Source organism: Providencia sp. SP181 (genome assembly GCF_050446505.1).
GTDB lineage: Bacteria > Pseudomonadota > Gammaproteobacteria > Enterobacterales > Enterobacteriaceae > Providencia > Providencia vermicola.
In genome coordinates this window covers 57672-115342 of record NZ_JBBPXM010000005.1, presented here as the reverse complement: position 1 = coordinate 115342, position 57671 = coordinate 57672, and the positions used below count along the sequence as shown (strand labels likewise).

Annotated in this window: 42 protein-coding genes and 1 tRNA gene (2 of these 43 cut by a window edge); 24 read left to right on the top strand and 19 right to left on the bottom strand. The window is 40.1% G+C overall.

The window, feature by feature from the left end; genetic code table 11:
- The 4 genes from AABS66_RS10360 to AABS66_RS10345 all read left to right on the top strand — a co-directional run.
- A protein-coding gene (locus tag AABS66_RS10360; RefSeq protein WP_430224898.1) for a ShlB/FhaC/HecB family hemolysin secretion/activation protein crosses the window boundary here: on the top strand, window positions 1-1181 show its 3' portion. It extends 493 nt beyond the left edge of the window; the window shows 1181 of its 1674 coding nt (coding positions 494-1674); its start codon lies off the left edge, out of view; its stop codon occupies window positions 1179-1181.
- 24 nt (window positions 1182-1205) lie between these two features.
- The gene (locus AABS66_RS10355) at window positions 1206-6320 is read left to right on the top strand and encodes a DUF637 domain-containing protein (RefSeq protein WP_430224897.1); all 5115 of its coding nucleotides are present in this window, start codon (window positions 1206-1208) and stop codon (window positions 6318-6320) included.
- Window positions 6321-6332: 12 nt separating this feature from the next.
- A complete protein-coding gene (locus tag AABS66_RS10350) occupies window positions 6333-6680 on the top strand; it encodes a zinc ABC transporter substrate-binding protein (RefSeq protein WP_272539030.1) in 348 nt (115 codons plus the stop codon).
- A gap of 79 nt (window positions 6681-6759) precedes the next feature.
- Window positions 6760-7056 (top strand): hypothetical protein, encoded by a 297-nt coding sequence (locus tag AABS66_RS10345; RefSeq protein ID WP_430224896.1) that lies wholly within the window; start codon window positions 6760-6762, stop codon window positions 7054-7056.
- Window positions 7057-7215: 159 nt separating this feature from the next.
- Here the strand turns inward: AABS66_RS10345 and AABS66_RS10340 are convergent, their stop codons facing one another.
- From AABS66_RS10340 to AABS66_RS10325, 4 genes are all read right to left on the bottom strand, one after another.
- On the bottom strand, window positions 7216-9222 hold the full coding sequence (locus tag AABS66_RS10340; protein ID WP_206084691.1) for a BCCT family transporter: 2007 nt from the start codon (window positions 9220-9222) through the stop codon (window positions 7216-7218).
- A 430-nt stretch (window positions 9223-9652) separates the two neighbouring features.
- Window positions 9653-9919, bottom strand: a complete 267-nt coding sequence (locus AABS66_RS10335; protein ID WP_272539032.1) for a DksA/TraR family C4-type zinc finger protein — start codon at window positions 9917-9919, stop codon at window positions 9653-9655.
- A gap of 73 nt (window positions 9920-9992) precedes the next feature.
- A complete protein-coding gene (locus AABS66_RS10330; protein ID WP_430224895.1) occupies window positions 9993-10433 on the bottom strand; it encodes a GNAT family N-acetyltransferase in 441 nt (146 codons plus the stop codon).
- A 192-nt stretch (window positions 10434-10625) separates the two neighbouring features.
- The gene (locus tag AABS66_RS10325; protein ID WP_206084694.1) at window positions 10626-10949 is read right to left on the bottom strand and encodes a hypothetical protein; all 324 of its coding nucleotides are present in this window, start codon (window positions 10947-10949) and stop codon (window positions 10626-10628) included.
- A gap of 294 nt (window positions 10950-11243) precedes the next feature.
- On the opposite strand from AABS66_RS10325, the gene AABS66_RS10320 reads away from it, so the two are divergent.
- Entirely contained in the window at window positions 11244-11930 is a 687-nt protein-coding gene (locus AABS66_RS10320) for a DUF421 domain-containing protein (protein ID WP_206084695.1), read from the top strand.
- Window positions 11931-11979: 49 nt separating this feature from the next.
- On the opposite strand, the gene cptA is transcribed toward AABS66_RS10320, so the two are convergent.
- Window positions 11980-13689: a phosphoethanolamine transferase CptA gene (gene cptA, locus AABS66_RS10315; RefSeq protein ID WP_206084696.1), complete on the bottom strand. Its 1710-nt coding sequence runs from the start codon at window positions 13687-13689 to the stop codon at window positions 11980-11982.
- Window positions 13690-14049: 360 nt separating this feature from the next.
- On the opposite strand from cptA, the gene AABS66_RS10310 reads away from it, so the two are divergent.
- From AABS66_RS10310 to AABS66_RS10270, 9 genes are all read left to right on the top strand, one after another.
- Window positions 14050-15228, top strand: a complete 1179-nt coding sequence (locus tag AABS66_RS10310; RefSeq protein ID WP_206084697.1) for an ion channel — start codon at window positions 14050-14052, stop codon at window positions 15226-15228.
- A 24-nt stretch (window positions 15229-15252) separates the two neighbouring features.
- Window positions 15253-15885 carry a cytochrome c biogenesis heme-transporting ATPase CcmA gene (ccmA, locus tag AABS66_RS10305; protein ID WP_272539034.1) on the top strand — a complete coding sequence of 211 codons (633 nt, stop codon included), beginning with the start codon at window positions 15253-15255 and terminating at the stop codon, window positions 15883-15885.
- Entirely contained in the window at window positions 15870-16535 is a 666-nt protein-coding gene (ccmB, locus tag AABS66_RS10300) for a heme exporter protein CcmB (protein ID WP_206084699.1), read from the top strand. The genes ccmA and ccmB overlap by 16 nt, the downstream gene beginning before the upstream one ends.
- Before the next feature lie 425 nt (window positions 16536-16960).
- Window positions 16961-18670, top strand: a complete 1710-nt coding sequence (locus tag AABS66_RS10295) for a ShlB/FhaC/HecB family hemolysin secretion/activation protein (protein ID WP_430224894.1) — start codon at window positions 16961-16963, stop codon at window positions 18668-18670.
- 11 nt (window positions 18671-18681) lie between these two features.
- Entirely contained in the window at window positions 18682-30267 is an 11586-nt protein-coding gene (locus tag AABS66_RS10290; RefSeq protein ID WP_430224893.1) for a hemagglutinin repeat-containing protein, read from the top strand.
- Between the two features lie 9 nt (window positions 30268-30276).
- Entirely contained in the window at window positions 30277-30699 is a 423-nt protein-coding gene (locus tag AABS66_RS10285) for a hypothetical protein (RefSeq protein WP_349422253.1), read from the top strand.
- A gap of 328 nt (window positions 30700-31027) precedes the next feature.
- Window positions 31028-31255: a hypothetical protein gene (locus AABS66_RS10280; RefSeq protein WP_272539808.1), complete on the top strand. Its 228-nt coding sequence runs from the start codon at window positions 31028-31030 to the stop codon at window positions 31253-31255.
- Window positions 31256-31364: 109 nt separating this feature from the next.
- Window positions 31365-31745, top strand: coding sequence for a hypothetical protein (locus AABS66_RS10275; protein WP_430224892.1), 381 nt, complete (start codon window positions 31365-31367; stop codon window positions 31743-31745).
- 184 nt (window positions 31746-31929) lie between these two features.
- Complete coding sequence (locus tag AABS66_RS10270) at window positions 31930-32337, top strand: DUF3597 domain-containing protein (protein WP_206084705.1); 408 nt, start codon at window positions 31930-31932, stop codon at window positions 32335-32337.
- Between the two features lie 49 nt (window positions 32338-32386).
- On the opposite strand, the gene AABS66_RS10265 is transcribed toward AABS66_RS10270, so the two are convergent.
- A complete protein-coding gene (locus tag AABS66_RS10265) occupies window positions 32387-33262 on the bottom strand; it encodes a leucine-rich repeat domain-containing protein (protein WP_272539810.1) in 876 nt (291 codons plus the stop codon).
- A gap of 172 nt (window positions 33263-33434) precedes the next feature.
- On the opposite strand from AABS66_RS10265, the gene AABS66_RS10260 reads away from it, so the two are divergent.
- The 3 genes from AABS66_RS10260 (at window position 33435) to AABS66_RS10250 (ending at window position 35887) form a co-directional block, all read left to right on the top strand.
- Window positions 33435-33782: a thioredoxin family protein gene (locus AABS66_RS10260; RefSeq protein WP_272539811.1), complete on the top strand. Its 348-nt coding sequence runs from the start codon at window positions 33435-33437 to the stop codon at window positions 33780-33782.
- Between the two features lie 54 nt (window positions 33783-33836).
- Window positions 33837-34631, top strand: coding sequence for a sulfite exporter TauE/SafE family protein (locus AABS66_RS10255; RefSeq protein ID WP_349415760.1), 795 nt, complete (start codon window positions 33837-33839; stop codon window positions 34629-34631).
- Between the two features lie 248 nt (window positions 34632-34879).
- Complete coding sequence (locus AABS66_RS10250) at window positions 34880-35887, top strand: LacI family DNA-binding transcriptional regulator (RefSeq protein ID WP_206084709.1); 1008 nt, start codon at window positions 34880-34882, stop codon at window positions 35885-35887.
- A gap of 162 nt (window positions 35888-36049) precedes the next feature.
- On the opposite strand, the gene AABS66_RS10245 is transcribed toward AABS66_RS10250, so the two are convergent.
- The 6 genes from AABS66_RS10245 to AABS66_RS10220 form a co-directional block, all read right to left on the bottom strand.
- On the bottom strand, window positions 36050-37027 hold the full coding sequence (locus tag AABS66_RS10245; protein WP_375084037.1) for an ABC transporter permease: 978 nt from the start codon (window positions 37025-37027) through the stop codon (window positions 36050-36052).
- Window positions 37028-37031: 4 nt separating this feature from the next.
- Complete coding sequence (locus AABS66_RS10240) at window positions 37032-38516, bottom strand: sugar ABC transporter ATP-binding protein (protein WP_272539813.1); 1485 nt, start codon at window positions 38514-38516, stop codon at window positions 37032-37034.
- Window positions 38517-38672: 156 nt separating this feature from the next.
- Window positions 38673-39533 carry an ABC transporter substrate-binding protein gene (locus tag AABS66_RS10235; protein ID WP_370661211.1) on the bottom strand — a complete coding sequence of 287 codons (861 nt, stop codon included), beginning with the start codon at window positions 39531-39533 and terminating at the stop codon, window positions 38673-38675.
- 149 nt (window positions 39534-39682) lie between these two features.
- Window positions 39683-40756, bottom strand: a complete 1074-nt coding sequence (locus AABS66_RS10230; RefSeq protein ID WP_206084712.1) for a zinc-binding dehydrogenase — start codon at window positions 40754-40756, stop codon at window positions 39683-39685.
- A gap of 731 nt (window positions 40757-41487) precedes the next feature.
- On the bottom strand, window positions 41488-42789 hold the full coding sequence (locus tag AABS66_RS10225; RefSeq protein ID WP_349422251.1) for an anaerobic C4-dicarboxylate transporter: 1302 nt from the start codon (window positions 42787-42789) through the stop codon (window positions 41488-41490).
- A gap of 78 nt (window positions 42790-42867) precedes the next feature.
- On the bottom strand, window positions 42868-43599 hold the full coding sequence (locus tag AABS66_RS10220) for an aspartate/glutamate racemase family protein (protein WP_272574454.1): 732 nt from the start codon (window positions 43597-43599) through the stop codon (window positions 42868-42870).
- Window positions 43600-44308: 709 nt separating this feature from the next.
- Between AABS66_RS10220 and hypT the strand changes: the two genes are divergently transcribed.
- Window positions 44309-45217: a hypochlorite stress DNA-binding transcriptional regulator HypT gene (gene hypT, locus AABS66_RS10215; RefSeq protein ID WP_206084715.1), complete on the top strand. Its 909-nt coding sequence runs from the start codon at window positions 44309-44311 to the stop codon at window positions 45215-45217.
- A gap of 71 nt (window positions 45218-45288) precedes the next feature.
- Here the strand turns inward: hypT and AABS66_RS10210 are convergent, their stop codons facing one another.
- Genes AABS66_RS10210 through AABS66_RS10200 form a run of 3 tightly spaced genes read right to left on the bottom strand, consistent with a single transcriptional unit; the run spans window position 45289 to window position 48107 of the window.
- Window positions 45289-46002: an MgtC/SapB family protein gene (locus tag AABS66_RS10210; protein WP_206084716.1), complete on the bottom strand. Its 714-nt coding sequence runs from the start codon at window positions 46000-46002 to the stop codon at window positions 45289-45291.
- A gap of 23 nt (window positions 46003-46025) precedes the next feature.
- The gene (locus AABS66_RS10205) at window positions 46026-47273 is read right to left on the bottom strand and encodes an MFS transporter (RefSeq protein ID WP_430224891.1); all 1248 of its coding nucleotides are present in this window, start codon (window positions 47271-47273) and stop codon (window positions 46026-46028) included.
- 12 nt (window positions 47274-47285) lie between these two features.
- On the bottom strand, window positions 47286-48107 hold the full coding sequence (locus AABS66_RS10200; RefSeq protein ID WP_206084718.1) for an MBL fold metallo-hydrolase: 822 nt from the start codon (window positions 48105-48107) through the stop codon (window positions 47286-47288).
- 344 nt (window positions 48108-48451) lie between these two features.
- Here AABS66_RS10200 and AABS66_RS10195 point away from each other — a divergent pair, with 344 nt between their 5' ends.
- A complete protein-coding gene (locus AABS66_RS10195) occupies window positions 48452-50662 on the top strand; it encodes an extracellular solute-binding protein (RefSeq protein ID WP_272574355.1) in 2211 nt (736 codons plus the stop codon).
- A 102-nt stretch (window positions 50663-50764) separates the two neighbouring features.
- Here the strand turns inward: AABS66_RS10195 and AABS66_RS10190 are convergent.
- From AABS66_RS10190 to mutY, 4 genes are all read right to left on the bottom strand, one after another.
- A tRNA-Phe gene (locus AABS66_RS10190) sits at window positions 50765-50840 on the bottom strand.
- Between the two features lie 176 nt (window positions 50841-51016).
- Window positions 51017-52090, bottom strand: coding sequence for a membrane-bound lytic murein transglycosylase MltC (gene mltC, locus AABS66_RS10185; RefSeq protein WP_206084720.1), 1074 nt, complete (start codon window positions 52088-52090; stop codon window positions 51017-51019).
- Window positions 52091-52144: 54 nt separating this feature from the next.
- Window positions 52145-52414, bottom strand: coding sequence for an oxidative damage protection protein (locus AABS66_RS10180; RefSeq protein WP_206084721.1), 270 nt, complete (start codon window positions 52412-52414; stop codon window positions 52145-52147).
- Window positions 52415-52424: 10 nt separating this feature from the next.
- A complete protein-coding gene (gene mutY / locus AABS66_RS10175) occupies window positions 52425-53477 on the bottom strand; it encodes an A/G-specific adenine glycosylase (RefSeq protein WP_206084722.1) in 1053 nt (350 codons plus the stop codon).
- A 294-nt stretch (window positions 53478-53771) separates the two neighbouring features.
- Here mutY and trmB point away from each other — a divergent pair, with 294 nt between their 5' ends.
- The 5 genes from trmB to AABS66_RS10150 form a co-directional block, all read left to right on the top strand.
- The gene (trmB, locus tag AABS66_RS10170) at window positions 53772-54491 is read left to right on the top strand and encodes a tRNA (guanosine(46)-N7)-methyltransferase TrmB (RefSeq protein WP_430224890.1); all 720 of its coding nucleotides are present in this window, start codon (window positions 53772-53774) and stop codon (window positions 54489-54491) included.
- Window positions 54491-54820: a YggL family protein gene (locus AABS66_RS10165; protein WP_206084724.1), complete on the top strand. Its 330-nt coding sequence runs from the start codon at window positions 54491-54493 to the stop codon at window positions 54818-54820. Before trmB ends, AABS66_RS10165 begins: the two co-directional genes overlap by 1 nt.
- Window positions 54821-54924: 104 nt before the next feature.
- A complete protein-coding gene (gene glsB, locus AABS66_RS10160; protein ID WP_206084725.1) occupies window positions 54925-55851 on the top strand; it encodes a glutaminase B in 927 nt (308 codons plus the stop codon).
- A 27-nt stretch (window positions 55852-55878) separates the two neighbouring features.
- On the top strand, window positions 55879-56610 hold the full coding sequence (locus tag AABS66_RS10155) for a DUF2884 family protein (protein ID WP_272539819.1): 732 nt from the start codon (window positions 55879-55881) through the stop codon (window positions 56608-56610).
- A 205-nt stretch (window positions 56611-56815) separates the two neighbouring features.
- Window positions 56816-57671, top strand: the 5' portion of a protein-coding gene (locus AABS66_RS10150) for a siderophore ABC transporter substrate-binding protein (RefSeq protein ID WP_206084727.1). The gene runs 95 nt beyond the window's last position; 856 of the gene's 951 nt are visible here — the first part of the coding sequence; the start codon lies at window positions 56816-56818; its stop codon lies beyond the right edge, outside the window.

Genomic DNA, 57671 nt, shown 5'->3' with positions numbered 1-57671 from the left:
TAGTTCATCAAATATTTCCTCATCAACAAGGTAAAATATTAAATTTACGGAACATTGAACAGGGGTTAGAGCAACTCAACCGATTATCATCTGCCAAATACACTATCGATATCCAGCCAGGAACCCAGAATGGCTACTCTCGGATTATTATTCATCAGCAAGGGAAAAAATGGCCTATCACAGGCCAATTGAGCCTCGATAATTCAGGCATGAAAGCAACGGGAAAACAGCTACTTACTGGTAGTTTAACGGTGGACTCACCTTTAGGGTTTGGTGAACAGTGGTCAGCCTCGGCCAATACAGATATGGATGGAAGCCCATCCCACCATAATCGTTATATTGTTGCGAATTTGAATGTGCCTTATGGCTATTGGTCTTACCGTTACCAATTTTACCGTAATAGTACGTTACAACCGTTTCAGGCATCGGGCCAGCAATACCGTTATGAAGGCAAAAACACCAATCAACAGTTTGATATCAGCCGCTTAGTTTATCGCGATGGGAAGCAACGGCTTACACTACAAAGTAGCTTAAAACATAAAAATGCGACTACGCAATTAGCGTCCCAAACCTTGACGATTAGCAGCCCAACCTTAACCGCCCTCTCGTTTACTCCGCAGTACAGCACCACGCTCGGGCAAGGTTACTTCACGTTTAACCCTGCGGCTGAATGGGGAATATCGGCCTTTGGCGCATCACCAGATACTCTCGCGAAAGACTCGCCACGCAGCCATTACTGCAAATTCAGTCTAAGCAGCAGTTATCAGTATTTTTTTCCCAATGGTTTGACCTATTTAACCTCATTTTACGGCCAATATTCCCCCGATAACTTATACGGTATTGAACGCATCAGCATCGGCGGGCAGTACTCTGTTCGTGGCTACCATGAGCAGTCTTTAAGCGGTAACCGTGGCGGGTATTGGCGTAATGAAATTAACAAAAACATCGCCAATACAGCAATTGGGCAATTGCGTTTTATCGGGGCTTTAGATTACGGTTTTATTGGCTCCGATAAATACCACGTCGAGCATGACACCCTTGCAGGGGGTGCCGTTGGCCTCTCTTTTATTGGTAATAGCCTGTTTTATTCTCAGTTTTTACTCAGCAAGCCTTTGCATTATCCGTCACAACTTAAACCAGACAATTGGTCGGCCTATTGGTCTGTCTCATTTTCTCTGTAGCTTTACGTTTTTAAAGGATTATTTATGCTAAATGAACAGTTGCCTTCGCGCCCTAAGCGGCTATTAAGTTACACCATTATTTTCTTAACCGCTGTCTACCCCTTACATCCCGCTTGGGGAGCCGCCATGACAGCAGCAGATAAAAATACACAAATCAGCCAACAAAATAACGTCCCGATTATTAATATCGCCACACCAAATGGGGCAGGGATATCGCACAATAAATTTCAACAATTTAATGTTGATAAGCAAGGCGCGGTACTCAATAACGCCACTACCAATGTGAATTCTCAAATCGCGGGGCAAATCAAAGCCAATGCCAATTTAAAGGGAAATGCTGCCAATCTGATTATCAACGAAGTCACAGGCAGTAGTCGCTCACAACTGCAAGGCAAGTTAGAGGTTGCTGGCGCTAAAGCAAACGTCTTAATTGCCAATCCGAATGGCATTACCTGCAATGGCTGTAGCTTTGTGAATACCCCTGCGATTACCTTAACTACGGGGAAACCCATCCTGGATAACAAGGGTGCCTTGTCCGCGGTTGAAGTGAAAAAAGGCAGTGTGGTTATCGGCGCTAATGGCCTAAATGCCGAAGCGCAAACCTATGCCGATATTATCAGTCGCGCCACTGAACTGAATGGGCAAATCAAAGCCAAAAACCTGACCCTGATGCAAGGCACCAACCGTGTTGATTTTCAAAAAGGCACAGTGACACCCATTGCAGGTGAAGGGGCAAAACCGAGTATTTCTGTGGATACCAAGGCACTTGGGGGGATGTATGCCAACCAAGTGAAATTGGTCAGCACCGAGGCTGGGGTGGGAATTAATCTCAGCAATGTGCAAACCAACCAAAATGACCTGACGTTAACCGTCGATGGCAAAATTACCCTTGCAGGCAATATTCAAGGGAAAAAAGGCATTAATGTCAGCACCAAAAACCTACAAATTAACGCCAATGCCAACGTGAATGCCGCCAAGGACATCACATTAGCGACCAACATCCTGACCAATAACGGAAAGGTTATCGCTGGTAAAGATATACGTGTCTTTGCCGAGTCAGCCAGCAATACCGGCAACAGTGCACTTATCCAGGCACAAGATAATCTGTGGATGCAAAAAAATGCCAAGGGGGATTTGAGTACGCTGATTGAGAATAAATCCGGGACGATAAAGACCAATGCAGGGGATTTAGTTGTTCGGACTAAGAAACTCAATAATATTTTAGATACACCTATTTCAATAAAAAAAATAGAGGCTGATTCTAATCGGAGTAGCAATATATATGTAGGCTCTCATTTTGGCGGAGAAGGTGTAACTGATATAACAAGCTTGTACCCTGTATTAGAAAATTTCCCCTATAAAAAATGGTTTGGAGAAAGAGATCTTGTTAATAAGAGACCAATTAATGTAGAAAGAACTATATATAAAGTTGAAAAAAATGGAAAAATAGAATCAGGGGGGAGTATCTACATAAACTCTAATGAATTTAATGGGATAGGGGGTAATTTAATAGCAAAAAATAATATTATTTTGACTGGTAATATTGCGAAAATATTAAATAGTCAAGGTGGGGAGATTAACTTTTGGTATCAGTTTGAAACTGATAGTCCATACTTAAATAACTGGGTTGATGAAAATGATGTTCCTGGCACATGGGACATAGCCTATGATCAGCAACCAATGTATTTCAAATTAATCGATAAATTCTATTCTTGGACGCCCGAAGCCTTAAATTATAAAACGATATCTGCTGGAAATAATGTTGTCCTTGATTTTAAAAACGCCATTAATCTTGAAAGTAAACTTCCTAGTACTGAAAAGCCCATAGCGAAAATAGTACAAATAGGTAATCCTTCTTTTGCCATTACTGCAAAAAACATTATTTTAAATTCTAATAATGTAAATATTTCTACCAACTTACAGTCTGAAAATGATCTGTCTATTATCGCTGGTCAAAACATCAATATTCATGATGCACAACTGGTTGCAAAACAATCACAAAGCCTAATTGCCAACAACGATCTTACTCTCAAACAAACCAATTTAACGGCTAAAGACAGCACCTTAATTGCGAGAAATGGCAATCTTCAATATAGCTTAAATCCTGTCTCAGCTTTTAAAGACAGTGTATTATCCCCTCCAGTTATTAATGCTGCGAATTCGTTACATATTCAAGCAGGTAAAAACATCACATTCGATAATGCGCAATTAGCCAAAACGAATAAACTCACCCTCAGTGCTAATGGCAATATTGTTATTCGTCGCGATGAATCCAATTTAATGAAACTCGCGGCTTCAGAGCCTACCCAAAATATCAATGAGTTACTCACGAAAACAGGAAGTTGGGTGAGTTCAGGGGAAATAAACCTCACTGCAGGTAAAAATATTGAAGCGCGTGGCATTGCCTTCAACAGTGGAAAATCACTGACATTCAATGCAGGCCAAGATATTTTATTAGGCTCAAAATCGATTAAAGATGCCGACGATGTATTCAAGACCAATCGCTACCCAGAGCTACGCTCTCAACTTATTGCGAATGGCAATATCACGTTAAATGCCGCACGTGATATTGACTTGCAATCTGCTAATCTTCAATCCAAAGACAAAATTACTGCATTGTCAGGTCGTGATATTAAATTAACCGCTACCGCCTACTCTGCCATTCCCAACCCCAATGAAGATAACCAAGATGTACGTTATGTGACCTCGACACTTTCTGGTGATAAAGGCGTTACGCTGGCCACTAATGGCGCACTTACCGCACAAGGTAGCACAATCAAATCCCTAGCTGATATCACACTCTCAAGCGGAGGGAATGTGCGCTTAGAGTCGGTCAAAACGAATTATCGAAAACAGTCAGGGAAAAAATTTGAAGAGCTATATCGACAAATTGGAACTGAAATTAATAGTGGTAAAACCCTGACCATTTTGTCTGAGGGGAGCATCCTTTTCCAAGCGTCTCGTCTCGTTGCCAAAGGTGCGATGGATATTGCGGCAAAAGGTGGGTATCTCTATGCCCAAGCCATGGAGGAAAGCAGTTACTTCGAAGAGTATAAAAAGAAATGCAATAGATGGACGCTTTGTATTACGAAAAAGGAAGTGAGAAAAACACGCAGTGATAAAACTAATAAAGTTACTGAGTTTACCGCAGGTGGCGATATTAATTTATTGGCAAAAGATGATGTGACATTAGAGGCCACAAAAATAAATACAGGGAAAAATGCCAAAATTACCAGCCAAACGGGCAAGGTCAATTTTAAAGCTGTCAAAAATTCGCAATTTGAACAAGTGATTACAAATTCTAACGGTTTTTATATTACACAGCGCAATAAAGGATATACCTCAGATAAATGGGTTTTACCTGCATTGCATATTGGTGGAAAACTGACTGTTGATGCGAATAAAGGGATTACTGCGGACATCAAATCGAAAAATGGTCAGAGCTTAGAAAATGCTTTAGAGGCTCTTGGTAAAACAGAAGGTACACAGTGGCTTGCAGGCTTAAAAGACCGTAAAGATGTACAGTGGAACTTAGTTAAAGATGCCTATGACAGTTGGGATTATAAAAGCCAGAGTTTAAACCCGGTTGCTGCTGCGTTGATTATGATAACCGTTGCAGCGATGACATCGGGTACAGCTCAAAATTTTGCTGCATGGGCAGCATCAGGAACACAAGGTACAGCTCACACTATTATTTCTGGGGCAGCATACTCTGGAATGACAGCACTCTCCACGCAAGCGGCGGTCGCTCTGGCTGAAAACCAAGGAAATCTATCCAAGACACTTAATTCACTAGGCAAAAGTGATACCGTCAAATCTATTATTACCCAAATGGCGATTTCAGGAGCGCTCAATGGCCTAGACGTAAAAATGGAATGGACTAAAGGTAACCCAGCAGATGCTAAATTACCGCTATTAAGTAATGGAGATTGGAATAAGGTTGCTCAACGTGTTGCCGCGCAATCTGTGATTAGCTCAACCGTGAATACCACGATACAAGGCGGTAGTTTCACTGATAACTTTAAGAGTGCCTTACTCAGTAATATCGGGAGTCAGGTGAATGCGGAGGGAGCCAAACTTATTGGGGATAAAGGGGACATTTTAGGTCACTCAGGCAAGCTTTTAGGCCATTCTGTGGTTTCGGGTATTAGCGCTGAAATTGCAGGTGGAAATGCAAAAGGGGCAATAGTTGGTAGTCTTGCTGTTCAGTTAGCAGGAATTACGCTAAACAATAATTTAATCAATGAAAAAGAGTGGCAAAAAGATTCTGAGAAATACGCTCAATTATCCCGAGTACTGGGTGGATTTGCGGGTGCAATATTTACTGGTGAGCCAGGAGGGGTTTACAGTGGCGCGGACTCGGCAGAAAGTACCTTCAGGTTTAATCATTTACTCCATGAACTTGCAATGGATTTTGATAGAAATATGCAAAAATGTGCAGGTAATACAAGCTGTGAAGCTACACAAATAAAAAAGTATGCTATGTTCAGCATAATAAACAGTGGAAATTTAGATTTAGAAATAACTAATAACCCATTAGTTACACAAGATATCACTAAAACGAGAATATCAAATGCATTTGATTTAGCTAAAAGGCCTTACTGGGCTAGTTACCTCGGCTTTGATGTCATGCAAAATGATCTAGCAAAACAATATTTAATGTATTGGAACTCACAAGACTTAAATAAAATAAACGCAAAAACACCGGGTTGGACAAAAGCAGCAGTATTAATATCAGATCCTGAAATACAAGCATCTGTTGTTTCATTAGGTTGGATAGGAAAACAACTTATACAAAAGAGCGCCTTTACAATATCTAAACTAGGTTCTGATGAAATAACATCAGTAATAAAAAGTACGCAAACGGGTCTAAAACACCCTAATCAAGTAGATCAAATGAAAATAGACATGCTCAGTAATAACTATAAATTCACTGCGCCAGAAGGTATTATTGCTGGATATGTCGATAAAAAAGGAGTTTATTATATTTCAGAAGGCAATCATAGAATGGTAGCTGCTAAAGAAATATATATTAAAACAGGAGACTCACAGTATATTAATAAATTGATTGAAAATGGAAGGTGGACTGTAGTCGAATCCGCTCCTGTTGGAGCTAAATCATTACCATCTAGAAATTAATAGGATAATCTCATGACAAAAAGTGAAATATATATAGATATGTTATTTTGGATCCTTCCATACATAAGAAATATTCAATCTCAGGATGCAAAAATAAAATCTGAGGATTTATCATGTTACTATGAATCTGAACTAATACATAACTTGCCAAATAAAATACTAATTAATGAGTTTACTAGTGGTGATATATCATTTTTAAACTATCAAGCTAAATACTATTATGAAAACTGCACGCCAAAAATTAGTATACTTTACTCAAAAAATATTGAATATATCAAAATGTTATTTGATTTAGTACCTGATGAGTTAAAAGAGCAACTAAAATGGTTAGGTCCAAAAAATAATCCTATAGCTAATTAAAAACGAGCTTAGAATTTGCAGAGCAAAATAAAAACTATAATATTTCCATATATCAGGGAACAACAGGAAGGTGCAAGTAATGGAAATGCCGTTTTTAGTCAGTAGTGTATATCTCAATAATATACAATATATTAATGGAAAGGCCTTTTTAACTATATCCTTAAACGGTGTTAACAACGTTTTTATAGCATATCCTGAGGATGGTGAGATATCAGTAATGAGATCGTCTGATGAACTATCAAAACTATTAATGCACCTATCACAACTATTAATGCACCTATCACAATATGAAAGTTCGATATATAAAAAGATATTCACCTTGGTATGGGATTACGTTAAAGGCAAAGACGTAATACTTCCTGCAAAATTATTATAAAAAATCAGGTAATAACAATCAGTAAGCCCCAATGATAGGGTGTAGGTAGCTATAAGTTCAATAGAATTGAGCAAAAAAGATGGAAAAAACAGGCGGCTATAATTTTAGCCGCCTGTGAATTTTTATCGACACATTTTAGGTAACGCTTCTCTTTTTAGGCTACTTACCCAACAAGTGTAAGAAATGAATATGTTTTTCATATTGGTCGAGAATATCGTGGATGATCTGTTCTTTTGCCCAGCCCATCACATCGTAGTCTTGGCCGCCTTCTTTTAGGTGAATTTCGGCGCGGTAATAACGTTGTTCTTCACTCTTTTCTTCATCACTTTCTGTGCCCATACCGGCTAAGGCAAAAGACGGCTGAATATAATAACGGAGGCGAACTTCGTAGAAAAAGTTCATATCGTCGCCTAAATCCACTTCAAAACCAATACGGTCATCTTTGTCTGTGTGAATATGGCAAACTGTGCCTTGCTTCGCTAATTCCTCAGAAACCATCTCCATTGACGGCTTAACGGACTCTTCCATAAAGCGCTTCACATGGGCACGCTTAGGGAAATAGACAATATTACGTAAGCGGCGTTGCCATGGGATTGGGTTACGGCTTGCCGTAGGTGCAATGGTGGCTAATTGTTGGCTATCCCGTTTATAAGCATCTACTCGCAGTGCTTTAAATAACCCATAAATAGAGGCAAGCAAGACCATTGCAAACGGCAAGGCACTGGCAATGGTTAAAGTTTGCAGCGCTTGTAGCCCCCCCGCCAGCAGCATGGTGATGGCGACGACGCCCATTAATCCTGCCCAGAAAATACGTTGCCAAATTGGGGTATTGGAGTCGCCGCCAGAAGCCAATGTATCGACCACCATCGCCCCTGAATCCGCAGAAGTGACAAAGAACACCACAACCATCAACATGGCAAAAAATGATAGCACTGAAGAGAATGGGAAATAATTTAGGAATTCAAACAGGGCAAGGGAGACATCCGATTGCACGGTTTCGGCAAGCTTTACTGCCCCTTGATTTTTGATAAGGTCAATGGCGGTATTACCGAAGAATGTCATCCACATTAATGTGAACCCAGCAGGCACGAATAATACGCCCATAACAAACTCACGGATAGTACGACCACGGGAAATTCGGGCGATAAACATCCCCACAAACGGTGACCATGATAACCACCAACCCCAATACAGTAACGTCCAGCCACCTAACCAATCGCTTGATTTAGGTTCATAAGCGTACAAATTAAAGGTTTTGGTCACAATTTCAGAAAGATAACCACCTGTATTTTCCACAAACGATTTTAATAACAGAACAGTCGGCCCCAGTATCACAATCAGCAGTAGCAGCAAGAACGCGAGACCTAGGTTAAGTTCTGATAAAATGCGGATGCCTTTATCCAGCCCAGAGACCACAGAAAGCGTTGCCAGTGCGGTAAAGGTGACAATTAGCCCAACTTGTACCATCTCATTTACTGGCAAGCCAAATAAGTGATTTAAGCCTGCATTGACCTGTAATACACCAAAGCCTAATGAAGTAGCGACACCAAACACCGTACCAACAACCGCAAAAATATCAACAGCATGGCCAATAGGGCCATAGATACGTTCACCGATAATAGGGTACAGAGCAGAGCGTAAGGTCAGTGGTAACCCGTGGCGATAGCTAAAAAACGCTAAAATTAAGGCAACAATGGCATAAATCGCCCAAGCGTGTAACCCCCAGTGGAAGAAGGTCAAACGCATGGCTTCCTTAGCTGCCTCAACAGTTTGTGCATCACCCACTGGTGGGTTGAGGTAATGCATCACGGGTTCAGCGACCCCAAAGAACATCAAACCAATTCCCATACCTGCGGAAAACAGCATGGCAAACCACGACACATAACTAAAATTTGGCTGCGCATGGTCTGGCCCTAGCTTTATTTGCCCATAGCGGGAGAGTCCCAGATAAGTCACACTCAGTAGGATGATGGCTACAGCAAGGATGTAGAACCAACTGGCGTTGTTAAACAAGTTTTGTTGAAGATGACTTAGATGAGATTCTGCGACTTTTGGCATTAGTGCGGCAAAGCCGACAATAACCAAAATGATAATAGCAGAGCTATAAAATACAGGGGGACTAATTTTAGAACGAACTTTTTTCGAATCAGTATCAATTTGACTCATAACAACCTTCTTTTGTTTTATTTTATTTTTGGCATACCAAGAGCGAGAACGGTATGCAACGACCAGTCCTTCTTAATGAAACAATGGATAATTGCGAAAATATTCCCTAAGGGAACGTAATAGAAAGAACAATAAAAACGCGTTATACGTGGTGTTGTTGGCAGTGAAAACGGCCGAAAAAAACATAAATGTCGAGTCTTTGCTACCTCAGTAAGTTAAAAAATAGTCGGTTATACTGCCATGATATGGATGAATGATCAACAATAGTGGGGAATAAGATTAGAAAGACAGATAAAATATCGTGTTAATTATCAATTTATTAATAATTAAGAATGATAAATTTATATGTTTTACCAATAAGTTAAAGAAGATAGATGAAAGAGGATATTAACTTGCAAAAAATAGCCAATTCTTTGATAAGAAAAGGGTGTTACCTTAATTGGCTATCCTTACTACCACGCCGATTGTAACCACTAAAGGCGGCTTGTTTTTTGTCTAGTTCAGATTGGCAATTTAGACAGAGTTTCACGCCTAATACCGCCAAACGGCGCGCTTCAGGAATAGGTTCTCCACACTCCTCACAAAATTCAGCACTTTCACCTGAAGGCAACTGGCCACGTGCTTTCGCAATCGCGTCATCGAGCGTGGCATCAATTTGTTCCTGCACCGCATTTTCATTTGCCCAGCCGTTCGCCATAGTATACCTCTAACTGGTTAATAATTGACCTTATCTTAATATGGCGGCGAGAAAATTAATTTCAAGGGCAAAGTTAACGGTTTAAAGATAAGCTCATAAAAATATGATCCATGCCATCTTCATCGTACATTTCCCCTTCGGTTTGATAACCTAGGTTTTCGTAGAATGAGATAGCAGTGTGTTGGGCAGAAAGGCCGATTTTTTGATACTGGTTTGCAGTACCATATTGCTGGACAAACTTCATCATTTCACGGCCTAAGCCTTTACCGCGATGCGATTTTTGCACTGCAACACGGCCTACTTTGATCAACCCATTATCTAACAATACACAACGCAAAACGGCCGCAGGCTGCTGGTTTAAATATAAAACGACATGCAGTGCTGCATCATCATACTCATCAATATCGATTTCAGCGGGGAACCCCTGTTCTTGGGTAAAGACTTGCTGGCGTAGGTCAAAGGCATCTGCGACTAATGCAGGGTTTGCATGGCCAAGGCTGTGTTTGATTTCCATGGTGAGTCCTAGTATTGACGTCATAAAATGAAAGAAGGTTTACTATATAACGAGATAGCCGTTGGAACAGGTAGGTTTTGGTGCTTTTTAGTATGGGAATAGATAAAACAGGCAAATGCAGGCGAAAAAACCTGCATTTGGGGGCATGAGTCAGTGCGATTACAGCGTTTTACTCTCGCACTTTTTTAAACATTACTTATTCTCTGTTTTAGCATCATTTTCAGCTTTGATGGATTCTGTTTTCTCTTTCACATCAGTTGCAATTTCATCCGCTTTATTAATGGCATCAGTTTTAACTTCTTGGCTAAGATCAGAAGCATTTTGTTTCAGCTCCTCAGCTTTATTTTTTGTCTCTTCAGCAAGTTCATTGGCTTTTTGTTCACCATCAGCTTTGAGTTGCTGAGCTTTTTCTTCAGCTTGCTTAACAGTATCGCTGGGTTTAGATGAATCATCACAGCCTGTTATGACAGTAAATAGGCCGACAAAAAATAATGAAGCGATGATTTTCTTATTCATAAATATGTCCTTAGAATAAAATGAGTTTAAAACCATTTTTCAGCATTGATATTTATGCTTATATTTTAATATAGCTGGTTTTAAGATTTTTATAAAATCAATAGGTGAATTTTTGAAATATTAAAATGATGTTTGGTTGTCTGATATCATTAATTACAACCTTGTGCTGAATGTGCATGGTTTTTAATGACTCATGAAGTCATTACATCTAAAGGGGCGTAAACAGGCTAAACTGATTGTACAAGCACAAGAAGTAAAAAATGTTTTGAATTAGATAATATAAAAGGTAGCAATATGACGTACTATTATTCGTTTATCATTTTAAAGTTCATTATTGGTTTCGCTATCGTTATTACTCATATGAATTTGTCTGGAAAAACGCAGCTCTCTCAAATGACACCAATTGATTTCATTGGTAATTTTGTCTTAGGGGGAATTATCGGAGGGGTGATCTACAGTGATACAATACCATTGTATCAATATATAACGATCTTAATAATCGGTGTTTTATTGATTAGTTCTTTGAATTTATTAACAAAGAAAGTGAATTTTTTCCGTAATGTCGCAATTGGTAACCCAATACCGATTATTAAAAAGGGGCAATTCATTATGGAAAATATATTAAAGAAAAAAAATAAAATAGATATCATCAATATCTCATCACGCATTCATGCTCAAGGTATTCATTCATTTCAAGAAATTTACTACGCACAAATCGAACCTGACGGGCAGCTCACCATCATTTGTGATGAAAAAAATATGCCTTCGGTGCTTTTAATGAAAGATGGCGTGATAAGAACCAGTGAGTTGGAATCGATAGAAAGGGATGAAGCTTGGTTAAAACAACAGATTGAATTTCAAGGTATTGAATCGCTCGATGATATTTTCTTAGCGGAGTTCTGGCGTGGTGAAGTCAGTTTTATTTTGCAAGATGGCAAAATAAACCGCGAAGGTACACATGAACTAAAAAGCATTGCTTAAGATAGGCAAGTAGATGAAATGCAATGCACTCCACCTACTTGTTATGACATTATTTCTTCAAATCATCATAAAGCATGATTGAGGATTTATTATCAGGGTCGCCGATGTAACGAGGCTGAGGTTTAAACTCTGTGCTAAACAAGCTCTTTTCTGGTTCATAACCTGTGTAGTTAAAGCCTGCTAAGTCAGACCATGCATAGATGAAATCCATCGTGCTGAATGGGCGAGTTGTTTTTTCTTTTAAATCAAACTGATGGGTACTTAACCATTCAGGTGATTGCCAAACAAGGAATGGCACATTGTAGATAACCTTGCTTGGTTTACCTTCGCTACGGCCTAACATTTCATGTGGTGGTGTATCATAGACATCTTCTCCGTGGTCAGAGAAAAAGACTAAGAAGCCATTTTCTTTAGAAGAATCAAAGTCTTTAATTAAGGTTGACACCACATAATCATTATAATGCTGTGCATTATCATACGCGTTGTAATCTTTGACTTGGTCATCTTTCAGGTTAGCAGGTACCAGGCTGTCTCTTTGCGTAAATATCGCTTTATCTTCTGGGTAGCGGAATTCATAACGCATATGTGTGCCTAGCAGGTGTACAACGATAAATTTCTTTTCCGCAGGGTCAGCAAGTGCTTCTTTGAAAGGATCAAATACCACGTCATCATAGATACGTGAACTCTGAGCCATATCATTATTGAGGTAATACTGCTTATCCGTTTGGCGAGAGAAGGCCGTCAGTAAGGTATTTCGCTCAGTCATAGTTTGCTGATTGGTGATCCAGAACGTTTTAAAGCCCGCTTGCTTCATCATATTCATGATAGAAGGGCGAGAGTTAAACAGTTCAGGCTCTGTCTGGGTGGCAAACGTCAGAATTTGTTGTAGCGCTTCAATGGTATATGGGCGTGGCGTTACCACATCATTAAATACCGATAAGTTAGCAGGATAGTCTTTTGCAAGTTCTACTAATTCTGGCGTCGTTGGGCGTTGATAACCGTATAAACTCATTCTATCGCGGCTGGTGGACTCACCAATCACTAATACAAAGGTACGTGGCGTGTTGCCATTGGCATCGACAAAGTTGGCGAGCGGTGGAATTTTACTGTTGTCTCTGATCAACTCCTCCATATTAGCTAACTGGTTTTTATAGAGAAAGTAACCACTAACAAACTGCCATGGTGCTGCATAGGCCAGTTTGCTATTTACATAAGAAGCCACATTGGCTAGTGGTCTATCTTGTTTGATGCCTTTGTTGTAATACGGCACACCAAACAAAATGATCAATATTAGCAAGGAAACAACCACGTTGCCTTTTTTCGGTATATAAACGGGTTTTAGGCGTGACCACAAGAAAATAGCCACTAAGGTGTAGGCAAGAATGATGCCGACGACTTTAAAACTAAAGTATTGTTTGAGGAATTCCCCTGCTTCATTGGTATTGGTTTCAAACATCACAAACATAACGCTCTGTGAGATTTGGTGGCCGTAAACCACAAAGTAAGCGAGGGCGACGACAGAAGATAGCCACAATATAACGCCAATAACGCCTGCAATAAGCTTAATTTTCCGAGGGAAAAGTAGCGCGGGAATTAGCCATAAAGAGCTATACAGCAGTGAATCCCTTAACCCGATACTGTTACTTTGGCCTGTGACGACCACATATAGTTGCAATAACGACGAGAAATACCAAAAGTAGATTAATAGCCAGAGTAGTGATAACCAGCTAAATCTCTCTGTGCGTGTAGTGTTAAGCATAGTGTTTTTAAACTCTTATTTTCTTTAATCGCTAAGTAATATTGAAAAATAATTGAGAAATCGGTGTTTAGATTTACAGGTCAAACTTAAGTTCAAAATAGTTTGGCCATGATCACTAATATTTAAGTATTCTTTAATGTTTTGTTTTTTCAGCAAAATGGAAGTGAGATTAACTCATTTTAGCCCATCACCGAATGAGGTGACTTCCAATTATAGACGATGTTTTATCATTCATAATCTAAATGTCCCGATAACGAATGACGATTTGTTATCGGGCAAACGGAATTGATATTATCTTTTGTTATATTTATGGTATATAAAAAGTTTTAATGGTTTGCTAAAAAAGGATGAAAGTCAGTCATGTTAGATAACGCGTTTGTGGCTTTTTTGAGATCATCCTTAACGATCAGGATAGTGCTTTCTATCTTGATCATCATTGATGGTTCTATGATTTTAAAGCCTGTTTTAAGTGCTTATACGGACTACATTGACTGGCGTGAAAATGGTTTTACCGAGTGGTTGAAATCATTAGGGTTTATGAAATTATTAGATATTCCGCGTTTTTTACTTGGTATTTCACTCATTTTTCTTTCTCTCTTTATGTTAAATGGCGCGCGTATCGCGTGGATTTTCTCTCTATTTTTATTAGGGATCATTTCATTTGTTGATTTACGACTAGCCCAAGAAAATATTCACCAAGGTTATTTTTCTTTGGCCTTATTTGTTGCACTGGGGTTATTTTGGAAGCTTTACCATCATCACAGCTTAACCAGTGCGGGGTTTGTGGCAATTACCTGTATTATTTCATTATTGTTATATTCCATTTTCGGTACTTTATATATTGGCAATGAGTTCCTACCCGTCGTGAAAGATGGTACAACGGCCTTCTATTTCGCACTGGTGTGCATGACGACAGTTGGCTTTGGCGACATTGTGCCCGTGACGTTAGATGCGCGGGTATTTACCGTGACTGTCATTATTCTAGGTATTACTATTTTCACCACTTCAGTTGTGTATGTTGTTGGCGTATTGGCAAAAGGCACAAAAGAAATTGTGCGTAAGAGGTTTTCATATATGAAAAATCATTATGTGGTGATTGGTAGTACGCCAATGGCGGTCAATGTGTATCAAGGATTAAAAAAACGCGAGCTACCTGTAGCCGTTATTTGTCAAGAGAATCACCGTAGCCATTACCCTGAAAAAGACAATATTGTCACAGGTGATCCAACCAGCTCTGAGCTACTTGCCGCCGCCAATGTCAAACATGCGAAGTGTGTGTTGATCATGACTGACAGTGACTCACTTAGCACATTTGCTTTGTTAGGTGTGAGGGAGTTAGCGGGCAGCGATAGCACAGTAAAAACCGTTGTATTGATCAATCAAGAAAGCAATATGGATAAAATCCGCTTGCTTAAACCCGACATGTTATTTTCTCTATCCACTTTAGGCTCTGAAGTTTTGATGCAAGTGCTTTGCGGTGAAGCAATATCGAGTGACTCCATCAGTGATATGCTGTTGAACAAAATTGCCAAATCTTAGAATAAAAAACAGGAAATCAACGGCATGCTAAGTGCACAACAAGTCAGTTGCCATCGTCAAAATCGCATTTTATTTCAACAGCTCGATTTTACCGTTCAACCGAGTGAAATTTTGCAGGTTGAAGGGCCTAATGGCGCGGGAAAAACCACGCTTTTACGAATGATGGCTGGGCTACTTAAGCCTGATGAGGGCGAGGTATGTTGGCAAAATCAACCGATTGACAAACTTAAAGAAGAATTTACTCGCCATTTGCTGTATTTAGGCCACAAACCTGCTGTTAAATCGTTACTCACGCCGTATGAAAACCTCAAGTTTTATCATCAAATGCACCATAAAGGGCCTGAAGGGGATAGCATATGGCAGGCTTTAGAGGAAGTTTCGTTGATTGGCTTTGAAGATATTCCTGTGAACCAGCTTTCTGCAGGGCAGCAGCGCCGTGTGAACTTAGCACGCTTGTGGTTAAGTGAAGCACCATTGTGGATCCTAGACGAGCCTTTTACCGCAATTGATGTGGCAGGGGTTGAACGGTTAACGATGCGTTTTCATCAACATGCTAATCAAGGGGGGATTATTTTGTTTACCTCTCATCAGGCGATGTCAGGGCGATTTGGCTCATTAAAACTGACAGGTGGAGGTGAATCATGTTTTGGTTATTAATTAAACGAGAATTGAAAATTGCCTTTCGCAGTTTTTCTGAGTTAGTTAACCCACTGTGGTTTTTCTTGATTGTCATTACGCTTTTTCCGCTGAGTATTGGGCCAGAGCCACAGCTATTATCACGTATTTCTGTAGGGGTTTTTTGGGTTGCTGCCATTTTATCATCTTTACTTTCTTTAGAGCGTTTATTTAAAGATGATTACCTTGATGGCTCCCTTGAGCAGCTATTGTTGGCGCCTCATCCCTTGTTTATCACTGTTTTTGCAAAAGTGATTGCACACTGGTTAGTGACGGGTTTACCGCTGATTTTATTGTCACCAATCGCTGCATTGATGTTGTCATTTACTAGCGATACCCTAATGGTATTAGCGGGAACATTACTACTGGGAACGCCTGTGTTAAGCTTTATTGGCGCGATAGGTGCAGCACTGACGGTGTCATTAAAAAAAGGTGGTGTGTTAGTTAGTTTGCTGGTATTGCCTTTATATATTCCCGTGTTGATTTATGCGACAGGTACCATGGAAGCGCACAGTTTCAAAATGCCATTAGATGGCTATTTTGCCATTCTCGCTGCATTATTTGCCGCAAGTATTACTTTCTCCCCTTTAGCGATTGCAGCAGCGTTGAAAATCAATATTAGCAATAGCTAAAAATCACATCATTTATCTTTAAATAAGGGTGAATTATTGCCCTTATCGCCCTTTCTTAGTTATTTTCACTCATCAAGCTCTAGTTCACAATAAAATCTAAATCAATAAGATATATTTACTCATTTTTTGGGTGGCTATTAGTTATTTTTTATTTTTTTAGCGTAACAATAATGGTGGAAATAATTTTTATGCCAAGTTAATAAGGTTTATCAGTGAACTTAACGCCATTTAAATAAGCTGGTTTTTCTATTGTTTTTTTTATGAAAAACTTTTTTACAGTTTAATATTACATTTAAATCAATTCATTAAATAAAATACTAAAGGGTGTAATAAAAATGCAGGGGCTAGTCCGATTGTAATTTAAGTCAAATTGTGTAAAGTTGCGTATATTGACTTAACTCAAATCATAGTGATTAATAAAAATAATGTTTTTAAAGCGTAATTTTATCTATGGATCAATTTTATTTACCTTTTGTTTTCCTACCGTCGCAAAAGCCTCACTATTGAAGCCTGATAATACAGATAACTTATTTAATCGGCAGACGCAGCAGCAGCAAGCGCAACAACAACAATTTGACGCGAAGGCTCCTGATGTCAGCTTGCTTTCACCTATTGCAAAAACACAGTTGCAATTCCCTGAGGAAACCCCCTGCTTTGTGATTAGACAAGTTGAAATCACAGGGCAAGAAGGCTTACCTCATTGGGTTCCTGTACAACGTTTAGCCAATCAGGCGGTTGGGCATTGTATTGGTATTGATGGTATCAATCTCTTAATTACCGACGTGCAGAATCGTTTGATCAGTCATGGCTGGATCACTTCACGAGTGTTGGTACCTGAGCAAGATTTATCTACGGGCACACTTAAATTGGTGGTGCTACCTGGTAAGGTACAAAAAGTCCTCTTTACTGATAACTCATCTCAATACAGCACGTTATATACCGCGATGCCAGCGCATTCGGGAAATTTATTAGATTTGCGTGATATTGAGCAAGGCCTCGAAAATTTACAACGCTTACCAACGGTACAAGCCTCAATGGAAATGATCCCTGGGGATGGGCCAGGCGAAACGCAAATTGTGATTAATCGGCAACAATCACGCTATTGGCATGCGAGCGCATGGACAGATAACACAGGGTCAAAAAGTACGGGTAAAAACCAAGCTGGTATCATGCTTGCCTTGGATAATCCGACCTCACTGAGCGATCTTTTCTACATTACTGCAACTCGTGACTTGAGCTTTTCAAGTAGCAAGGATACGACGAACTACAGTGCCCACTATTCTGTTCCTTTTGGTTATTGGCAATTTGCGACCACGGCGAGTGATTATGAATATACACAAACAATTGCTGGTATGAATGATGATATTCAATATCGTGGAAAAAGTAAGAGCTTAAACTTGCAGCTCAGCAATGTGTTATATCGTGATGCAACAGCAAAAACGACGGCAACGTATGATGTTAACTTACGCGAAACACGTAACTTTGTTCGTGATACCGAAATTGAAAACCAAAAGCGCCGTACTACCTCTTGGAAACTGGGTCTCAACCATCGTCAATATATCGGGCAGTCAACGATCACCGCTGGCGCAAGCTATCAACATGGAACGCGTTGGTTTGGTGCGATGCCTGCTTTTGAAGAAACGAACGATCCCAACTCAAGGGAATATGCCACTGCACTGGCAAAAGTGATGCAATTTTCAGCCTCCGCAAGTATTCCTTTTCGTGTTTCAGACCAACAACTGCGTTTTGAAACTCAATATTTACGCCAAATTAGTGACAGACAGCTAACTCCTCAAGATCAATTCAGTATCGGTAACCGCTGGACGGTTCGCGGCTTTGATGGGGAACGAACTCTCAGTGCAGACCAAGGATGGACGCTAAGAAATACCCTTTCATGGGTAACACCGCTCCCGAACCAAGAGCTCTATCTTGGGGCTGATTATGGGGAAATTGGTGGACACGGTACATACCGTAATCTTGGCAATCACCTAGCGGGGGGCGCAATTGGTCTGAGGGGAGCAATCAGTGCGGCTAACCTCAGCTACGACCTCTCTATTGGTACGCCATTCTCTAAACCTGACGGATTTAAAACGGATCCGGCGACGTTTGCATTTTCTGTTAATTGGAATTATTAAGGTATCTCAGGATGAATAAGTTATTTTACCGCTTAATTTTTAATGCAGCGCGCCAAATGGTGATGGTCGTTGCGGACATTACTCGCAGTCATCAAGCAGGGCCTGCGTGCCAAACAGAAAATCGTGTTAAAAAAACAGCAAATAGCCGAGTTCGTTGGTCAATTAAACCCATTGTTACCAGTCTTTGGTTGACGTTGGGTATGGTGAGCATTAGCGCTTCCGCATCGAACATTAAAGCGGATAGTAATGCGCCTAGTAATCAGCAACCGACGATTGTGAATACCCAAAATGGGTTACCTCAAGTGAATATTCAAGCGCCTAATCGTGATGGGGTTTCACGTAATCAATATAGCCAATTTGATGTTGATAACAAAGGGGCAATCCTGAATAACAGTCGCCACGATGTAAACACACAATTGGGTGGGATGATCCAAGGCAATGAGTGGTTGGCAAAGGGCGAGGCGAAAATCATCTTAAATGAGGTAAATAGCCGCGATCCGAGTCAATTAAACGGTTTTATCGAAGTTGCAGGGAAAAAAGCCGATGTGATCATCGCCAATCCAGCGGGGATCACCTGTAATGGTTGTGGGTTTATCAATGCGGATAAAGCTTTGCTATCGGCAGGCAAAACCTTGATTGAAAATGGCAAAATCAAAGGGTTTGAAGTTGATAAAGGCAGTATCAATATTGTTGGTAAGGGGTACAACGGTAATGGTACCAACTATACGGCGTTAATCGCCCGTTCAGTCAATATTAATGCTAAATTGCATGCTAAAGACTTAGCCATTACCACAGGGAAAAACACGGTTGCAGCGGATGGGAAAACCATTCTCAAAACGGATAATTCCACAACGGATGATAAACCTGAGTTTGCTTTAGATGTTGCTGCATTGGGGGGGATGTACGCTAATACCATCAAAATGCGTGGAACAGAAAATGGCGTGGGTGTACGAAATGCAGGGCATATTGGGGCAGAAGCTGGGGATATCACTTTATCAGCGAATGGTAAAGTGGGGAACTCGGGGGTGATCACGGCACGCCAAAACATTGCCATCGACAGCCAACAATCAATTCATAACCAAGGTACTGTTTTAGCTCAGCAAAATGTGAAGCTCAATGCAAAACAGGCAATTACCAACACCGATAAAGGCCAAATGGTTGCTGGACGTGATACGGCCTTAAATGCCGCACAAATCAACAGTGATAAAACAGCCTTGCTCGCGGCAGGGGTCGACAGCAAAGGAAAATTAACCTCGGCGGGCTCTTTAACGGTTCAAGGTGATAAAAACGTTACACTTCAAGGTGATATTGTTGCTAAAGAATCGTTAACAGCGACAGGGAGTGAACTCGACCTTTCGTTCTCAAATACCCAAGCTCAAAACATCACACTGACATCGACAATAAAAGATATTCGCACCAAAGAAGCGCATTTACAGGCAACGGATAAAGTCACATTAACGGCAAAAACAGGGATTGATAACCAAAAAGGGGAAATTGTTGCCAAAGACTTGTTGTTAATTGCCCCTGAATTTATCCATAACCAACAAGGTAAATTGGTCCAAACGGGCAATTCGAAAAACGCATTACAGACTCAACTGCTTGATAACCAAAATGGGGAAATTAACCTTGCGGGTGATACCGCAATCATCACGCAGCAGTTGAATAACCAGTCAGGGCAGCTGCTCAGCCGTGATGGCAAAGTGGATATTCAAAGTCAAAATGTGAACAACCAGCAAGGCACGATTTTAGCCTCTGGCAAACAAGGGCTATCCATCAAAACAGACAAGTTGGATGGAAAAAAAGGGGAAATTCTGACCAGTGGCGTCCTAAGCTTAACTGGGAAATCCATGAATTTGGATAATGGGAAGACTCAAGCTGAACAAATCACCTTAAAAGCCAATGCGTTCTCTCATCGCCAAGGAAATATCCTACAAACAGGCGATAAAGCCATGACGGTGGACGTTGCGACGACCTTGGATAACCATGGGGGAAGTGTGTCATCCAAAGGTGACCTGCACATACAGGCCGATAACCTTGATAACAGTGATGGTAAATTATTCACCAGTGCTAACAAACAGTTAGAGATCACTGCAACCACAAAATTGAATAACACGCAGGGCGTGATCCAAACTGATAAATATTTAGCTATCAAAGCCAATCAGCTGGTGAATACACAAGGAAAAATTAGCAGTTTATCAGGCGCTGCATTACTCACCGCAAACCAGGTGGATGGCCATAAAGGAACGGTTTTCGCACAAAACTCTTTGCACATTGAAAGTCAAGATATCAATTTAAATCATGGGCTTACGCAAGCTAATCAAATTACCATTTTAGCCAATAACTTTTCCCATCAAGGTGCAACGTTACTGCAAGTAGGGGAAGGGAAAACAGAACTACGCATTCAAAATCATTTTGATAATCAGCGTGGGGAAATCTCCAGCAATGGGCAAATTGAGATTTCAGCCAATGCGTTGAATAACCAAGACGGCAAAATTATTGCAGCGAAATTAGGGCAATTATCCCTAAATATTCAACAAGCATTGAATAATACTCAAGGCACATTATTAGGTAATCAAGGTATTAAACTTGCAGCAAATCGTTTGATTAACCAATCAGGTAAACTTATTGCGAGCTTTGGAGATAACCAGCTAACACTTAAGCAGCTAGAGGGCGAGAAAGGCGAAATACTCTCGAAAGGCAAGCTGACTTTAACGGCAGATAATCTCAACCTTAATGACGCAATTACCCAAGCTGACAATATTCAGATAGACGGGAAAAATCTTTCTCATCAACGTGGGAAAATGCTGCAAACGGGCAGTGAAAAAGGCCAAATAAAACTGACTCAAGCCCTTGATAACCAAGCGGGTAATATCAGTAGCCAAGGTGCTTTACATCTGGATGTGAACGCGTTGGCTAACCAACAAGGTACTGTCGTTGCTGCGAAAGTGGGGGCATTGTTTATTCATGCACAAGACAGCGTAGATAACACAGCAGGAACGCTGTTTGCCGAACATGATTTCACATTGAACGCCTCGCAACTCACTAATGTGGATGGCAAGGTGATTAGCAAGCAAGGAGACATGTTCATTGTTGCTGAAAATGTACAAGGCCAGCGCGGGGAAATTATCGCGGATGGGGAGCTTGTACTGCATGGACAAGACATTGACTTGAGCGCAGGAAATACACAAGCCAATCACATTCAGCTGACAGCGGAAAACCTAAACCATCAGCAAGGGACAATGACTCAACTTGGAGAGCAACAAGGTTCACTTCTCGTTTCTCAACACCTAAATAACCAAGCGGGTAACATCAGTGGTAATGGTTCTTGGCAGATAACGGCAAATACGTTAGGAAACCAACAAGGCAAAATATTCAGTGCAAGAATGGGGGCGTTAAACCTACAAATTCAACAGGTACTGGATAATACAAGCGGCACCTTAACTGGACGCCAAGGGGTATTCGCCGATACTCAATTACTGATTAACCGTACAGGTAAAGTGATTGCGAGTATGGGGGATGTTACCTTAAACAGCCAATCTCTTGATGGTGATAAAGGCGAGCTACTGGCTGCAAATACCTTGAATATTCAAGGTGAAACGCTGTCATTAAACCAAGGGGTTACTCAGGCAGATCAGGTTTTTCTCACGGCAAACACCCTCGAACACCAAAATGGCAAATTATTACAAACAGGTGATAAAGCAGGAAAAATCACGCTGCAAGGGCGGTTAAACAACCAAGCAGGTGAAATTGGCAGTAATGGCCACTTTACGATAACAGCGGATTCCCTTGATAACCAAGATGGCCAGATCTTAACAGCAAATAATGGTCACTTATCCATTGATGTAAAAAATGAGTTAGTTAACCAAAATGGTGCTTTGGTCGGTGAAAATGGCTTGAAAATCACAGCGAGTGAACTGAATAACCAGCAGGGTAAGGTTGTCGCACGCCATGGGAATAGCACATTAGATATTGAGGGTCATATCAATAACCAAGCGGGACTTATTGCGGCAGAGCAAGTATTGCAGATGCGTAACCAAGCACTGCAAAACCAGCAAGGGTACATTCAGGCCAATAGCATCAATATCAATACCCAAAACCAGTTATTTGATAACACACAAGGGGCATTGTTAGCGCAACAAAAACTCACGTTAAATAGCGGTAAAATTGAAAACCAGCAGGGCACCATTCAGTCAGGTAGTGACATGCTGATTGATACTCATGGTGAGCAATTAAACAATACACAAAGTGATGATAATAAAGGTATTTATGCACAAGGCGGGCTAACGTTAACCACGGGGGGGCTCGATAACGAAAAAGGCCGTATTGTGGCAAAAGGCCAGTTGGCGCTTAATAGCCAAGCGTTAACTAACCAGCAAGGTTTGATTGGCAGCCAATCTGCTATCTCGATGAAAACTCAGCAGTTGGATAACACCGAAGGCACGATTAAGGGGCAATCTATCACCCTTGATACTCAAGGCCAACGTTTAACCAACACCGCAAAAACAGACGATCAAGGGATTTTTGCTAGCCAAAAACTGGCGTTAACGGTTGGTGAGCTGATTAATCAACAAGGCCATATTCAAGCGAGTGATATTAGAATCGATACACAGAAAAACCGTGTCGATAACTCCCAAGGGGAAATTTTAGCCAGTTTCGGGTTAAGCTTGAACAGTGGGGAGTTTGATAACCAGCAAGGGCGGGTTCAAGCAGGTCTGCAGTTAGCCTTGGACACTCATGGGCAGCTTCTCAACAATAGCTACACACAAAAAAGTGGTGGGTTGTTAAGTGGTGGGAACCTCACGCTCAACAGCGGCAAATTAACGAACCAGCAAGGGCGGATTTATTCGGGTGGCTTATTGGATATCAATACTCAGAAAAATGATGTATTGAACCAAGAGGGCGTGTTGGCGAGTGAAGAGAAACTCACCCTAACAGCCAATGATCTGAAGAATCAGCAAGGGTTCGTACAAGGTAAACAAGGCTTAAATGTCGATGTTAATCATATCGATAACCAAAAAGGCACACTCTTAAGTCAATCTTCAGCGAAAATCACAGGCACCACCCTGAATAACCGCGAAGGAACATTGCAATCACAGGGAAATAGCCACCTGACGATTACGCAAGGTGTTGATAACCAACAAGGGCAAATTTTATCAGGGGCAGATTTACAGGTTGCTAGCCAATACCTGAATAACACCAAAGGCACTCTTCAAGGGCTAAACAACGTTGAATTGCTTTTAGTGCAACAGCTTGATAACCAACAAGGCTGGATTAAAGCTAATGGTAACCTGAATATCACCGCAAAGAATATTGATAACCAAAATACCGCCCAAGCAGGGCAAGGGATTGAAGGGCAAAATACCACGCTAAAAGCGACTGAATTGAATAACCAACGTGGCGCAGTGCGCGCAGGGCAAGCTATTCAGGCAAATATCGCTCAATCCTTAAATAATAACCAAGGCATGGTATCCGCAGGGTCAGATTTGACCATTACTGATAATGTGAAAGGAAAAGCCTTAACGCTGACAAACCAGCAAGGGGTCATCGTTAGCAATGGTTCTGCGAGTGTATCAGCGAACACATTAACAGGCGAAGGGAAACTTATTGCCCAAAAAGCACTGACATTCGCTATTAATCAAGCATTTGAAAATCATGGGCGTATTCAGGCGGGCGAACGCTTAACCGCTAATTTTGCCCAAGGTTTCACAAATTATGGGCTAATGTCTAGCCTTGGTGAGCTTGCTTTAAGCACGACGGCTGTCATTAATCAGCTATCTGGGGAAATTAGTGGGCAAAATACGCGAATCAAGGCCAGTGGCAACGTCCTCAATACTGGGATAATTGATGGTACCTTGACCCACATTGTTGCAAAAAATCTCGATAACGTAGGTACAGGGCGTATTTATGGCGATTTCTTATCAATAGTAGCCAATGCCTTATTGAATGATAAACAAGGGGATAAATCGGCGGTTATTGCAGGGCGTAAAGAGGTTAATCTCGCAGTTTCTGAGCTGGTAAACCGCGACCACGCTTTAATTTACAGTGACGGTGATTTAGCCATCGGCAATGTGCTCAACGACAAGCTACAAGCCACAGGCCATGCTAAAAGTGTGAAAAACCACAGTGCAAATATTGAAGCGGATGGCAATCTTACTCTCAAAACTGATCTACTGGAAAACAAAGATATTCACATAGAGCTGACTGAAAAACCAGTTGAAGTTAGCCGCGAGCACTTTGATTGGTACGATTACGGTAATGGTAAGCGCTATAAAATTCAGCCACGTAATGGTAACCAAACCCGTTATGCGATTAATGACGATGGTACGCTCAACAAAGAAGTGGGTATTCACTATGAAAAATCCAATCGCTGGCGGATGTTTGAGTATGGTAATTGGACTAAAAATTTCTATGAATATGATTACGACCGTATAATTTATGAAACGCAAATCATCAAACGCGATGCAGCATTAATCACCAGTGGTAAACACTTAACGATTGATGGACAGCAACTGAACAATGAAAATTCACGCGTTGTTGCGGGGCAAAACCTGACCTTAACAGGCTATGAGCTAAACAATAAAGAAGCACAAGGTGTTCGTCATATTTTTGAGGATGGAAATACGATTTATCGCTATAAAGGCGGTGGTAAATGGAAAACGCGTACTAGTACGTCAAAATACCAAGGTATTAATAGCGAAGAAGATTTACCGCTACATTTACTGGAGGTAAAAGAGCAAGCGGGGGGAATTAATAAAACTCACTTGGATGGTGTGAAAGTCAATCCGCTCGATGGCGCAGCGGATACCGTGTCTGAGTCAACGATAACGGATAACCAAGGGGCGTTGCTGGCGGAAACTACATTAAAAGACAGTCAAAATACGCCTCTTGAGCTTACAGCAGGCCAACAGGCTGAAGTAACGCAATTACCTTCGGTTTCGGCGAAAGCTGACGTGAGCGATGATAAAACTGTTGGCGCGACAGCGCAGACAGGTGATGCCAATGTGGGGAATGGTACTGATATTCAAGGCCAAACTGACGTAGGTAAAGGGCAAAATATCACGGCAGAAAAAGCGCCCCAAGGTAAAGACAACCTCGATACCGTGATCAGAACCGTTGGGCCAAGTACCCAATTGCCAGATAACAGCTTGTTTAACGTCATACCAGGCACGGATAGCCAGTTCTTAATTGAAACGGACTCTCGCTTCACTAATTACAAAAAATGGTTATCCAGCATTGATATTGTCACTAATGAGCAGCTACATAAGCGCTTAGGTGATGGCTATTATGAGCAACGCTTAGTTCGCGATCAATTGATTGAAACTACAGGGCAGCGCTTATTAGGCAACTACAATAGTGATGAAGAACAATACCGTGCGCTGCTGACGAATGGTGTTGCGTTTGGTAATCAATTTAACCTGACTCCAGGTATTGCATTATCACCAGAACAAATGGCGAACTTAACAACCGATATTGTGTGGATGGTAAATAAAGAAGTCACCTTGCCAGATGGACGTGTTGAGATGGTAAGTGTGCCCCAGGTGTATGTTCGTACACGCCAAGGCGATCTAAACGGCAATGGCGCACTACTTGCAGGGCGCAATGTGTCTGCCAATATTACGGGTGATTTGCTCAATAGTGGTGAAATTAACAGCCGCGAATTAACAGATTTACGCGCAGAAAATATTGAAAACAGCGGGCGTATTCAAGGGAAGGATATTCAGCTCAATGCATTGAAAGATATAAAAAATGTGGGTGGTGAAATCCGTGGTTTAGATAGCGTATCACTCTTCGCGGGGCGCGATATTCTCAGCGAAACCGCGCAGCGTGGAGATGGCCAATCACAATGGCTCGACCGCCCTGCCAGCATTTATGTCACGGGTGATAACGGTCAGCTTACCTTAAAAGCCGTGCAAGATATCAACCTGATCGCTACAGATGTTGGCAATTTAGGCGTTGATGGTAAAACCTCCATTATTGCGGGTCAGGATATTAGTTTAGAAACGCGCGATGTTAGCTCAGCGTTTGATTACACACATAATTCAAGCAATTACTATCGTGGCGCTAATAGCACAGAAGTGGGCACACAAATCCAAACTCAAGGGGATTTAACACTGTCTGCAGGGCAAGATCTCTCCGCTCGCGCAGCGAATGTGTCCAGTGGCGGCGAATTAGCTGTGAATGTGGGGCGTGATATTAACCTGACCTCAGGGGTGGAAAGCAGTGACTATGCTAAGCACACCAAACACACGGACAAAGGTTTTCTATCGAGCACCACAAAAGAAACTCATGATGAAGTCAACGCGCGTACTGCGATCAGCAGTACATTAAGTGGCGATAGCATCAAAATGACCGCAGGTAATGACGTGAATATTCAGGGCAGCAATGTTCTGGGAACTAACGATGTTGCCGTCAATGCAGGTAACCAGCTGAATGTCACTACGTCTGATGAGGCGTTACATGAAACTCATATGTCCAAGACGAAGAAATCAGGGCTGATGAGTACAGGCGGCTTGGGTTTAACTGTCGGATCAACGTCTCAAAAAGTCACGACTGATAGTGACAGTAACTTGAAAAAAGGCAGCGTAATCGGCAGCTCCGCAGGTGATGTGACACTGGAGGCTGGTGGTTCAGCGAACATCCATGGCAGTGATGTGATCGCCGCGAAAGATATTAATATCACAGGCAGTGACGTGAATATTACGGCCGCTGAAAATAGCCGAACCGATATCACGACGGTGGAAAGTAAGTCCAGTGGCCTCACGGTGTCATTAGGTGGTACTGCGGGCAGTATGTTAGACGGTATGGCGCAGACAGCGAAATCGGCGAAACAGGAAGACGATGGCCAATTAGCGGCACTTAAAGGGATGAAAGCGGGTCTGCAAGGTGTTCAAGCAGAACAAGCCGGTGAGTTGGCTGGGCTGAAAAAAGGCGGCAGTGTCACAGATGCCTTTGGTGTGAACGTGTCTTATGGCAGTAGCTCGTCAAAATCCACGACAAAAACGCAGCAAAATACCGCATCTGGTAGCAGCCTGAGCGCTGGGGATAATATTAACCTTACAGCCACGGGCAAAAAAGAAGGCAGTCAAGGCAACTTGGCAGTACAAGGCAGCCAGTTAACCGCAGATAAAGACATCACCTTAACAGCAAAAAATGATATCGACCTGACCAGTGCTAGCAACACGCAAACGGTGGATGGCAAAAACTCAAGCTCAGGCAGTTCAATTGGTGCGGGTATTAGTACGGGCGGTTGGAATGTTAATGCGAGCGTGAATAAAGGCAATGGCTTTGAGAAAGGCAATAGCCAGTTCTATACTGATACAGAGGTTAATGCGGGCAAACAACTGACGCTTAACAGTGGTAAAGACACCACGTTAACCGGTGCGCAGGTGAGCGGTGAAACCGTGAAAGCCAATGTGGGTGGGGATTTGACCCTATCTAGCCAGCAGGTGACGGACAAATATGACTCGAAACAACAAAGTGGCAGTGTATCTGGCAGCATTGGAACAGGGTTAAATACCACGGCTTCGGTGAATGCCAATAAAACCGAGATGCACAGCGATTATCAATCGGTGGATAAACAAACGGGTATCAATGCCGGTAAAGGTGGCTTTGATATCACGGTCGGCAAGCACACTCAACTCGACGGCGCGGTGATTAGCAGTACGGCAGAGGCGGATAAGAACACATTGGATACGGGCACAATGGGCTTTGGGGACATCAAAAACAAGGCCGAGTACAAGGTGGATAGTCAAAGTGGTGGCTTTAGTACGGGGGGCTCTCCATTTGCAGACCAGCTTGCGGGGAATGCCGCGGGATCCTTGTTGACTAATGTGAACAACCAAGGCAAAGACAGCAACACCACGCACTCAGCGGTGTCGGAAGGTGAAATTGTTATCCGTGATAAGGCTAATCAGAAGCAAGATATCAACGACTTAAGCCGAGATACAGACAATGCCCATGAGAAACTCAATACGATTTTTGACAAAGAAAAAGAGCAAAAACGGATAGAAAAAACGCAGTTAGTGGGCGAATTAGGTAAGCAGATTACCGATATTGCGGTGACGAATGAGACGATTAAAGCCACGAAGAAGGTGAATGCGGAAAATAAAACGCCAACAGAGAAGGAAAGAGAGGATGCACAAAAAGCGCTAGCAAAACAAGGTGTAGAGACAAATGATTTAAGTGTGATAGACGGTTATATCAAAGAGCAGGCGATTCAGGCTGAAATCAACGGTTCAGGTTGGCAAGTCGGTGGAGACAAACGACGCATAGTCGAGTCAGGCACCGCTTTGATTCAAGGGCTTATCAGTGGAGATGTGAATAAAGCGGTGGCGAATGCGAGTGCGCCGTATATTGCCAATGAAATCGCCAAACAAATACCAAAAGAAAATCAGGAAGGTCGGATTATCGCCCACGGTATTGCGAATGTTGCATTAGCGCTGGCAAAAGGTGAAAATGCGGGAGCGCAATCGCTGGGAGCGATGACGGGTGAAGCGGTAGGCATGTTGTCGGTGGAACTGTACGGTAAAACGGTCGGTGAGCTGACGGAAGACGAAAAAGCGACAGTCAGTGCATTTGCGAGCTTGGCGGCGGGTATTGCAGGTGGATTAGTGGGCGGCGATACCTCCAGTGCGGCAAATGCAGCCGAAGCAGGGAAGACCACGGTTGAGAATAACTTCTTACATGCTGAAAAAATAATTACTTTCGTTGGTGAATTCGCTAATGCAAAAACACCAGAAGAGAGAAAACAGTTACAACAAGATATTGATAAACTAGACAAAAAACTGCAATCGCAAGCGGAAGCTTGGGGAATATCAACCAATGATATGAAGAGCGCTTTAGATAGCTTGAAAACATTGGAAGGGTTACCTGATTGTAATGTGCAATGCCAAGAAATGGTAAAAGATTCAATATCTAAACTTGAGCCCGCATTAGAAAATAGGATCACAAAGCACTCTTCACAAACAGAAAATCTCAAAGAGCTAACAGGTATTTTAGCCACTGTGATTGTGATGAATGAAAACGGGTTGATTGATGGTCGAACCACTATATCGAGTGGTGGTAAAGGGGTATCTAACGGTACAGGATCTTCTAAGATTGATAATGCTGTGAAAGGTAATGGGCAAAAAGGGAAAGAAATTAACCCAATAATTAATCAACCGAATATAACAGTAATCTCACCGGAAATAGAAACTAAGATACTTGCAGGACAAAGAGTTGGAAACTCAAATAAATTAATTGGGGGACACTCGCCTTCAGTGAATAATGAAAATCCAAACTATGCCGTAGAAACAATAAAATTGAATCCAGACGGTACAAGAGTTGTGAAATTTACGACTCAGTTCCCAGATGGGAACTTATCAAAAATTAAGACAAGTACACTATTTCCAGAGCATTGGTCAGATAAAAGCATTATTGATTCTGTAAATAAAATTGGTAATTCCAAAGCTATTGGACAAAGAAGCTCAACAGGTGAAACATTACATCGTGGTATAATTAATGGTGTAGAAATTGATGTGATTAAAAAAGGAAATCAAGTTACAGCTGGGTATCCAGTAGGTGGAAAACCGACTCCTGGCTTTAATCCAATCGATTGAGGCATGTACATGTATAAAGAATTTGATTTATGTATTACTGATTTTAGTAATGATAATGAACCTGGAGATTATTGGTATGATTGCGGTGTTGTTGAATCTGCTGAAATTTTAAGTAAATTCAACGAACCAGATTGGGCATGCCTATTTAATGAGTTAGCGAACAAATCTATATTTTGGAAAACTAGATTGGTCGAATGCTTGGGGGATTTAAAAAATAGTCATGAGCTAAATATTATTTTAAAGCTCATTGATACTGATGATTATGATTTATTTATTAGTTGTATTGACTCGTTAAGATCTATGGATATATGTAGTTTATCTGAGGATGATTTGGGCAAGATTAGTGATAAAATATATCATCTTGAGTCAAATGCTTCTTTGCCAGTGAAAAGTATTTTAGATAGTTTTTTACATAAATTTAAGAGTAAATAAACCCTGCTTTACACAGGGCCCTTCTTAATACTCTCACTCCCCAGCCAGCTGGATAATCAACTGTCTGGCTTGGCGAGTGAGGGTGTAGTGCACCCCATCTAAAACCTAATTTTTTCAAGCACTTACTGCTGATGCTCATCTATGGATTGGGGTTAGGTTTACCGCAGTTAGGGGCGTAGCCCACTGTATACTGTCTGGTTTTGACCACTTCTTCTTTAATCACCCATCCAAATATTGCAAGCCTATCGTGTTATTTCCCTTTCTTTTTTTGTTCAAAAACACCGAACAAACCACCGACAAATACGATTCGAAGCAAAAAGGTGGCAGCTTGTCGGGCAGTATTGGCACAGGGTTGAATACCACGGCATCGGTGAATGTGAATAAAACCGAGATGCACAGTGATTATCAATCGGTGGATAAACAAACGGGTATCAATGCAGGCAAAGGCGGTTTTGATATTACGGTGGGTATATATGAAGTCGCGCCGTTTGTAGGTAAACTCATTTTTATTTTGAATTATTGCAAGAAAAGACATTGTCTGAGATTGACGATATGATTGGCATTACAGGTTTTTACAGCTAGTTGATATCACAGTGATACTGGCTAATTTTAAAAAGATATGTGAGAAATAAACGCTGAATTAATAGTTTTTGGAGTAAAAGTTTATGGACCTTAGTTGGCTGGAAAAAACAAAAAACTATTTAATAAGTCATGAGGGTGGAGATCTCTATTATTTGGTTGAATCATTGATTAAAAGGGAAAAAATAACATATAGACAATTTCTTTATGATGCATCTCATGGCATTAGTAATGGTGAAGGTGAAGGATTCGATTTTGCATTGGATGGTGATTATGATGATCCAAATGACTTTAATTTTGTTGAGTTTTACGTTGGTGGGCTGGAAAGTACCGAAATGACAGTGTCTATTTTTATAGAGTTAATGCAATATATATCAGACAATTATGTCATTGATAATCCTACGGATAAAATATCAGTTGAGAAATCAATGCTAAGAATTAAGCAACGTTATTATAAATTTTTATAAAAAATAATTAATTTATTTTAACCTTCTAGTGAGCGATTTAGTCTGTAGCTAATACTGTCATCCAACTTTGATTACCTAAAAATATCCACATTAGCGTATAAGTAGAAAAATAGATTTATCAGCGTAGGGTGCTATAGTTTATGTGAAGAATATTATCCTTTAGCACAATATGAGAGAGGGACTTATGAGCTTTTTCCAAGAGATTTTAACTAAGGTCTTTAAACCCGCGGATGCCAAAATAGAAAATAGTGCAGACCCTGTTGCTGCAATGACGGAAGCGATTAGAGCCAATATTAATATCAGTAATGATGCTATTTCAGATAATAAAATTGATGCCATAGCTGTGTTAGAAGGCTTGGCAAAAAGTTACCCGCAAAAACTTAATTGGAAAGTGTCTATTGTTGATTTGTTAACATTATTAGGTTTGGATAATAGCTTAACGGCGCGGAAAAAGCTTGCTGCAGAGCTAGGTTATCAAGGTGATACAAGTGATACTGCAACCATGAATGTATGGTTAATTAAAGAAGTGATTAAGCAGTTAGAGCAAGCGGGTGGTAATGTGAATGAGCTCGTGAATCAACTCAAAAAATAAGTCTCAGTGGTGCCGTAGCGTTTTGACTACGGCACGCTTAAAGTCACCATTAAATAAAAATAGTACAGCCTTTATTTCTTAGCGCTTTAATCACTCTTGGTTCCTCTGTAAAGCTATTCCACCGCAAATCGAGTTTAATGAGGTCAGTTAAATTTATTAAACTGTCGGGTAATGTTTGAAGTTTATTGGCACGTAAATCCAAGTATTGGAGAGATAGCATTTCACCTATTGATTCAGGTAGTTGAGTTAACTGATTAAACCTTAAATTTAAAGTATGCAATTTCTTAAGTGCAGATATTGCAGGGGAGATAGTGTGAATTTTATTTTGATTTAGATCCAAAATACGAAGAGAAGATAGGCCCGAAATATTATCCGTAAGCTCTGAAATACAGTTATTCATCAAGTGTATTTCATGCACATTGGATAATTGAGAAAGTGAGCTGGAAAAACGCTCTATTTGGTTATTATACAGACGCAGTTCCTTAAGATTTTTTAACTGAGAAAACCAAGAGGGTATCTGCGTTAACAAGTTATCCGTTGCATTGAAATAAACCAGATTTTTTAACTGAGATAATGAATTTGGTAAAGTGTGAATGCCATTATCGCTCAAATAGAGGAATTGTAATTGATGCAGGTTACCCACTTCATCGGAAATTTCAACAATATGGTTGTGCCCTAAATCTAACATTTTGAGCCGCGTTAACTTTGCTATTTCTGCGGGGATCGATTGAATTTGATTACAAGAAAGATTAAGCACTTTTAGGTTTTCACAGTGAGTTACTCGGTAGGGAAATGCACTGAGATTATTGTTATAGGCGCTTACCAAGCTGTAATCAAAAGGCGCTAAAATAAGCGTATCAATTTCTTCTCGACAGCTTGAATCCAGATTGAGTTCAAACTCAGAGTTGGAATGTTGGTGTAGCATCGCCTTCCTCACTTTAATAGAACGTATTATGTGCAGTTTATCTGTAAAAAATAGAATAATGAACAACATAATAAGATTGAATTGAATGGCCTTTTAAGTCATTAATCATGCTGCTACCTATGATACAGTTTAAGCAATTAATAGGATTCCAATACTAGCCAAGGCGGTTTAGATGCCTAATATTTTATTGTTAGATAGCGAAAGTTTCTCACGCACATTGTATAACCCGCAAGAGCAAGACTCACCCGTTGTTGTTGTCTATTTTTCAGCGTCATGGTGTATCCCTTGCAAAAAGATGAAGCCTGTTTTTGAACAATTGGCGAATCATTTTGAAAAAAGTGCGGTTAAATTCGGTATGGTTGACATCGCTCAGTCCCCCATATTAGCGCCTAAATATGGAATTAAATCTGTCCCAACAATCGCTATTTTTAAAGAGTCTCGATTGATAAAAGTGATTGCGGGAGAGGTTTCTTTCACTCAAGCCGTAGAAACGTTAAACCAAATATTTTGTGTTAATTAGGCGTTCGGTTTAAAGTGGCTTTTTCCTCTTTATAACAATAATAAGCTCATCGTTATGCTGCTATTGATTTTTGAAGGTTTACTGATTGGATGCTTGCTTGGGTTAACAGGGGCGGGCGGTGGTATTTTAGCGGTTCCTGCGTTGATGGCAAGCCAAAATTGGACGGTGGCGCTTGCTGCACCTGTTGGACTTCTAGCAATAACATTAGCTGCTTTTATTGGTGTTATTCAAGGGCTTATTAACAAAACAATACGATATAAAGCCGCTATATGGATAGCGATAGTCAGCATTCCTTTTGCTAAATATGGTATTTTTCTTGCTCAAATAATTACGCCTGTTTGGCTGACTTTAATCTTTAGCTTAGTGATGCTTTATGTTGCATATCGTACTTTTTTTGCTCAAATGGCTGAATTAAATGATGCGCCGTGCCAAATTAGCCAAGAGACGGGGAAGTTTATTTGGAATATAAAAACAGCGTCGATATTAGGTGGTATAGGAATTATTGCAGGGCTTTTAACAGGGGTATTAGGTGTTGGTGGTGGCTTTGTGATTGTTCCTGCGTTACGAAAGGTATCCAATTTAAATATAAAAAGTATTATTGCAACATCATTGATGGTGATTTTTTGTATCGGTAGTGTGAGTATTTTAATCAATATTTTAAATGGATTTCAATACCCTAAGGAAATTAGCTTAATATTTATCACATCCTGTGTCATTGGTTTACTAATAGGGAGAGTCATCATAAATTATATTTCAATAAAATTAGTTAAAAATATATTTGCAATCCTAATTATTATTGTTTCTTTTAGCTTAATCTATTCAGTCTTAGATGAGTTAAATGTTTTATGAAATTGTGCTTTAAAGGTAAATGTTAACAAATTAGATTATTCAACTAGCAATTTAACTGTTTTTATATTCTATAGTGTATAACATGATTTTCATATTGACGGATTATTGTATTGTTAGTGAATAAAACGATTTATCTTCACCTTCAATGCGGTATAATGAACAATCGCATTTCATCTTCTCTGATAATAGCTTAAAAGGATTTTTGATTATATCAATCAGGGGGGCACTAAAGGTTGACTAATATAATTATGACAAAACAAGATAGCTCAACAACAATAATTGATATAGCTAAACGTGCAAATGTTACGGATATTACCGTTTCACGTGCATTTAATCATCCCGAAATGGTAAAGAAAGAAACAAGGGATAAAATATTAGCGATTGCTCAAGAACTCAACTATGTTCCCAATCTTTTTGCACGAAATCTGAAAAATAAAAATAGCCGCATAATTGGTGTGGTTACTGACAGTACATTTAACCCTTTCTATGTTGTTCTCATTCAAACCGTTTCTCGTTTAGCAAAAGAGAAAGGGTATCAAGTGATGATTTTTGATTCAGATAGTGATGAAAAAGCGGAGAAAACGGCAATCGAAACACTCGTTAGCTATAAGGCGAGTGGCATTTTACTATCACCAGTGCGTGATGATAAAGACTACCAGCCTAGTTATCTTTCATTAATCGACCAACATAATGTTCCGTTAGTATTTGTCGACCGTGCGATTTATGGCTATGAGAAAAAATATTCTGGGTTATTTTTGAAGAACTTTGAAATTGGTGCATTGACAGGAAAATTCCTTAATGAACAAAATAGCGAAAATACGTTAATTATTTCTGGCCCTAAAAATTCAGAAATCAGCTTGTCTCGTTTGTCTGGAATATATGCAAGCTTTCCAAATAGAAAAAACCTTAATGTCTTATATAGTAGTTATATGTTTAATAAAAAAGATGAAGCGTATTTAAGACAAAAAGTTCAAGATCTATACACTCCAGGCATGTATATTGTTGGGCTAAATGGAATTATTACCGCGGGAATGTATAAAATCATTGCGGAATTAGGGCTATCTTGCCGTTATTTTTCAGTCGATTTACCACCTTATGCAGATACCTATCATTTATCTATTTCTGGTGTTCATCATGATTCCGTTTACCTTGGGGAATTAACCACAGAATTATTATTCTCAGAAATAGAGCGTGATACAAATAAAGGCCATGAAACGAAACAAATTTTTGTTGATGGTAAGCTTGTTATTTATTAATAATATATAATTGCCTCGTTAAGGGGCTCTTTTATCCGATTATCTTTCCTTCATAATACCTTTACTATTTTATATTTCACTTTAATTTGTGATTAAAAAAATCGGTTAATTGACAGTCATAATCTACAGGCAATTAACCGATAAGGTTGAATTATGAAAAATCTAGCGTTTCATTGAGCTAATAAATGTTGCACCCCAGATAATTAAGCCTTTCACAATGTATTGAACGTAAGGGGAAATACCTAGTAAATTCAACCCATTATTTAATACGCCGAGGATCATGGCTCCAATTAATGTACCGATGATCATGCCACGTCCACCCGCAATGGAAGCGCCACCCAAAACCACTGCGGCAATCGCATCTAGTTCAAAGCCGACTCCTGCATTAGGTTGCCCACTCATGACGCGTGATGTAAAAATTAAACCCGCAAATGCAGCAGTAAAACCACTTATTACATACACCAACATTTTGTAGCGTTCAACGCGGATACCACTTAAGCGAGCGGCTTCTTCATTACCACCAATAGCGTAAATATAACGACCAAATGAGACGTGGTTTAAGACGACGTAAAAAATAAGATAAAGGCCAAGCATTAATAAAATTGGCACTTGAATGCCCATTAACTCTTCACGGCCCCAGAAGGCAAATTCTTTGGGTAATCCTGATATTGGATAGCCACCGGTATAAATTAACGCTAAACCTTTCGCAATAATCATCGCGCCTAATGTGACGATAATGGGAGGCATTTTACCGTAAGCGGCTAAAATTCCATTAATAAAACCAAATGCAATCCCTGATAATAAACCCAGAGCAATGGCTGCATATGGATCCATACCATAATATTTCATTAGGCCAGCCATCAAGGTGCCCGATAAAGCCATAACGGCACCAACAGATAAATCAATTCCGCCAGTTAAAATGGCAAACGTCATACCAATAGCAATAATGGCATTAATTGAAACTTGTCGTGCAATGGTAGAAAGGTTATTTACCGTTAAAAAATGCTCATTAAAAATGGACATGCAGGTAAATAAAAGAATTAAACCAACAAGTGGTAAGAATGCAGGTATTTTTGTTAATTTAGAAAAACTAAATTTAGTTTTAGTTAGTGGAATTGCACTTTGATTAGACATAGTCATTATCCTATATAATATTGCCAGCTGCATGTACCATAATCTGAGTTGAGTTAATATCCTCTCCACTTAACTCAGCAGCAATTTCACCATCACGAAAGACCAAAACTCTATCACTTACACCAATAACTTCGGGTAATTCAGAGGAGATCATAATAATGGAGATCCCTTTTTCAGTGAGTGAGCGCATTAGCTGATAAATTTCTGATTTTGCCCCAACATCAATACCTCGAGTGGGTTCATCGAAAATAAGAATTTTGGCTTGTTTATTTAGCCAGCGAGCAATAACAACTTTTTGCTGATTACCACCACTTAATGTGGAAACCGCAGTGTGAGGTTCTGGTGTTTTAACTTTTACTTGAGAAATTAAATCAATAGATAAAGTGAGTTCTTTTTTATTTTGGATTAAAAACAATTTTTGCGCATGGTTATTTAACCAAATATTTTCATTGACTGAGAAAGGTAAAACTAAACCTTGGGTTTTACGGCTTTCAGGTAATAAGCCGATACCTAATTGCAGTGCCGCCGCCGCAGATTTAATTTTGACCTCTTTGCCTTCTAAAGTGACTTTTTTCTTATACGCTTTATCCGCGCCAATCATGGCGAGAATAGTTTCAGTTCTCCCTGAACCAACAAGGCCTGCTAGCCCTAAAATTTCACCTTTTTTCAATTGAAGATGGTTAACAGGGCTATTTGAGAAACGTTGAATTTCAGCGTCAAGAATAATTTCCTGTTGGGAGAATTCGCGCTTATGTGGATAAATATTTTCTACTTCTCGGCCAACCATCATTTCAATAATGACATCTAAGTCTGTTTCATCGACTTTGCGTGATCCAATATATTGCCCGTCACGTAACACGCTGATGGTATCGCATATTTCATAAATCTCTTCTAAGTGATGAGAAATAAAAAACATACCAACACCTTTAGCTTTTAGATCGCGCATAACATCGAATAAATGATTTGCTTCATTAGGTGTTAATGTTGCAGTCGGCTCATCTAATACCAAAATTTTAGCGTCTAAAGAAAGTGCTTTGGCAATTTCAACAAATTGCTGCTCTGCAATACTTAAATGGATAATGGGTTCATCAATATCAATATTAACACCAAGCTCTGTGAGTAAAGCTTGAGATTTTTGGCGCATAAGTTTTCTATCTAATAAACCAAATTTATTTTTTAATTCACGATTTAAAAAAATATTTTCAAACGCATTTAAATAAGGAATTAGAGAGAATTCTTGGAAAATAATACCTACACCAGCTTTGATAGCATCTCTGTAGTTATGAAAAATATGTTCTTTGCCTTCTATCAGAATTTTTCCACTATCAGGTTTATGAATCCCACATAAAACTTTCATTAGCGTAGATTTACCTGCGCCATTTTCACCTAATAACGCGTGAACCTCACCCTTTTCAAGGGAGAGATTAATATTATCCAACGCCTTAACTCCAGGGAAAGTTTTGCTGACATCTTGTAATGCTAATAATTGCATCATATTGCTTCCCTATATTTCTTAACCGCTTAAAAATGGGTAACAAAGTCATCTGGAATAAAGTGATTCCAATATGCATTTAATTATTAATTGTTATGAGAAGGTATTGCACCCAATACATAGGTACAGGTGCAATACAATTAATGAGTCAATATTCGATTACCAGTGGAAATCTTTCGCATTTGTTTTGTCGATTAATTTAACATCAATCGGAACTTCTTTCGGTACGTTAGCACCCCAATATTTTGCCAAACCCATTGCTAAGCCGATACGAACTTGGTCACGTGGGAACTGTGCAGAAGTTGCGATAAACGGTGAGTTACCTTTCGCAATTTCAGCAACGGCTTCAGGCGAACCATCAACACTGACAAGTTTTACGTCACGGCCTGAAGATTCGATAGCCGCTAATGCACCAAGTGAGCCCACATCGTTAACGCTGAAAATACCATTCAAAGTTGGGTTAGCTTGCAGCATGTTTTCTGTGACATTCATCGCAGTATCACGCTCTTGCTTACCATTCAGCTTAGTAACAATTTTAATATTTGGATATTCTTTCATTGCCGCTTCAAAGCCACGAACACGTTCGAGGATTGGCACAACTGGAATACCATCTAAAATGGCGACTTCACCTTTTCCACCCAGTGCTTCACCTAAGCGTTTACCCGCCATTAAGCCAGCATCGTAGTTTTTAGAACCGACGAAGGAGTCAATTGGGCCATTCGCTTGTGCGTCGATAGCGATAACCACAACCCCCGCTTTTTTCGCTGCCAGTACTGCCGTTTCTGCACCAACACTATCCGCTGGGTTGATTAGCAGGATATCGATTTTTTTCTGTAACATATCTTCGATATCACTGGTTTGTTTCGAGACATCATGCGCCGCATCGGAAATATACAGCTGAGCACCCATATCGCCAGTTGCGCTCTCCAGAGCTTCTTTCATCGTGACGAAATATTCGTTGTTTAATTCTTGAAACGACATGCCAACTGAAACAGGTTTTGCCGTAGCGTTGAACGCCATACCTAAAGTCAGGACACTAGCTGCTACAGCTAACTTTTTGAATTTACTCAACATAAGATGTTCTCCTAAAGAGCGTTTAATTATATGTAGGGTCTTACTCGTCTAGTATTTATTTAAATTATTAATTATTACAAACAGTTAGTGCATGTCTATGGCTTGATGACGACTTTAATTGAGTCGGCAGATTTCGCCATGACAAAGGCTTCTTCCCAATCATCGATGGAGTAGAAGTGGGTAACGATATCATCAGCATTGACTAAGCCACGGCTAAAGAGATCGATAGCAACCTCATAGCTATATGGGCCTAAGTGCGCACCGCGGATATCAAGTTCTTTACGGTCACCAATAATTGACCAGTCAACTGTGGTTTCTTTACCAAATACGCTAAATTCAACGAAACGGCCAAGTTTACGGATCATTTCTAATCCTTGGGTTACGCCAACAGGGGCACCTGTCGCTTCGATATAAACGTCGCAGCCGTAACCTTCCGTCATCTCTTTGACTAACTTGATGGCATCTTCTTTCAGTGGGTTGATCACTACGTCAGCACCAAATTTTTTCGCTAATTCAAGGCGTTCGTCGATAGCATCGATCACGACTAATTTTTTTGGTGTTTTGAGTTTTGCAACTTGGATCATACACAGACCAAGCGGGCCAGCACCTGCAATGACGACGACGTCATTTAAATCAATATCACCACGGCGAACGGTGTGGATGGCACAGGCCATTGGTTCAATTAATGCGGCGTCTTTATCGGAAAGTTCATCTGGGATCTTGTGAATGATAGCGCGCTCAGAAAAACGCATATACTCAGCCATCCCACCATCGGCAACTTCTTTTTGGAAACCGTAGATATCATGGGTTTCACACATCCAGTATTTACCTGATTTACAGAAACGACATTCCCAGCAAGGGACGATTTGTTCTGCGAGGATACGGTCACCCACTTTTAATTTGTATTTTTCAGCGGACCCTTCGCCCAATTCTGCGACTCTGCCATAGAATTCGTGACCAGGTACGACAGGGGCTTTGATCCATGGGTCATCACCCCAGAACATTTGTGCGCCATCATTGGCTTTGCAGTCACCCGCACAGATCCCACAGCCATCGACTTTAATGACAACTTCTCGAAAGCCAGCTGTAGGTCTTCTAATATTTTCAAAACGATAGTCATGGGGACCATGACAAACAACGGCTTTCATTTTTTCAGGTAGGTTACTCATGTTCTAAAACCTCTTTCTAGTTGTTAGCCCTAATGTTGACGTCAACATTAAGCGTTTTTTTATCTCTAAATGGCTTTAATTTTTACGCTTAACGATAAATTTGGATACGAATGTAAGAAAAATGGTTCTTTAATGTTATAGATAAAATAATTTATTTTTAATATGACGACGTCGTCATTTTTGAAGGTGCAGAGAAGAAAAACTAAGATTTGTGATTTAACTCTTAATTTTAATTGCTTTTAGAGCACCGTCAAAGGGGTGAAAAACGTCAATCATAGGTATCTAACACGATGAAAAATAAGTAATAAAATAAAATTCATTCCTCGTGTTAGGGTTATTAAGAAATGAATATGAAGCCGAGTATAATTATTTTAACTGTTTTCAGAAGTGGATAATTCATGCAAAAACATTTCAGCTCACATTTTTATATGAAAGTTAATTTCATTTTCATTGAATAAGGTGATTAAAAATCGAAAATCAGTATAAATTTTATTTATTAAAAATTATTTTATGGTTAGACATGAAAGTAATAAGTGCTGCAAATTAAATTTTTATCAAGATTGAGTATGAATAAATAAGATTTGAAAGAAAAAAGGCTCTATTCTGTAGAGTATTTAATAAATTCAACTAAGAATAAAGCCAAAAAAATACCAATTAATAACTTCATTTTGTAAGGAAATAGGTGTTTTTATTTATAGTAATGAGTGAGGGATTAGACCTAACTCATCAAGTTAAACAATCATCGGTGCGATAATAAATCCAAAGACAACCCCAGCAATAATTCCACCTAACCCTGGTAGCATGAAGGGATGGTTAAGAATATATTTTCCGACACGGGTTGAACCTGTGGAGTCAAATTCGATTGCTGCTAATGACGTTGGGTAAGTGGGTAAAACAAACACGCCAGTGACAGCAACGAACGACGCTAAAATAGCCCATGTTGGTACATCCAAAGCAATGGCCAGTGGAATGATTAGTGGTGTTGTTGCCCCTTGGGAGTAGAGCAATGCACAGGTAAAAAACAGTACGACAGCTAACAATATAGGGTAGGCAGATAATACATCCCCTGCGATAGCTTTGATTTGATCCATGTGGGCATCAACAAAAGTGGTGCCTAATGTCACAATTCCCAATATGACAGCAAGAGAGCTCATTCCTGAACGGAACGTTGGTGCTAAAACGATAGAGTTTGGTGATGTTTTACAGAAAATAACCATCAAGCAGGCTGCACTGAGCATGCAGATGATGATGATATCACGGGTACCCATCGGTTTGCCGATATCAAAACCTGGGCGTAATTGAGGGAAAGCTGCCAATATCACAATCGCAACGGTTGCAATAAGAAAAACGACAACTGAAAATTTCTCACGGGTAGTACTTTCGCCTTTTTTCTCTTCGTATTTATGGACTAACCCTTTTTGTAAGCGGTCTAAATAAACTTCATCATCTTCCAATTCACAACCTTGGCGTGACGCAATAAATGCAGCAACCATTGCAGCCACAAAGGATGCAGGTAAACACACTGACATAACAACAATAAAGGTAACGCCATTACCTTCCATAATGGTTAACATTGCAGCCATTGCGGCACTTATCGGAGAACCTGAAATGGCTATTTGTGAAGCAACAACGGAGCCTGCCAGTGTACGAGAAGGGCGGATACCCGAGTCTTTGGCTATTTCAGCAATGACGGGAAGCATTGAAAATACGATAAATCCCGTACCAGCCATAATGGTCATCACCCACGTGGTGATTGGTGCAATAATGTTTAGGTACTTCGGATTTTTACGCATAAATGTACTGGCGAGGCGCACTAAATAGTCCATTCCTCCAGCCGCTTGTAATGCTGATGCAGCGACAACAACGGTCATAATAATTAAAATAACATCAACAGGGGGAGAACCTATTGGCAAACCAAATCCAATGGTTAATACTGCCAACCCCAATCCTCCGCATAAGCCAATACCAATTCCGCCCATGCGTATACCGAAGAAAATAGCACCTAGTACAACAATGATCTCTAGCCAAACCATAATCGTCTCCAATAGACAATATATTGTCATTAGTAATAAAATTTCTAAAATTGATTGTTTTTAATAATGATTAAATATTTACTTTAAATTTTCGGTTATTATTAAATGCGATTTTCCAACTCTATTTTCATACCAATGAATACTAGCCCTAACTAAAGAACCTGTTGAATCTATATACTTATTAGGGTGTTTTTTAACTTCATTGGCTAAAATAACAGGGACTTCAGTACAACCTAAAATAATGACTTCAGCTCCACGTGAAAATAATAATTCAGCTTGCGACTTCATAATTTCTTCTGCTGCATCTTTATTTCCAGATTTTAATAAATAAATGCTTTTCATGACTAATTTCTGGCTTTCTTCATCGGGAGTGATGCAGTTTAATTTTTTTTGTTCAATACTTTTTTGATAAAGCCCCATATACATAGTTGCGTTAGTTGCTAATAAGCCAATATTTTTTTTCTTAGTTAGTAGAACCTCTTGCATGGTGGTTTCAACAATACTCAGCATATCCACATGGCAAGTATTTTTTAGTTCATCGAACCAAAAATGTGCAGTATTACAAGGGATAACAATGCATTCTGCCCCTGCATCTTCAAGTTTTTTTAAGTAATTAGTCATTAAAGGGAGTGGTGAAACTCCGTGATTTAGCAATGCTTCTGTACGATCTGGAATATCAGGAATAGATGAAATAATTAATGGGATATGTTCTTGGTCTTTATTAGCAATAGTATATGTTACAAATTTATTAAATAAATCGACGGTTGCTGCTGGACCCATTCCACCTAATACACCAATTAAACCTTTCATTATTACGCTCCTGCGATTTTTATCTTTTTTGATTTAAGATAAATTAAACGCGATATTGCTTAACTTATTTAACATGAGATACATTATTTAATTAATTATTAACGATTACTTCTAATTAATCGGTGTCTAATTTTTAGCAATGTTTTTTAGGTAAGAGAAATGCAAGTAAGTATGGGATGATGCAAGATATGCATTAAGATTTTAATGTTAACTCGAATGAGCTCAATGAAATGAAAGGCAAAGCCTGAATATAATTGGCTTTGACGATAATGCTCTAGTTAATAGAAAATAAATTTTGATTTTTATTAATGTTTAAAACGATAACCTTATGCATAATACAAATAATAGACATACAATCCATGAATGATAATTTAACTGACAGTTAACTAAATATACCAATAAGAATATCATTATTATTTTATACGCGTCATCCTTCAAGCTGCATGGGTGTTGACTGCATTCAGATAGCCGAATCACATACTTTTGTATGCTCATCGGTCTATCTTCACTTGTCGCCTACATGCAACTCGAATGATTTAGCGTATATAGGTTAGTCACTTTTTCAAGCTGCATGGGTGTTGACTGCATTCAGATAGCCGAATCACATACTTTTGTATGTTCATCGGTCTATCTTCACTTGTCGCCTACATGCAACTCGAATGATTTAGCGTATATATTTTAACAGCGAGTCTGCTTAAGGCTTAATAACATGAAAAATATAGAAACAAAGTGGTTGTACGATTTTTTAACCTTGGAATCTTGTCGACATTTCTCCCATGCTGCTGAGCAGAGAAACATTTCTCAACCCGCGTTTAGTCGGCGTATTAAAGCGTTAGAGGAGGCGATCGGTGTCGAATTGTTTGATAGAACCACGTCCCCCTTGCAGTTGTCTGAAGAAGGCAAAGTTTTTCATTCTCAAGCCCGTAGCTTGTTGCAGCAATTAGAGTGTAATTTAAATGAGCTCTCTGGGCATAATATTTTAAGTTTACCTAATATTAAAATTGCGGCGGCACATTCTTTATCATTAACACTGCTACCCAAACTAGTTCACGCATTGTCTGGTTTCGGGGAAGAATTTGTCTATCATGTTGAAGCCATTGACGTGGTACAGGTGGTTAATGCACTAAGAGAAGGGAAAAGTGATTTTATCATCTCATTTTATGATGAGGATTTAATGCAATCGCCATTTTCCTGCTTGAATGTTTTTGAGTCTGAGCTTTACCCTATCTGTGCCGCAGATGAATTTGGTAAACCGTTATTCGATATTTACCAACCCCAAGTTCCCTTGTTGAATTATACGAGTGCTTCTTATATGGGGCGGTTAGTTAATCGCAGGTTAAGTGAGTTCGGTGCAATTAGTTCAAAAACGTTGTTTATGTCTTCCATGAGTGAATTATTGAAAAATATGGCATTGGATGGTCATGGCATCGCATGGCTGCCGATTTACTCTGTGGTCAATGAGCTGAAAGAAAAGAAATTGGTTTGTCTTGATACCCCAGAATTGACGATTCCAATTCAAGCTTACATTTACCGTATGGACACTCGCTTAAATAAAACCGCAGAGGATTTTTGGCGTATTTTGAAGAAAAATATTCCAGAGGATTTAAAGCATTTGTAAAACTTAATAGAAATCCTATAACGAGAAAACCCGCTTTAGTCGCGGGTTTTGTACCATATAGTCATTGAATATTAGTGATCTAAAGAAACAGAATGAACATAAGATAGCTGTTTTAACGAGCAATAAAATTCAGGCAATGTGGTTTTTTGGCGAACCACCAGTTTTAAATTGACTTCTACTCGCTCTTTTTTTATGTCACGTATTGTTAGGTTTTCAATAATGTCTTTATGTTGTTTTAAATACTCAATGAGTAAGGGGACGCCATCTTCATGGGTAAACAACATTCGAACTTTAATCTTGCCTAATTTTTGATTTTTCATCTGAAACAATGCCACTTGTGGGCTCAGTTGAATCGCCAAGAAAAAAAGAATGGTGACAATTAATGCGTGCCAATAAAAGCCAGAACCACATGCAATTCCAACGCCAGCTGAAGCCCAAACAATCGCTGCGGTTGTCAGTCCTGAAATAGCATCATCACGACGATGTAAAATAACGCCCGCGCCTAAAAAGCCCACTCCGCTGATTATTTGTGCCGCTAATCTCATTGGGTCACTGCGAATATTATCTGAAATATTGGCGTAATATTCGGCAGACTGAATAGAAACGATGGTTAATAAACAGCTAGCAACAGCAATAATGACACAGGTTTTAAAGCCGACAGGTTTTCCCTTTGATTCACGTTCTAAGCCAATAAAGCCGCCTAAAATAAAGGCGGCGAGTAATTTAGCAATACTTGATAGTGACAAAGGGCCAATGGTGTCGACAAACTGCATAAGAGCATCCATGGCTTACCTCTGTATATTTCGAATTACGGTGCTACAGCGCCCTCTGGTGCTTTTTTATCGTCGTTATTTTTCTTTTTAGAAACATCATCTTTAAAGAAAAAGATAAAGAACACACTGACAACGGCAGCGACGATAGCAGGGTAATGCCAGAAGGTTTCCCATTGTGGTAAGGACTCGCTACCTTTTTCCGTGACTGTTGAGTTAAATATTTGCCCGCAAATCGTGGAGGCAAATAATAAACCGAAGCCGTTTGAAACAATAAAGCGTAACCCTTGAGCTTGTGCGCGGATTTCTGGTTTTGCTTTACGGTCGACATAAATATCGCCAGCGGTAAAGAAGAAGTCCCAACATAATCCCTGAAGCATCAACCCAAAGACAATAAAATATAAACTGGTATCGACCGCAGCATAGGCAAATAATGTTGAGCGAATAATCCAGCTAACTGCACCTAATAATAAAGTGATTTTAAAACCGAACTTCATCAAGAAGAACGATAGGAAGAACATAAACAGCACTTCACAGGCAATACCAATTTGCATAATAGAAGCGGCATTATCAAACCCAAGCGTTTTAATAAACACAGGGATATAGGCGGAATAAGCTGTTTTTGGAATCATTAATACAAAGATGCTAAACATTAAAATAGCGAAATAGCGGTCTTTAAATAATGACAATGCGTCTAAGCATAAAATATCGCGTGTGGAGAACGGTTTGCCTTTAGCTTTTGGTGGCGTATTTGGCAGTGTAAAACAGTAAAAGCCTAATACGACTGCAACTGCAGATGCGATATACCATGTCATGGTACTGCCCGAGAAGCCCATTTCCCCTAAAATAAATCCGATAGCCATAAAACCAAACGTACCGAATACACGAATGATAGGGAAATATTTCACACCATTAATATGGGAGAAGCTGATGCTATTAGAAAGTGCGGTTGTTGGGTAAAACAGCAGGCCAATAATAAAGATCAAAAATAGGGTCATGCCACTGTTTTGTGCCTCAATAAATTGAGGAACACATAAAATGACGGCGGCATTAATTAAGTGAAGGATCCCCATCACTTTTTGTGATGCAAAGAAACGGTCAGCAACCATACCAATAAATAACGGTGAAATAATGGTCGCGACACCTAATAACGCATAAGCATTACCAATAATATGTGCCATACCATAGGTGCTTAATACCAGTCCCATCGTCATATTCCACGCACCTTGCATGAAATATTGCACAAACATCATGATCAGCAAGCGGGAAGTGATTTTCATATCCATTTTATTTCCCTCTTAATGTGTTTCTAACGTTAGTCCGTCATACGCGACACGGATATTATAAGGAGCACAAACCGCCACTAATTCTTCATGCAGTAATTTACCACTGTGTGAAATATGAGAAACGGCAATTTGAGTATTAGAATGCAAACAACCTTGTTGTTGCAGCTTTTCTTGTGCTGCAAAGACGGTTTCTAGGCTCATATGGTTATCGGTACGGTTATTGCCATTTAGTCCATAAGTGCATTCGAATACAACAATATCTAGCGGTTTGTTTTCAAGCCATTGCCAAGTCAGTTCTGGGAACCAGCCTGAGTCGTGGCCATAGAAAATCGCTTTGCCATCTTTTTCAATATGATAGACATAACAGAGCTCCCATTTCGCATGGTTTGCTAGTAATGGGGTAATTTTATATCCATTTCTTTCAACGGTGACAAAAGGGATTAAACAATGAAAAGCGAAACGCTCTTTGCTGTACCCCGGTAGCACTTCAAGGCAGCCATTGATTGCACGATCGTTGCCAAATATATGAAGTGGATGGTGAATTTCAAAGCCATAACCTTCCATTCTACTGAACAGATCGCCCACATTAAAATGGTCAGGGTGAGTGTGAGTGAATAGCAGGCTTTCAAAATGGGTTGCATCCATTCCATCACGCATGAGTTGATAACTAAATGTGGGAGACACGTCGATCAACATGAGATCATCCACAATAGCAGAGGAGTGAGTTCTGATATCTTTACCACCAAGTTGCCTTGCTTTTTGGCAGTGCTCACAACGGCAAAAAGGGTTTGGTATACCCTCTGAAGCCGCAGTGCCTAAAAAATGAATTTTCATGATAATTTCCTTTATCTTATTGTTTTATTTTGGGTTATTAAATCCCTGGTGCTGGTGTTAAATCGATAAAACTATTATTTGAACGTTCCAATGATAATTTGGTGAGATTAGTTTGCCAATGACAGATATTCAGATCAGTGATCTCATTCAAATTAAAATAATTATCTATTTGATTAATAGTTATATTTTTTATTTTTTGCTTTGTGTGTATCGAATGTTAATACTTTCCATTATTTGATTGTTTTATCTGCATATTTATTTTGGAACGTTCAAATTAATTATCGGTGGTCGTGATAAATAATTCAGGTATGCTATTGCGAGAAGCAATTAAGGTGAAAAGACAAATGGCAACAATTAAAGACATTGCAAAATTGGCGGGTGTTTCTCATGGAACGGTTTCTAACGTTTTGAATAAACGTGGAAATGTGAGTGTAGAGAAAATTGAGGCTGTCTATAAAGCAGCAAAGCAAATGGGGTACCAGCTCAATACACAAGCGCAATTGTTGAGAACCAATAAAAGCCACAAAATCGCAATACTATTACCGCAGTTAGTGTCCGATAAATACGCAATCTTTTTTAATTCATTTAGGCAATCAATCTCTTTGTACCCCGAGATAACCTATGATCTATTTTTGACGGATGATCTTGAAACAACAGAGTTAGATGCATTACAAAAAATTGCAGCGGGTGGATATAAACAGGTGGTTGCTGTGAGTTGTTTGCAAGACGCGAACACTTATTTTGATACATTAAAATTACCTGCTTCTCAGATTGTGTTTATTTATCGCCAACCAGCCAATGCCCATCATTTTTTCACGTTAGATTTTTCTCAAGCAGCAGAGGCGATTTGCCAACAAATTGCGACCAGCCGCAGTCAACTGGTGGGGATTTTCAGCGATGAACATGGTGAGTTAGAACATTCAACGTTTGTGAGTGAGTTACAAAAAAGCCTCAAGCAGTGTGCACCAAATAAAAAATATATTGTGATCCGAGCATCGAATGATGAATCCTATAAAGCTGCATTTGATTTTTTCACCTTAGACCAAACACCAGACTTGTTTGTTGCTGAAGATATTGAAAAGGCAAGTTTTTTAACTCAAGCCAGTTTTTTTGGTAGCAACAGTGATTGCCCTGCTATTTTTGCCTTAAGTGGCAATATTCCCCCAATATTAAAAGGGCTACACTGTTTTCCGATGAATTATGCGCAGCTAGGGTTAGAGGTTGTTGATGAGCTAATGAAAGAGGATGAACTGGAAAGCGAGAATCTGGGGGCAAACACTGTTTATGTGCGTAACCAAAGTGGCAACCTTTATACTGCAACACCAGCACTTAGTACTGTCAATAAAGATGAGCCGAGTTTGAATCTCCTTATTTTGCCAAGTCCTTCGACAAATGCACTCAAAAAGCTCTTACCCCACTTTTATCGCCAAACGGGCATTAAGGTTAATTTAGCCATACATCCTTATGACGAAGTCTACCAAATATTGGGACAGCTCCATTTACATCCTTATTATGATTTATTGCGGATTGATATGGCCTGTTTTCCTTGGTTTGCAGAGCGAATATTACAGCCACTAGATAATGTCGGGAACGGCTTAACGGATTTATTAAGCAGCTTTTCCAAACCAACCCAACAAAAATTTAGTTTAGTCGGGGACACTGCTTATGCTATGCCATTTGATGCTAGTGCCCAGTTGTTGTTTTATCGAAAAGACTTGTTTGAAGACCCGATCCTAAGGCGTAGGTATTACGAGAAAACAGGCAATGAATTGGCTGTGCCGACGAGTTTTCACGAATACGACCAAGTCACACAGTTTTTTACAGAGCAGCATGAAAAAGGGCAATTTTCTCGCCCAATTGGTGCATCAACAACATTGGGAAGTGCTGGCTTAATAGCAAGTGAATATTTGCTGCGCTACTATGCAGAAGGTGGGCGGTTAATTGAGGGTGATGGTATCCCTCGATTAGAAATGCCTTTGGCGGGCAAAGTGTTAAGCGATTATCTACACCAAGTTTCTGTCACTGAAAATATCCATGAAAAGTGGTGGAGCGAATCCGTTAGGCAATTCGAGCAAGGTGAACTTGCTATGTTAATTGCCTATATGAATCTGTTTAATGATGTGGCTCATAGCGATATTTTTCCAAAAATTGGTTATGCCTCTGTGCCAGGTGGGCTTCCACAACTCGGGGGAGGTGCGCTCGGAGTATCTCGTTATAGCCAAAAATCACATTATGCAGAGCAATTTTATCGTTGGCTCTATTCACCTATCGTGATGGATCATCTTATTTTATTGGGTGGGAATAGTAACCACCAAGATTTCAGCCATAACCAAGAAATCTGCCATCGCTACCCTTGGATGCCACTGGCTTATCAAGAGATTAACCGCGGAATCCGCGAATCCTCCATTCCAAACGGTAAGTTATTTAATTTGCGCCAAGCTGAAGTGATCATTGGTCAAGGGATTACTAATGTGGTGAATAAGATCATGACAATAGAAGAAACCATTGAATACATTAATCAGCGTTTATTAGTGGATACCCAAGGGGAACGATAGAGTGGGGGGATTGGTGAGCGCAATGTGGTAAAAGTTGCATTGTTAATTTTGATAAGCGTTACAAAGCAAAAAACCAGCCTTTAGGCTGGTTTCTTTAAATAGTGGTGCCCGGACTCGGAATCGAACCAAGGACACGGGGATTTTCAATCCCCTGCTCTACCGACTGAGCTATCCGGGCAACGGAACGTATTAAACCTGATTCCATCAGTTGAGTCAAGGCGCATTATAAAAACTTTCGACCGTATGCGCTTTTTTTCAACACCTTAGCTACTTTTTAAACGAAATGCCCTAAAAATATCTGGGTAATGAAGAACACCCGCTGTTTAACGGGTGATTTTCATCTGTTCGCCAATGTTAGCGCAAATATTTTTTCTGTGCCTTGTTCACTTTAATGAGGTAATTACGTGACTCAGCAGCTGGGTGCTTAGTGGACAACGTTTCATACACTTCACCTGGTTCTAAATTGTTAATACGCTGAGCTGCCTGCTTTTTATCACTATGGAACACTCGCAGGACACTGCCTGCGCCGCCATTGTATGCGGTAATAACAGCATAACGGCGAGAGGTTTGATTGCGAATATCGCCTAAATAGCTGTTTTGCAAGATAGCCAAATAGGCAGTCCCCGTATCAATGTTCTTTTCTGGATCAAACAAATAGCTGCGACTAGGCACACCGGACTTTCCTTGTGAGCGGAAAACGTCTTTACCTGCCGTGTTTGGCATTATCTGCATCAAACCAAGTGCATCTGAGCGGCTTACGGCATAAGGGTTAAAGCTCGATTCAATTTGCATAATTGCAAGGATTAATGACTCATCAACGCCATATTTTGCTGATGACTTTTTAATATACGGCAAATATTTGTGGGCGCGTTTGTCTAGGTGGTTAGGCACTAATTGCATCGTGACTGACCAAACGATATTCATGCCAGATTGGCGGCGCTGTATTTTGTTTTCTATCAGATAATCTGCAAATTTTGTTGCTCGCCACTCCCAACGAATCGCTTCCCCTGTGTTATCAAGTACTTGGCCAAATAAAAATGGTTCTTTACTGTAGGGGATATCGTTAATATCAGAATAGAGGTCGATGGAGTTAGGGTCATCGCCCATCAATAAGGTGGTGACAATCGCTTTTTTGAGGTGTTGCGATGGCTCTACAGCGGAAATGGTTTCAACTGTAATCGTCCCTGCATCGAAATTAATATGACTACGTGTACGGTATTCATCTGTATATTTAACGTAATCTTTTGGCCCCGCAATGAGGACTTCCTTAATTCCCCAAATATTTTCGATATTATGGGCAAATTGGCCCATTAAAATATCAAATCCATTGGTGTCTTTGACATAATCAGGGTTGAAGTCCGTTTTTTGGTTGCTGGAACACGAAACAAGTAGCGGGATCAATAAACTCAGCGCAAATAGTTTTTTCATACGATTCACAGTATTGGTGCAAAAGTCTACCTACAGAGTAGGTAGACAGACAGATTATTTTTCAGGTGTATAGCCGTCAATGTGAATATCATGGCCTTCAAATAAGAACTTGACCATTTCTTGTTCTAACATCTTACGATCGTCTGGATTCATTGTATTGAGTTTCTTTTCATTAATTAGCATAGTTTGCTTCGTCATCCACTGGCTCCATGCTTCTTTAGAAATCTCATTAAAAATACGTTTCCCTAACTCACCTGGGTAAAGTTGAAAATCTTGCCCATCTGCGTCACGTTGTAAGAATGTACAAAAAATCGTTCTACTCATTAAAATTTCCTCAAATATCAGGTAGTAAGGCGAGCTGTTTTAATAAACTTTCAACTGGGGCGGCAAGGCCGATAGTTGCGCCTAGGTGTAAGTTATACCAGAGTCCTTTGCCTTCATCCATGGCAGAATTAAATGCCTGAATCTTAACTTTTACAGGGATAATATCTAAATGGAAATGGCTAAACGTGTGGCGAAAGGCAATTAACTGCTCAGGAGCGTCATAAGAAAGGCCTGATTCCGCTAACCATGCTGTTAATTGTTCTGAAGACTCAAACTGTGGAAAGGCGAATAACCCACCCCAAATACCAGAAGGGGGACGCTGCTCTAACCAGACATTGTCTTCATGTTGCATAATTAAAAACCAGGCGGTTTTTTCAGGGATTTTTTGTTTCGGTTTTTTCCCTGGGTAGTTTTGCCATGAATGGTTGGCATAGGCAACACAGCCAAAGTTAAGTGGGCAAAGCTCGCATTTTGGTTTACTGCGGGTGCAAACCATCGCGCCTAAATCCATCATTGCTTGGTTAAAATATTCTACGCCATCATTGGGCGTGACATCGGTGCTAATTTCCCACAGGCGGTTTTCTACCTCTTTTTTCCCAGGCCAGCCATCAACGGCATAAGCACGAGCCAGCACGCGTTTTACGTTGCCATCTAAAATAGGGTAATGTTGCTGTTGGGACAGAGATAAAATTGCGCCAGCCGTAGAGCGACCAACCCCGGGCAAAGCCAACACTTCATCAAAAGTGGTTGGGAATTTCCCACCATACTGATCAGCAACGACTTTTGCTGCCTTGTGCAAATTGCGGGCACGGGCATAATAGCCAAGGCCTGTCCATAAATGTAAAACCTCATCCAATGGCGCGTTGGCAAGGGCGGTAATATCTTCAAAACGAGAAATAAATTTCTCAAAATACGGGATAACGGTACTGACTTGGGTTTGTTGCAGCATCACCTCAGACAGCCATACGTGGTAAGAGGACTTTTCCTGCTGCCACGGTAATGTTTTGCGTCCATATTTGTGATACCAGTCGAGCACTGCATGAGAAAATTGTTGAGCTTCCATTGAACACTTTATTTTTTTATCGATTTTTTAATAATGCTAAGGATTGCAACATAGACGCGGTAGGCTGTAAACCGCTTATTGTGTGGTTTAGTGTAAAGTTAGCCAATTATCAACTGCATCCTTGTTGAAGTTTTGCTAAACTCCTACTCTTACCCTGCGATTACTGTTAGGTAATTAATCTAATGGTTTGAATTAGCAAGGGTAATTTAAACATAATTGCTATTTACTAGCCTTATAGAACTTGATCGTTGGCACATTAACTTAATTGGGCAACTATTTTTTAGAACCTTTATTATGATCAATAATGTTATCTCCCCCGAATATAATGAAGAAGGGCGGGTTATGCGCCGTGTCCGTAGTTTTGTCCGCCGTCAAGGGCGTCTGACAAAACGTCAGGAAGACGCATTAGAAAAAGAATGGGCTGAAATGGGGATTGATTTTATCAATGAACCCTTTGATTTCGCCAAAGTATTTAGTAACTCAAACCCAGTGACGCTGGAAATTGGGTTTGGTATGGGCGCCTCATTGGTGACTATGGCATCGCAAAATCCACAGCAAAACTTTTTAGGCATTGAAGTTCATGCGCCAGGTGTGGGCGCATGCTTAGCATCGGCAAAAGAAGAAAATGTCAGTAATGTCCGTGTGATGTGCCATGATGCGATTGAAGTCTTGGATTGCATGGTGCCCAATGGAAGCCTTGCGATGGTTCAGTTATTTTTCCCTGACCCATGGCATAAAGCAAAACACAATAAACGCCGCATTGTTCAAGTGCCATTTGCTGAAAAAATTCGCAGTAAATTAGCGGTTGGTGGTATTTTCCATATGGCGACCGACTGGGAGCCGTATGCAGAACATATGCTTGATGTCATGAAGAGTGTCGAAGGGTATAAAAATTTATCACCAACAGGTGATTATGTTCCTCGTCCAGAATCAAGACCAGAAACAAAATTTGAAAAGCGCGGCCAGCGGTTAGGGCACGGTGTATGGGATTTAATGTTTGAGAGGACCAAATAATGGCTAAACAACCACGTAGTCGTCGTTTACGTAAAAAAATGCGTTTGGATGAATTCCAAGAGTTAGGTTTTACGGTTAAATGGAGTTTTAAAGAAGGTACACCGATCGAAGAAGTTGACACTACCGTTGACCAACTGATTGCTGAAGCTATTGAACCAAACGGTTTAGCATTCGAAGCAAGCGGCTACTTGAGCTGGGAAGGGATTGTTTGCCTACAGCAAATTGGTAAATGTACCGAAGAACACCGTCAAATCGTTGAAAATTGGTTAAAAGCAAAAGGGATGAACGACGTTGTTGTTTCTGAACTGTTTGATGTTTGGTGGGAATAATCACTTTTTGGTTGATTAAATCACACTAAATAAATAGGCTGAGTTTCTCAGTGTTTGAAGAGGCATCCAAGTTTTGGGTGCCTTTATTTTCTGGAGTAAAAGTTTTGAGTGCTATGTTTTCTAACCAGCTACTTAACGACATTCTAGACCAAGTTCGGCCGCTAATAGGCCAAGGTTGTGTTGCCAACTATATTCCTGCGCTAGGTTGTGTGCCTTCTCATCATCTTGGTATCGCCGTTTCCACCATTGACGGTGAGGTTTTCACCGCAGGGGATGCCTATCAACGTTTTTCCATTCAGTCTATTTCAAAAGTGTTGAGCCTGACATTGGCGATGACGCGCTACGAAGAAAATGAAATTTGGAGCCGTGTTGGCAAAGAGCCATCAGGGCTACCATTTAACTCATTAATTCAAATTGAAATGGAAAAAGGTATCCCACGAAACCCGTTTATTAATGCAGGTGCGATTGTGATTGCAGATATGTTGCAGTCGCGTTTAAGTGCGCCAAAACAACGTATGCTAGAGTTTGTTCGAAAATTATCGTGTGAGCCTGATATTACCTACGATACAACCGTTGCTCGCTCTGAAATGGAACATGCAAGCCGTAATGCAGCAATCGGCTATTTAATGAAATCATTTGGTAATTTTGAAAATGATGTTTTGACGGTGCTCGAAACTTATTTTCATTATTGCTCTCTAAGTATGAACTGTGTTGAATTAGTGAGATGTTTCTCCTATTTAACATCGCAAGGAATGTCATCTTGCTCCATAGACCCCATTATTACCCCATTACAATCAAGGCAAATCAATGCATTGATGATGACATGTGGAATGTATGATGGCTCTGGTGAATTTGCATTTCGTATTGGAATGCCAGGGAAATCAGGTGTTGGCGGCGGTATTGTTTGTGTTGTCCCTAACCAATTTACTGTGGCGGTATGGTCACCTGAACTCGATGCAGCAGGGAACTCTCTGGTGGGTTGCGCTGCTTTAGAGCTATTATCGAAACGAATTGGGCGTTCTGTTTTCTAATTAATTCAACGCCTTCTAGGAGATGTTATGTTACGCCGTACATTAATTGCATTTTCACTGTTAGCGAGTGCAGCGAGCCAAGCTGCGGATTATAACTGCTCAGTGACACCGAACGATGATATTTTCATGACGCCAGAAAGCGTGCGAGTGGTTGGTCGCAGTGGCGATTTAGTGATTACACCTAATGGTGAGATCACGTTAAACGGCAAAAATATTGCGGCGACTGAGGCTCAAAAACAGCAAGCGATCCGTTATCAATCGGCAATTCGTAATGATTTACCTTGGATAAAACAAGAGTCTGAGAAAAAACTGGCAACGTCACGTGAAACGGTAGATAAAGTCGTTGTTAAGGTCATTGGCAGCGACAGTAATGTACGTAAACGTTTGACTAAGCTAGAAAAAGACCTGAATAGCCAAATCAACCAAATTATTGAAACCCGTCCGAATGGCTATGCTTTTCATCATGAAGCGATGAAAAATGCGGAAACAAAAGGCAAGCAGTTGGTGAATGAAAGCTTGGGCGGTATTTTACAAGATAGCATCAACGAAATGGGGCGCAAGCAACTGTTATCAGGTGGTGATGCTAACCAAGCGCTACAAGGCATGCTGGGCAATCTAGGTGGTTTGCAGCAAGAGCTTGAAACAGAATGGAAAAAACAAGAGAAAAGCTTCCAATTGTTTGGTGTTCAAGTGTGTTCAAAAGTCACTGGCATTGAGCAACAACGGGTTTCTTTATTGAATTCCTTAAAAGCCAAATAATCCATTTATCTATATTTCTTAAAAACAGCCCTGTATTAACTGCATGGCTGTTTTTTTATTTATGATGGTTATTATGTGGATTTATAAATGTGATTTTAGTTCCATTAATGGGAATGAAAATGAAATTGATTCTTATTTGATTGACATGTAGGCCTCTCTCTTTACAATGCGAGTTTGGCTTAATGACTTAATTGGGATCGTTTAAATGAAAAAGTTCATTCCTGCTTTACTTGTTTCTGTATTGTCACTCTCTGCTCCTTTAGCGCTTGGTGCTGAATCTGCTGCTTTCGCTCCAAATGCTGTCACTGCGCAAGGCGTCGAAAAAGTGACAATTAAGCATTTATCGGGTGAAACAGAAGTTATTAAAAAACCTAAAAAAGTGGTTTTATTTGACTTCGGTGTATACGACTCAATGCAAAAACTGGGTTTAGGCGATAACGTGGTGGCTTTACCGACGGCAAATGCGCCTGCTTATGTGAAAGGCAGTATTCCAGCATCAATGGAAAATGCAGGTGGCATGAAACAACCTGATTTGGCTAAAATTGAGCAATTAAAACCTGATTTAATCGTCATCACAGGGCGTCAGGGGAAATCATACGAAGCCTTATCCAAAATTGCACCGACCATTAATTTAGGTTCTGACAGCAAACATTATATTGAATCAGTAAAAGCAAACTTAGCCGTACTTGGTGATTTATACGGTAATCAAAAAGCCGTTGATGAACAGCTCGTTCAGTTAGACAAAACCATTGCAGATGCTCAGAAAAAAGCGGCTGATTCTAAGAAAAAAGTCTTAGTACTGATGCACAATGACGGCAAATTAATCCCAAATAACCAAGCCGTGGTTTATGACGTGGTAAAAGCACAGCGTGCAGAATTGCAGATTGATGAAAATGCGGATAAATCAAAACGCCGTGTTGTCGATACCAAAACCATTGCGCAAGCAAATCCTGATGTCATCTTAATTGTTGACCGCAGTGAAGCTATCGGTGCTGGGAAATTAGAAAAAACGGTCTTTGAAGACAGCAATATCCAAGAAACCAAAGCATACAAAGACGGTA

Coding starts and splice junctions, on each gene's coding strand:
- AABS66_RS10355 (WP_430224897.1), top strand. CDS start 1,206: ATGCTAAATGAACAGTTGCCTTCGCGCCCTAAGCGGCTATTAAGTTAC.
- AABS66_RS10350 (WP_272539030.1), top strand. CDS start 6,333: ATGACAAAAAGTGAAATATATATAGATATGTTATTTTGGATCCTTCCA.
- AABS66_RS10345 (WP_430224896.1), top strand. CDS start 6,760: ATGGAAATGCCGTTTTTAGTCAGTAGTGTATATCTCAATAATATACAA.
- AABS66_RS10340 (WP_206084691.1), bottom strand. CDS start 9,222: ATGAGTCAAATTGATACTGATTCGAAAAAAGTTCGTTCTAAAATTAGT.
- AABS66_RS10335 (WP_272539032.1), bottom strand. CDS start 9,919: ATGGCGAACGGCTGGGCAAATGAAAATGCGGTGCAGGAACAAATTGAT.
- AABS66_RS10330 (WP_430224895.1), bottom strand. CDS start 10,433: ATGGAAATCAAACACAGCCTTGGCCATGCAAACCCTGCATTAGTCGCA.
- AABS66_RS10325 (WP_206084694.1), bottom strand. CDS start 10,949: ATGAATAAGAAAATCATCGCTTCATTATTTTTTGTCGGCCTATTTACT.
- AABS66_RS10320 (WP_206084695.1), top strand. CDS start 11,244: ATGACGTACTATTATTCGTTTATCATTTTAAAGTTCATTATTGGTTTC.
- cptA (WP_206084696.1), bottom strand. CDS start 13,689: ATGCTTAACACTACACGCACAGAGAGATTTAGCTGGTTATCACTACTC.
- AABS66_RS10310 (WP_206084697.1), top strand. CDS start 14,050: ATGTTAGATAACGCGTTTGTGGCTTTTTTGAGATCATCCTTAACGATC.
- ccmA (WP_272539034.1), top strand. CDS start 15,253: ATGCTAAGTGCACAACAAGTCAGTTGCCATCGTCAAAATCGCATTTTA.
- ccmB (WP_206084699.1), top strand. CDS start 15,870: ATGTTTTGGTTATTAATTAAACGAGAATTGAAAATTGCCTTTCGCAGT.
- AABS66_RS10295 (WP_430224894.1), top strand. CDS start 16,961: ATGTTTTTAAAGCGTAATTTTATCTATGGATCAATTTTATTTACCTTT.
- AABS66_RS10290 (WP_430224893.1), top strand. CDS start 18,682: ATGAATAAGTTATTTTACCGCTTAATTTTTAATGCAGCGCGCCAAATG.
- AABS66_RS10285 (WP_349422253.1), top strand. CDS start 30,277: ATGTATAAAGAATTTGATTTATGTATTACTGATTTTAGTAATGATAAT.
- AABS66_RS10275 (WP_430224892.1), top strand. CDS start 31,365: ATGGACCTTAGTTGGCTGGAAAAAACAAAAAACTATTTAATAAGTCAT.
- AABS66_RS10270 (WP_206084705.1), top strand. CDS start 31,930: ATGAGCTTTTTCCAAGAGATTTTAACTAAGGTCTTTAAACCCGCGGAT.
- AABS66_RS10265 (WP_272539810.1), bottom strand. CDS start 33,262: ATGCTACACCAACATTCCAACTCTGAGTTTGAACTCAATCTGGATTCA.
- AABS66_RS10260 (WP_272539811.1), top strand. CDS start 33,435: ATGCCTAATATTTTATTGTTAGATAGCGAAAGTTTCTCACGCACATTG.
- AABS66_RS10255 (WP_349415760.1), top strand. CDS start 33,837: ATGCTGCTATTGATTTTTGAAGGTTTACTGATTGGATGCTTGCTTGGG.
- AABS66_RS10250 (WP_206084709.1), top strand. CDS start 34,880: ATGACAAAACAAGATAGCTCAACAACAATAATTGATATAGCTAAACGT.
- AABS66_RS10245 (WP_375084037.1), bottom strand. CDS start 37,027: ATGACTATGTCTAATCAAAGTGCAATTCCACTAACTAAAACTAAATTT.
- AABS66_RS10240 (WP_272539813.1), bottom strand. CDS start 38,516: ATGATGCAATTATTAGCATTACAAGATGTCAGCAAAACTTTCCCTGGA.
- AABS66_RS10235 (WP_370661211.1), bottom strand. CDS start 39,533: ATGGCGTTCAACGCTACGGCAAAACCTGTTTCAGTTGGCATGTCGTTT.
- AABS66_RS10230 (WP_206084712.1), bottom strand. CDS start 40,756: ATGAGTAACCTACCTGAAAAAATGAAAGCCGTTGTTTGTCATGGTCCC.
- AABS66_RS10225 (WP_349422251.1), bottom strand. CDS start 42,789: ATGGTTTGGCTAGAGATCATTGTTGTACTAGGTGCTATTTTCTTCGGT.
- AABS66_RS10220 (WP_272574454.1), bottom strand. CDS start 43,599: ATGAAAGGTTTAATTGGTGTATTAGGTGGAATGGGTCCAGCAGCAACC.
- hypT (WP_206084715.1), top strand. CDS start 44,309: ATGAAAAATATAGAAACAAAGTGGTTGTACGATTTTTTAACCTTGGAA.
- AABS66_RS10210 (WP_206084716.1), bottom strand. CDS start 46,002: ATGGATGCTCTTATGCAGTTTGTCGACACCATTGGCCCTTTGTCACTA.
- AABS66_RS10205 (WP_430224891.1), bottom strand. CDS start 47,273: ATGGATATGAAAATCACTTCCCGCTTGCTGATCATGATGTTTGTGCAA.
- AABS66_RS10200 (WP_206084718.1), bottom strand. CDS start 48,107: ATGAAAATTCATTTTTTAGGCACTGCGGCTTCAGAGGGTATACCAAAC.
- AABS66_RS10195 (WP_272574355.1), top strand. CDS start 48,452: ATGGCAACAATTAAAGACATTGCAAAATTGGCGGGTGTTTCTCATGGA.
- mltC (WP_206084720.1), bottom strand. CDS start 52,090: ATGAAAAAACTATTTGCGCTGAGTTTATTGATCCCGCTACTTGTTTCG.
- AABS66_RS10180 (WP_206084721.1), bottom strand. CDS start 52,414: ATGAGTAGAACGATTTTTTGTACATTCTTACAACGTGACGCAGATGGG.
- mutY (WP_206084722.1), bottom strand. CDS start 53,477: ATGGAAGCTCAACAATTTTCTCATGCAGTGCTCGACTGGTATCACAAA.
- trmB (WP_430224890.1), top strand. CDS start 53,772: ATGATCAATAATGTTATCTCCCCCGAATATAATGAAGAAGGGCGGGTT.
- AABS66_RS10165 (WP_206084724.1), top strand. CDS start 54,491: ATGGCTAAACAACCACGTAGTCGTCGTTTACGTAAAAAAATGCGTTTG.
- AABS66_RS10155 (WP_272539819.1), top strand. CDS start 55,879: ATGTTACGCCGTACATTAATTGCATTTTCACTGTTAGCGAGTGCAGCG.